Consider the following 55,860-nt stretch of genomic DNA (forward strand, 5'->3'; position numbering starts at 1 on the left):
TTGCGCCCCGGCGATAGAGATCCGGAACTCCTCTTGCTCCCTGACCATCCCCAAAGGGATTCCTGATTTGTAGCTGGTCAGGATCTGCTCGAGCTCGTCATCGGAAAGTGCCTTGTAGTCGATTCGCCTGACATCTGGAACATCGTGCCCTTCGGTAACCAGCTGTAATGCCCCTACGCTATCCTGGCCAATGCAACTGAGCAGATCGAAGGGCTGGGTTGATGCCGCTTGATAGCGTGCTACAACCCTGTTTCTCACCTCCGTATTATCTGGCAGCAGGTTGTCGAAGAAGTTATAGGCTTCATCGCCCCGGTAGGCCTGATGGCGCAATGGCATGGAGAGTGAGATCGGACGGCTGCCCGGTTGTGCTAGCCATGACTCATGGTACTGAAACTGATGGGCGCCGCTGGTAGTTTTGGTGAATGTGCCTACCCGATAGCCGTTCATGTAGACAGCCAGATTGGCCATTACCACTCCTCCTTCCAGCCCGATGCCGGACTCTCGGATGACTCATTGCGGGGTTTGATATCCACTGACAATTCGAGTGCTGCGAGGATCTTGAACAGGGTTTCCAGCTTGGTGGACTCAGGATTGAGCTCGAAGCTGGAGACTGTGTCTTGCCTAATCCCCACTTTCTCGGCCACTTTGCCTTGAGAGAGCTTTTGAGAAAGCCTGGCATCCTTGATACAGGCGCTCAGCTGCTTGGCGCTGGTTACTTTCATGATTCGACAACCTGGTAGCGTGCCTTCTTCCAATTTACACGCTATGGCAGGTATATCAATATTTACCTGTTACAGGTGGTAAATGTAACTTACACGCTGTAGGCGGTATCTAACATTTATCCCCTATAGCGGGTAAGAGAACAGCAGACGGGGAGATTACCAAGCCATGGGGTAAAGAACTGCCGCGCTACGCTTGGCTGCTGGCTTGTTCGGTGAGTCGAAAAGATGACTCACCTCAAAGCCCAGCTTCTGTAGATTTCCTCCTTTGGCATCCCATTCAGCAGATCAGGAATGGTGAGCAACGTCGCTTAAATACTCAAATACAACTCAAAAGCGACTTTGTGATGACGGATCACACTTAAAGTTTGTGCTGTCAGATCAAAAGGCTATCGAAAGGTTGTGTTTCGATCGTCATGTGGTGGTTCTAAAAAGGTATACCTAATGGGAACTACATCTCGGGTGGCAAAAAACTATTTTGGAACCATTTAAAATGCTGTCGTTTTCAGAAGGCGACTGCACGAAATATCAGGAGTCGGCTGCACTGCCAGAACTGGCCGCCTGCAAGGCAGCGTAGAGAGCGGTTTTTCCTACCTTGAGGCGTGCGGCGGCCTCGCGGACATTCAAGCCGTTGGCGACAAGCTCCCGCGCTCGTTGCAACTTGTCGGCAGTGACAACCGGCTTGCGTCCGCCTTTGCGCCCGCGTGCGGCGGCAGCGGTCAACCCGGCCTTGGTGCGCTCGCGGATCAGGTCGCGCTCGAACTGGCCCAGCGCACCGAACACATGGAAGATGAGCCGTCCGCCCGGCGTGGTGGTGTCGATGTTTTCAGTCAACGAGCGGAAGCCGACGCCCCGTGCTTCCAGCTTGCCGACCGTCTCAATCAGGTGCGGCAGGGAGCGGCCAAGCCGATCCAGCCGCCAGACGACCAGCACATCGCCATCGCGCAGATAAGCCAGCGCATCGGCCAAGCCGGGCCGGTCTGCCTTGGCCCCGGATGCCGTGTCCTCGAAAACCCGTTCGCAGCCTGCATTGCGCAGCGCATCCGTCTGCAAGGCGGTGTCCTGTTCCGCCGTCGATACCCGCGCATAGCCGATGAGTGCCATTTCCGCCCATTTGTCCGTTATACCGTCCGCCTATCTTATTGTCCGTCATCCCGTTGCGCAAGATGTTTTCGGACAGGCGTCCGGTTTGGCCGCCTAATGATCGTTTGGCGGACAAGGCGACTGGCATCAGCCGAACAGCTCGCTATGGGAGCCAAGCCGCGCCAGTCGCAGGGTGTCGGCGTCGGACTTGCGGTAGATCAGCAGCAGGTCGGGCTTGATGTGGCATTCGCGGTAGCCCGCCCAATCGCCGGAAAGATCGTGGTCGCGGTATCGCACATCCAGGGGCTGATCGGTCGCCAGCGCGACCAGAACCGGCTTGAGGTCATCATTCGTGCAGCGGACTCCTGATACTGTTCGTTCAATAGACGACTGCACAACAGCCTTCAAACCGCGTTGTCTGGTGCAGTCGTCTTCTGAAAATGACACAAAAACTGTCGTTTTCAGAAGACGGCTGCACTGAACGTCAGAAGCCGACTGCACTATAGCAGCGGAGGGGTTGGATCCATCAGGCAACGACGGGCTGCTGCCGGCCATCAGCGGACGCAGGGAGGACTTTCCGCAACCGGCCGTTCGATGCGGCACCGATGGCCTTCGCGCAGGGGTAGTGAATCCGCCAGGATTGACTTGCGCTGCCCTACCTCTCACTAGTGAGGGGCGGCAGCGCATCAAGCGGTGAGCGCACTCCGGCACCGCCAACTTTCAGCACATGCGTGTAAATCATCGTCGTAGAGACGTCGGAATGGCCGAGCAGATCCTGCACGGTTCGAATGTCGTAACCGCTGCGGAGCAAGGCCGTCGCGAACGAGTGGCGGAGGGTGTGCGGTGTGGCGGGCTTCGTGATGCCTGCTTGTTCTACGGCACGTTTGAAGGCGCGCTGAAAGGTCTGGTCATACATGTGATGGCGACGCACGACACCGCTCCGTGGATCGGTCGAATGCGTGTGCTGCGCAAAAACCCAGAACCACGGCCAGGAATGCCCGGCGCGCGGATACTTCCGCTCAAGGGCGTCGGGAAGCGCAACGCCGCTGCGGCCCTCGGCCTGGTCCTTCAGCCACCATGCCCGTGCACGCGACAGCTGCTCGCGCAGGCTGGGTGCCAAGCTCTCGGGTAACATCAAGGCCCGATCCTTGGAGCCCTTGCCCTCCCGCACGATGATCGTGCCGTGATCGAAATCCAGATCCTTGACCCGCAGTTGCAAACCCTCACTGATCCGCATGCCCGTTCCATACAGAAGCTGGGCGAACAAACGATGCTCGCCTTCCAGAAAACCGAGGATGCGAACCACTTCATCCGGGGTCAGCACCACCGGCAAGCGCCGCGACGGCCGAGGTCTTCCGATCTCCTGAAGCCAGGGCAGATCCGTGCACAGCACCTTGCCGTAGAAGAACAGCAAGGCCGCCAATGCCTGACGATGCGTGGAGACCGAAACCTTGCGCTCGTTCGCCAGCCAGGACAGAAATGCCTCGACTTCGCTGCTGCCCAAGGTTGCCGGGTGACGCACACCGTGGAAACGGATGAAGGCACGAACCCAGTGGACATAAGCCTGTTCGGTTCGTAAGCTGTAATGCAAGTAGCGTATGCGCTCACGCAACTGGTCCAGAACCTTGACCGAACGCAGCGGTGGTAACGGCGCAGTGGCGGTTTTCATGGCTTGTTATGACTGTTTTTTTGTACAGTCTATGCCTCGGGCATCCAAGCAGCAAGCGCGTTACGCCGTGGGTCGATGTTTGATGTTATGGAGCAGCAACGATGTTACGCAGCAGGGCAGTCGCCCTAAAACAAAGTTAGGCCGCATGGACACAACGCAGGTCACATTGATACACAAAATTCTAGCTGCGGCAGATGAGCGAAATCTGCCGCTCTGGATCGGTGGGGGCTGGGCGATCGATGCACGGCTAGGGCGTGTAACACGCAAGCACGATGATATTGATCTGACGTTTCCCGGCGAGAGGCGCGGCGAGCTCGAGGCAATAGTTGAAATGCTCGGCGGGCGCGTCATGGAGGAGTTGGACTATGGATTCTTAGCGGAGATCGGGGATGAGTTACTTGACTGCGAACCTGCTTGGTGGGCAGACGAAGCGTATGAAATCGCGGAGGCTCCGCAGGGCTCGTGCCCAGAGGCGGCTGAGGGCGTCATCGCCGGGCGGCCAGTCCGTTGTAACAGCTGGGAGGCGATCATCTGGGATTACTTTTACTATGCCGATGAAGTACCACCAGTGGACTGGCCTACAAAGCACATAGAGTCCTACAGGCTCGCATGCACCTCACTCGGGGCGGAAAAGGTTGAGGTCTTGCGTGCCGCTTTCAGGTCGCGATATGCGGCCTAACAATTCGTCCAAGCCGACGCCGCTTCGCGGCGCGGCTTAACTCAGGTGTTAGGCATCACAAAGTACAGCATCGTGACCAACAGCAACGATTCCGTCACACTGCGCCTCATGACTGAGCATGACCTTGCGATGCTCTATGAGTGGCTAAATCGATCTCATATCGTCGAGTGGTGGGGCGGAGAAGAAGCACGCCCGACACTTGCTGACGTACAGGAACAGTACTTGCCAAGCGTTTTAGCGCAAGAGTCCGTCACTCCATACATTGCAATGCTGAATGGAGAGCCGATTGGGTATGCCCAGTCGTACGTTGCTCTTGGAAGCGGGGACGGATGGTGGGAAGAAGAAACCGATCCAGGAGTACGCGGAATAGACCAGTCACTGGCGAATGCATCACAACTGGGCAAAGGCTTGGGAACCAAGCTGGTTCGAGCTCTGGTTGAGTTGCTGTTCAATGATCCCGAGGTCACCAAGATCCAAACGGACCCGTCGCCGAGCAACTTGCGAGCGATCCGATGCTACGAGAAAGCGGGGTTTGAGAGGCAAGGTACCGTAACCACCCCAGATGGTCCAGCCGTGTACATGGTTCAAACACGCCAGGCATTCGAGCGAACACGCAGTGATGCCTAACCCTTCCATCGAGGGGGACGTCCAAGGGCTGGCGCCCTTGGCCGCCCCTCATGTCAAACGTTAACCTCTGAGGAAGAATTGTGAAACTATCACTAATGGTAGCTATATCGAAGAATGGAGTTATCGGGAATGGCCCTGATATTCCATGGAGTGCCAAAGGTGAACAGCTCCTGTTTAAAGCTATTACCTATAACCAATGGCTGTTGGTTGGACGCAAGACTTTTGAATCAATGGGAGCATTACCCAACCGAAAGTATGCGGTCGTAACACGTTCAAGTTTTACATCTGACAATGAGAACGTATTGATCTTTCCATCAATTAAAGATGCTTTAACCAACCTAAAGAAAATAACGGATCATGTCATTGTTTCAGGTGGTGGGGAGATATACAAAAGCCTGATCGATCAAGTAGATACACTACATATATCTACAATAGACATCGAGCCGGAAGGTGATGTTTACTTTCCTGAAATCCCCAGCAATTTTAGGCCAGTTTTTACCCAAGACTTCGCCTCTAACATAAATTATAGTTACCAAATCTGGCAAAAGGGTTAACAAGTGGCAGCAACGGATTCGCAAACCTGTCACGCCTTTTGTACCAAAAGCCGCGCCAGGTTTGCGATCCGCTGTGCCAGGCGTTAAGGCTACATGAAAATCGTACATTACGAAGCGAATGCACCATGGATAGGAAGAATGAAATGCCCAAACCCAAAGTGTGGGAAGGAAACTCCTGCCTGGCAATCGAGCGGCATGAGCGACAGTTGCCCGCATTTTTTCTGTGATACTTGCTCGAATGTAATCCATAGAGAGCAGGACCATGCATTACTGTATGAAAATGAAATCAATCAAGAGCTCTTGGATCGAATAGCAGCAACTCTTCCAGATTGCCCTTGCGGGGGTAGGTTTGTTCCTGGTGCAAACCCAAAGTGTCCGAGTTGCAAGACCGAGTACGTGCACCAATGGGATGCAGTGAAAAGGTTGAATGTACCTTTTATGCCAATCTTGGATGGTTCCTGCTTGATTCGAGATAGGCTGTATTCGTATGAAGTATGCATTGGTTCTAAACCAAAATACTGGTGGCGTTTGTTCACAAATGCCTTAACAAGTTTAGGCAAGGGACGCTCCTGACGTCGCGCCCCTGCTAAAAGCGTTAGATGCACTAAGCACATAATTGCTCACAGCCAAACTATCAGGTCAAGTCTGCTTTTATTATTTTTAAGCGTGCATAATAAGCCCTACACAAATTGGGAGATATATCATGAAAGGCTGGCTTTTTCTTGTTATCGCAATAGTTGGCGAAGTAATCGCAACATCCGCATTAAAATCTAGCGAAGGCTTTACTAAGCTTGCCCCTTCCGCCGTTGTCATAATCGGTTATGGCATCGCATTTTATTTTCTTTCTCTGGTTCTGAAATCCATCCCTGTCGGTGTTGCTTATGCAGTCTGGTCGGGACTCGGCGTCGTCATAATTACAGCCATTGCCTGGTTGCTTCATGGGCAAAAGCTTGATGCGTGGGGCTTTGTAGGTATGGGGCTCATAATTGCTGCCTTTTTGCTCGCCCGATCCCCATCGTGGAAGTCGCTGCGGAGGCCGACGCCATGGTGACGGTGTTCGGCATTCTGAATCTCACCGAGGACTCCTTCTTCGATGAGAGCCGGCGGCTAGACCCCGCCGGCGCTGTCACCGCGGCGATCGAAATGCTGCGAGTCGGATCAGACGTCGTGGATGTCGGACCGGCCGCCAGCCATCCGGACGCGAGGCCTGTATCGCCGGCCGATGAGATCAGACGTATTGCGCCGCTCTTAGACGCCCTGTCCGATCAGATGCACCGTGTTTCAATCGACAGCTTCCAACCGGAAACCCAGCGCTATGCGCTCAAGCGCGGCGTGGGCTACCTGAACGATATCCAAGGATTTCCTGACCCTGCGCTCTATCCCGATATTGCTGAGGCGGACTGCAGGCTGGTGGTTATGCACTCAGCGCAGCGGGATGGCATCGCCACCCGCACCGGTCACCTTCGACCCGAAGACGCGCTCGACGAGATTGTGCGGTTCTTCGAGGCGCGGGTTTCCGCCTTGCGACGGAGCGGGGTCGCTGCCGACCGGCTCATCCTCGATCCGGGGATGGGATTTTTCTTGAGCCCCGCACCGGAAACATCGCTGCACGTGCTGTCGAACCTTCAAAAGCTGAAGTCGGCGTTGGGGCTTCCGCTATTGGTCTCGGTGTCGCGGAAATCCTTCTTGGGCGCCACCGTTGGCCTTCCTGTAAAGGATCTGGGTCCAGCGAGCCTTGCGGCGGAACTTCACGCGATCGGCAATGGCGCTGACTACGTCCGCACCCACGCGCCTGGAGATCTGCGAAGCGCAATCACCTTCTCGGAAACCCTCGCGAAATTTCGCAGTCGCGACGCCAGAGACCGAGGGTTAGATCATGCCTAGCATTCACCTTCCGGCCGCCCGCTAGCGGACCCTGGTCAGGTTCCGCGAAGGTGGGCGCAGACATGCTGGGCTCGTCAGGATCAAACTGCACTATGAGGCGGCGGTTCATACCGCGCCAGGGGAGCGAATGGACAGCGAGGAGCCTCCGAACGTTCGGGTCGCCTGCTCGGGTGATATCGACGAGGTTGTGCGGCTGATGCACGACGCTGCGGCGTGGATGTCCGCCAAGGGAACGCCCGCCTGGGACGTCGCGCGGATCGACCGGACATTCGCGGAGACCTTCGTCCTGAGATCCGAGCTCCTAGTCGCGAGTTGCAGCGACGGCATCGTCGGCTGTTGCACCTTGTCGGCCGAGGATCCCGAGTTCTGGCCCGACGCCCTCAAGGGGGAGGCCGCATATCTGCACAAGCTCGCGGTGCGACGGACACATGCGGGCCGGGGTGTCAGCTCCGCGCTGATCGAGGCTTGCCGCCATGCCGCGCGAACGCAGGGGTGCGCCAAGCTGCGGCTCGACTGCCACCCGAACCTGCGTGGCCTATACGAGCGGCTCGGATTCACCCACGTCGACACTTTCAATCCCGGCTGGGATCCAACCTTCATCGCAGAACGCCTAGAACTCGAAATCTAACGTCCGTTCGGGCATCGAGGTCCATGTCGGGGTGGGACGGGCCCGTGGCTTCAAGATCACTTGCAGTCCGACCGCGATGTCTTGGTTGCGCGAGAGGTTGTCGACAGGCCATGCTGAGTGTGCGATGGTTGATCGCTTCCTCGCCGCTCTCCACGGCGACGATGGCCGCCGCCATCAGCAAGTGCGCCAGTTCCCCTATGGTGCCCTCGCTGCGTGTGAGCAGGTAGCGAGCCATGTCCAGCGTGGCAATTGGGGAAGGCCGGCGCAGCGGGAGCGAAGCGGCGAAGCTGGCCAGCAGTGAGCAGCAATCGTCGTTGGCCTCCCATACCGGCAGCATCATCGGCTCGAAGCGATTTTCCAACTGGTCATCGGAGCGGATGGCTAGGTAGGCGTCGCGCGTGCCTACCCCAACCAACGGGATGCGCAGTTCGTTGCCGAGGAAGCGCAGCAGGTTGAGGAATTCCCGGCGGTTGACGCTGTTGCCGGCCAGCACGTTGTGCAGCTCGTCGATCACCAGCATGCGCACGCCGACCTTGCGCAGCAGTGCCAGAGCCAGTTGCTCCATTTCCGGCAACCGTGGGCGTGGGCGCAGCGGCGCGCCCATCGCGGCGAGCAGCGCGACGTAGAAGCGGATCACGGACGGCTCGGACGGCATCTGCACGACCAACACCGGGATGTGCTCCTGGTCGGCGTCGGAGCTGGCCGGGTGGGTGCGGCGGAACTTCTCGACGATCATCGACTTGCCATTGTTGGTCGGGCCAACCAGCAGCAGGTTGGGCATGCGTTGCTTGTTTGGCCACGCATAAAGGGCTTCCAGCCGGTTCAGCGCCTCGACTGCGCGCGGATAGCCGATCCAGCGGTCGGCGCGAAGGCGCTGGATGCGCTCGTCCGCCGGAAGACGGGCCAAGCCCTGGGCCGCCGGCAGCAGGTGGGACAGGTCGATGATGGGATATTCGTCCACGGCTACCACTCCTCAATCTGGTCGAACGGTTTGGCGGGTGGCAAGTTGTCTGCCTGCGGGTCGGCAATATCCGTATCCGGCGGAACGGGCTTGTCCGGCCGAGCTGATGTCTTGAGGTGCTGGCGGCGATCCGCGTCACGCCGCGCCTTGCGTGTGGCCTTCTGCGCGCTGGTCACAATCTCACGCATCTGGCCGATCATGCGGAACAGCGCCGACTCATCCACCTGTTCGCGCCCTTGCTGCCGCAGTTTCGCCAGCGCCTGCCGTTGTTCCCAGAGGGTGACAGCCGGATGCGACAAGGTACGGTAGGGAATTTCCAGGTAATGCTGTCCCTCCGGTTCCAGGACCCAGATACGGCTGATGTCGCGCGGATCGCGCCGGATCAGAAAGGACGGCCAGCGTTCACGCCGCGCAATCCACGGCTTGAGCGCATCGGCGTAGTAGTGGATGTGGTCGATGACAAAGCCGGTGCGGGTCAGCGTGCGCCGGAGGATCGGCAGAAAATCGACCAGGAACGAAGTAGCGCGTGTGACGACGGCCGGTACGCCGACACGCGCCACGGCCTCGGCCCAGCGCGCGGCCGGCGGTTGGAGCAGGCCGTTGTGCACCGAACCGTGGTAGGTGCCGACCGCCAATGTGAGCCAGCGCTCTAGCTCGCGCAGCGTCAGGGCGGCCTTGTTTTCGGAATCGTAGTCGCCGCGCTGGTCAGGGTTGGAGAAGGTCGTTCCCGGCAGTTCGTCGTGAATCATCTGCATCGCCGTGCCGATGATCCGTTCCACGATGCCGCCATAGTGCGGCTGTCCCAGCGGGCGATAGTCCAGCCGGATGCCATGCTGCTCGCAACCCCGGCGCAGGGCCTCGCTCTTGAACTCGGCCGCGTTGTCTAGGTAGAGCAGCAAGGGCTTGCCGCTCATCTGCCAATCCATTTCCACGTTCAGTCCTTCCAGCCAAGGGCGCTTGTCGCAGGCGACATGCACGAGGCACAGGCCAACCGAAACGGCAGACGGCGCTTCCAGCGTGACGACCATGCCGAGCACGCAGCGGGTGAACACGTCGATGGCGAGGGTCAGGTACGGGCGGCCAATAGGTTGCCGGTCGCGGTCATCGACCACGATCAGGTCGATGACCGTATGGTCTATCTGCACCTGCTCCAGCGGCGCGGTCACGGCAGGAGGCTCGCCGCCCACACCTTGTAGGTCACGAGCGGCATCCTGGCCTTCCCGCCGGCGGATGACCTTGCGCGGGTCAAGGCTAGCGATCCGTAAGGCCACGGTATTGCGCGCCGGCACTCGCAGTTTTTGAGCCTTGCACACCTGAGTGACTTCGCGGTGAAAGGCCGCTAGGCTGCGCTTCTGCTTGGTCAGGAACCGCTTTTGCAGTAGCTCGTGGATGACGCGCTCGACCGGTTCCGGCAAGCGCCCCTTACCTTTACCTCCACCGGACTGGCCGGGCACCAGATCCGTCACGAGGCCGCTGCCTTGCCGGGCACGCCGGATCAGAACGTATACCTGGCGCCGAGACAAGCCCAGCGCCTGAGCCGCCATATCGGCCGCTTCGTGCCCGACCGTCTCCGACTGCGCCAACGGACTGATGATCTCCGCACGACGGCGCGCACGCTCCCAAGCCTCATCAGGCAGAGTGGCCACGCCTTGTTCTGGAATCCGTGGGGTGTCCGTCGCCATGCTCAGGGGTTCTAGGGATTTTCCGTCCAAAAACGACAAAGTGCTCTGGAGGCCACGCCGTCCGCGGCCTCCAGAGGGGTATTACTTTTTTGGCGCTTCACATAGCCAGTCACAATAAATCAATCACTTAGCAGTCTGAATGTCGCATTTGGACGGAAAATCCCTAGAACCCCCGAGTGGCGGCAGCGGCTCCTCGATGCAGGCCTTCAGTTGGATTGAAGGGAGGTGGTGCCGATGTGGTTGAGCGATAGATTTCCGGGGTTGATGTTGTGGCACACAGTGGCGGCGCTGGCCGCCGTGTTCGCGGCGAAAGCCCTGCTGTACTGGGCGGCTGACTGGCTGGCGCTGGGGCCACTTTACAGCGCCTTGGCGGGGCCTTCCTGGAACGTGGCGGCATGGATTGCGGCGCTGGCTCTGTTGCTGCGCTGGATGAAGGTCTAGCCCGCTCTGCCGCGCTGCGCTTGGCGGCCCCCGAGCCAGTGGCGATAGACTGCGCTAGTCGCCCCAGTTCGGGGGCGACATTGCAGTACTGCAATCGGGTTGTGACGGCGCTTAGATTGCGTGGTAAATTTAGGTATCGCTAGGTAATACCTTTGGCTAACAGTGAGGTCTTATGTCCGCAGCTACCAAACCCATGTCTATCAAACTTGATAGCGATACCCAAAGCCGGATCAAGCAGCTAGCTGCTGCCCGCGACCGTTCAGCGCACTGGATGATGCGCGAAGCTATCACCCAGTATGTTGAGCGCGAAGAGCGCAAGGAGGCGTTCCGCCGCGATACCCTCGATGCTTGGCAGGAGTTTCAGGAGACTGGTTTGCATGTCTCTCTTGAGGAGACCGATCAGTGGTTGGCTGGTTGGGGCACCGAGATTGAAGGTGGTGCACCTGCATGCCACAAGTGATCCTCTCTCCGGCTGCTCTGCGTGACCTTAAACGGCTGCGCGAGTTCTTGCACAGTAAGAGCCCAGTTGTTGCACAGCGAGCAGCCCAAACCATCCGTTCGGCGCTGGCCCAGCTCGGGCAACAACCCGCGATGGGGCGTCCTATTGAAGGGCTCCCGGAGGTGTTCCGCGAGTGGGTCATCCCCTTTGGGGACAGTGGTTATCTGGCGCGTTACCGCCTAGAGGGCGAAACCGTAGTGATCTTGGCTCTGCGTCACCAGCGCGAAGCCGGGTTTATTTAGGGAGGCGTAATGGGCTCCGGAAGCCTCTTTGCCGCCCACCCAATAGGTGTAGCCCGCGTCCCAGTAACCGGAAAGGTGCCCCGTGCCGCTGTCGAACCAGCGCGCTTCCCAGGGCTTTGACGCACCGATGCGCAACGTGGCGCCGCCCTGGCCCGTGGCGCCCACCGCGGCAGACAATTCTGCACCAACGGCGGGCGTGGCAAGCAAGGCCGCAGCCAGTGCGCCGGCCGGCAAGGATCTCAACAACATGATTTGTTTCCTCATGAAAAACAGATGACAACACTTCATGCTTCGGGATCGGCGCTGGCGGCAGCTGGCGCCACTGACGCCGTGTGCCAGCCGCCGCCCAATGCCCGGTACAGATCGATCTCGCTATTGAGCTGCGCCAGCTGATTCAATACCAGCTGCTGCTGCGAGCTGAACAGCAGGCGTTGCGCGTCCAGTACGGCCAGATAGCTGTCGACGCCTTCCCGGGGTTCTAGGGATTTTCCGTCCAAAAACGACAAAGTGCTCTGGAGGCCACGCCGTCCGCGGCCTCCAGAGGGGTATTACTTTTTTGGCGCTTCACATAGCCAGTCACAATAAATCAATCACTTAGCAGTCTGAATGTCGCATTTGGACGGAAAATCCCTAGAACCCCATAGACGGCCGCCCTGGACCTCGCCCGCGAGCGCCAGGCGCACGAGGCCGGCGCGCGGACCCGCGCCACGGCCCACGAGCGGACGCCGCAGCAGGAGCGCCAGAAGGCCGCCAGAGAGGCCGAGCGCGGCCGTGAGGCTTGGACGCTAGGGCAGGGCATGAAAAAGCCCGTAGCGGGCTGCTACGGGCGTCTGACGCGGTGGAAAGGGGGAGGGGATGTTGTCTACATGGCTCTGCTGTAGTGAGTGGGTTGCGCTCCGGCAGCGGTCCTGATCAATCGTCACCCTTTCTCGGTCCTTCAACGTTCCTGACAACGAGCCTCCTTTTCGCCAATCCATCGACAATCACCGCGAGTCCCTGCTCGAACGCTGCGTCCGGACCGGCTTCGTCGAAGGCGTCTATCGCGGCCCGCAACAGCGGCGAGAGCGGAGCCTGTTCAACGGTGCCGCCGCGCTCGCCGGCATCGCTGTCGCCGGCCTGCTCCTCAAGCACGGCCCCAACAGTGAAGTAGCTGATTGTCATCAGCGCATTGACGGCGTCCCCGGCCGAAAAACCCGCCTCGCAGAGGAAGCGAAGCTGCGCGTCGGCCGTTTCCATCTGCGGTGCGCCCGGTCGCGTGCCGGCATGGATGCGCGCGCCATCGCGGTAGGCGAGCAGCGCCTGCCTGAAGCTGCGGGCATTCCCGATCAGAAATGAGCGCCAGTCGTCGTCGGCTCTCGGCACCGAATGCGTATGATTCTCCGCCAGCATGGCTTCGGCCAGTGCGTCGAGCAGCGCCCGCTTGTTCCTGAAGTGCCAGTAAAGCGCCGGCTGCTGAACCCCCAACCGTTCCGCCAGTTTGCGTGTCGTCAGACCGTCTACGCCGACCTCGTTCAACAGGTCCAGGGCGGCACGGATCACTGTATTCGGCTGCAACTTTGTCATGCTTGACACTTTATCACTGATAAACATAATATGTCCACCAACTTATCAGTGATAAAGAATCCGCGCGTTCAATCGGACCAGCGGAGGCTGGTCCGGAGGCCAGACGTGAAACCCAACAGACCCCTGATCGTAATTCTGAGCACTGTCGCGCTCGACGCTGTCGGCATCGGCCTGATTATGCCGGTGCTGCCGGGCCTCCTGCGCGATCTGGTTCACTCGAACGACGTCACCGCCCACTATGGCATTCTGCTGGCGCTGTATGCGTTGGTGCAATTTGCCTGCGCACCTGTGCTGGGCGCGCTGTCGGATCGTTTCGGGCGGCGGCCAATCTTGCTCGTCTCGCTGGCCGGCGCCACTGTCGACTACGCCATCATGGCGACAGCGCCTTTCCTTTGGGTTCTCTATATCGGGCGGATCGTGGCCGGCATCACCGGGGCGACTGGGGCGGTAGCCGGCGCTTATATTGCCGATATCACTGATGGCGATGAGCGCGCGCGGCACTTCGGCTTCATGAGCGCCTGTTTCGGGTTCGGGATGGTCGCGGGACCTGTGCTCGGTGGGCTGATGGGCGGTTTCTCCCCCCACGCTCCGTTCTTCGCCGCGGCAGCCTTGAACGGCCTCAATTTCCTGACGGGCTGTTTCCTTTTGCCGGAGTCGCACAAAGGCGAACGCCGGCCGTTACGCCGGGAGGCTCTCAACCCGCTCGCTTCGTTCCGGTGGGCCCGGGGCATGACCGTCGTCGCCGCCCTGATGGCGGTCTTCTTCATCATGCAACTTGTCGGACAGGTGCCGGCCGCGCTTTGGGTCATTTTCGGCGAGGATCGCTTTCACTGGGACGCGACCACGATCGGCATTTCGCTTGCCGCATTTGGCATTCTGCATTCACTCGCCCAGGCAATGATCACCGGCCCTGTAGCCGCCCGGCTCGGCGAAAGGCGGGCACTCATGCTCGGAATGATTGCCGACGGCACAGGCTACATCCTGCTTGCCTTCGCGACACGGGGATGGATGGCGTTCCCGATCATGGTCCTGCTTGCTTCGGGTGGCATCGGAATGCCGGCGCTGCAAACAATGTTGTCCAGGCAGGTGGATGAGGAACGTCAGGGGCAGCTGCAAGGCTCACTGGCGGCGCTCACCAGCCTGACCTCGATCGTCGGACCCCTCCTCTTCACGGCGATCTATGCGGCTTCTATAACAACGTGGAACGGGTGGGCATGGATTGCAGGCGCTGCCCTCTACTTGCTCTGCCTGCCGGCGCTGCGTCGCGGGCTTTGGAGCGGCGCAGGGCAACGAGCCGATCGCTGATCGTGGAAACGATAGGCCTATGCCATGCGGGTCAAGGCGACTTCCGGCAAGCTATACGCGCCCTAGGAGTGCGGTTGGAACGTTGGCCCAGCCAGATACTCCCGATCACGAGCAGGACGCCGATGATTTGAAGCGCACTCAGCGTCTGATCCAAGAACAACCATCCTAGCAACACGGCGGTCCCCGGGCTGAGAAAGCCCAGTAAGGAAACAACTGTAGGTTCGAGTCGCGAGATCCCCCGGAACCAAAGGAAGTAGGTTAAACCCGCTCCGATCAGGCCGAGCCACGCCAGGCCGAGAACATTGGGGTTCTAGGGATTTTCCGTCCAAAAACGACAAAGTGCTCTGGAGGCCACGCCGTCCGCGGCCTCCAGAGGGGTATTACTTTTTTGGCGCTTCACATAGCCAGTCACAATAAATCAATCACTTAGCAGTCTGAATGTCGCATTTGGACGGAAAATCCCTAGAACCCCGCTCACCTCGCTTTGGTGCACACGAGTATTGAGCATAGTCGAGATTGGTGCAGATCACTTCTGATATTGAACTGTCAGGAGCTGGCTGCACAACAGCCATTACGCCCAATCAACTGGTGCAGTCGTCTTCTGAAAATGACAAATGCACTAAAGTTGAGGAACTATTTAAAACAGACTTAAGGGTGACGTCGATGTTCATTCGCGCTTATCTGCGAGCCTCCACTGCCGATCAAGACGCTGAGCGCGCCAAGGAGCAGTTGGTGACCTTTGCCCGGGAGCATGGCCACCAGATCGCCTCTTTTTATGTTGAGAACGAATCCGGGGCTACGCTGGCCCGGCCCGAGCTGATGCGGCTTATCCGCGATGCTGGGCCCCGAGACATTGTTCTGGTGGAACAGATTGACCGCCTTGCCCGTTTAACCCAGGGCGACTGGCAGACGTTGAAGGCGCGCTTGGCGCAGAAGCAACTGGCCATCGTTTCCCCCGAGCTGCCAACCTCCTGGGTGGCATTACAGGGTGACAGCGGCTCCGATTTCACCAGCGCCATCTTGCAGGCCGTCAACGGAATGCTGTTGGATATGCTGGCCGCCGTGGCCCGCAAGGACTACGACGACAGGCGGCGCCGGCAGCGGCAAGGCATTGCCAAAGCCAAAGAGGAGGGCAAATACCGTGGTAGGCAGAAGGATGAGAAGAAGCGTCAACACATCGCCAGGCTGTTGGTGACAGGACACAGCTATTCAGCAATTCAGGAGATGCTTGGCTGCTCTCGGCACCTTATCGCCAGTGTGGCCAAGGAAGCGCGCAGTCAGTTCCAGAAGTAGTACTTTTTGATGACCGGCCCACCCTTGCGCTGTGGGCGAGGGCTTGCCTTGAGGGTTTTCACCGACCAGATAAGCGAGATGCTCAGCGCTGTGAACAGCCCGGCGGGCCAATGCCAGCAGGTGAGGGCGGCAAGGGCCAGTAGCAGCAGCCTGGCCGTGATGGGCCGCCTGGTAGCCCATGCCAGTATTGGCCAGCACCAATACACCAGAGGCAGGCAGATCAGCAGCCAAGCGAATAGCGTGTTACCCAGTGCCATCAAGCCCAGTACCACAACCGCCATCAGGCCGATATCAGCGATCGGTTTCATGGTGCCGCTCTTGTGCGTGGGCCTTGTAGCTATACAGGCTCCACACAAATACCAGGGTGAAGAAGGCCAGCAAGCCCACCATCCCCCAACTGAACGCATCCATCAAAACGCTCCACCAATGAACATAATTTCAGCATGGCACCGAAGGCGTTGGTGTTCAAACAACTTATTGAAAATGTTGAGTTTGTTCGTTCGTGACAAAGTTGGAACTATGGAATCCAGTGGCTTATTGACCAGTGGAATCAGCGCCCTCATCCCCGGCCAATCCCTGTCCAGTTCCCCTCCACATAACTATCTATCTGGAATCTTGGTGCGGATATTCCAGATAGTGGAAAGTCGGTTCAGAACGTGCCCCTGGAATCTTGATAAGGGCTTTCCTATCTATCTGGAATGTTAGGGGCGGGCTTCCCTATTGAAACCCGCTACCTTGGCCACTCCAAGCTGCGGGGTGGAAAGCAGGCGCGATGATTCCTATCTATCTGGAATAATGGTTTGCTCTTTCACACGGTGAGCAGCTGATGTGCCATCCCATCCAGCCTGGCTTTCGTCTTCTCCCACCCCGGCATCACTTGTCCCATCAGCCGGTAGAAGCGATCGCTATGGTTGTGCTCGGCGATGTGGCAAAGCTCATGGAGAATGACGTAATCAATGCACTCCCTCGGCGCCTTAACCAGGTGGGGGTTCAGGGTGATACGGCCATTGGGGGAACAACTTCCCCATTGGGTTTGCATGGTCAGTATGCGCAGTAGCGGACGTTCATCTACCCATAGTGCCTGCTCCAGCATGGCATCGAGGCGCTTGGCGAATAGTTCTCTGGCGCGGGCTTTGTACCAGTCAGCCAGCAGGGCTTTAACCTTGTGGGCGGACTTTGTTCGCACAGAAACCTCCAGCTTACCGCGCAGCAGCTTTACGCTTTGAAGCTGTTCGGGGGCCTCTATCACTTTCAGCAGGTATTGTTTACCCAAGTAGTAGTGGCTCTCGCCACTGATGTACTGGCGCGCAGTGGTGAACTCCAGCTGCTTGCGAAAGTCACGCAGCTGCTCATATATCCACCGGCCCCGTTTTTTTACAGCGGATAGAACGGCTTCGTTGTCGGCATCTTCGGGAGCAGATGCGATCACCCGGCAATCCGGATGCACCTTGATCAGTACCCTGCCCGTGGCTTGCAGGCGCTTTACTCGCTCAACGGTGATCTGCTCGTCGCCGTAGCGAAAGTGCATGGTCTGGTTATGAGGTTTTATCGGCACATTCATCTAACTTACAGTCCGCTCAAACCCACACGGGTGATCTGCACAATCATCTCAACAATGTTCTTGGCCTGGTCCATGCCGCCGCCAATGGCTTTGCATTCTTGGAACATTCGCGGCAGTAACTTCTTACGGATGTCGGCTTCGATGTTTTGCGGGTTGATGGAGTGCTCGGCAACGGACGTTTCTACCGCCTGGTCGATTTCAAAGGCGACCTTGACCCATTTGTCCTGCACTTGTTGGTCCATCACCGCCAAGGCGGCTGGCAGCACTTTCTTGAATACACCGAAGTAGGCCTGGGCGTGGCGATTGCCGGCAAACACATCGGGAATATCCCCCAGGCGCCTGTCTTGTACTTGCTCTTCAAACTCACGGAACAGCATGTACTGTTTCAGTGGGTGGTCGAACAGCTTTTCGGCTTCCTCAATGGCTTGACGCAACAAGGCTGAGAAGGCTTCCTGAGCGTAAGGGTCATCCCGTAGCTCCTGCTCAATCATGCGGGTTACGCGGGTCTTGATGATGTCGGTTTCGTTGCGGGTTTTATCTTCGCTCCAGTCTTGTGGCTGCGTCGATTGGCCCATCTTGCCCACTTCATACACGCCGTCGGGCTCTTTGACCTGTACACCCACCACATGCTTATCCAGCAGCTTTTTCACCTGATCGGCGTATTCGTCGTAGTCGATTCTTTCGCCAGCATCTTGCTGCACCAGTTGGCGTAGGCTGGAGAACTGCTTCACCGTTTCTTTGTAGTGGCGGCGGTCGGCATCGCTAAAGCTTTTATCTTCAAAGAAGGTGGCCGATTGCAGGGCGACTTTCAGACAACTGGCGAAGGCCGTTAGGGCTTCGTAGAAGTCTTCACGCACCTTTAGATGCACGTCAACCAGCTCTCCGCTCTCTCCCGGCGCTAAAGGCTTTTGCTCTTCAATCTTTGGAACCAGCACCTGGCGCAACTGTTCGATATCGTTCTTGTTTTTGACGCCATCGAATATGGCCCAGAGCTGCTTATAGAGCTGCGGCAGGCGCTTGTACTCGGTACTCATCTGGTTGTAGAGGCCAGCAATATCATTGATGTCGTAACCGCCCTGGGTACGGGAGGCCAGATCCTGATACTTGGCGATGGTGGTATCCAATTCCGCCAGAATGCCGCGATAGTCGATGAGCAGGCCAAACTGCTTCTTCGGATGCAGGCGATTTACCCGCGCAATCGCCTGGATCAGGTTGTGCTCTTTCAGCGGTTTGTCGATGTACAGCACAGCGTTTTTCGGCTCATCGAAGCCGGTGAGCAGCTTATCGACCACGATAAGGATCTTCAGAGAGTCATCTTTGTCGAAGCGCTCAATCAGATGTTTGGTGTAAGCCTGTTCGTCCTGGCTGCCAACGTTGTCTTTCCACCACTGGGTCACTTCCGGCGTGGCGGCTTCATCTATGGCGGTATTGCCTTCACGGCTGTCCGGGGGGCTCATTACCACGGCAGATTCAAACAAGCCTGCCTCATCCAGGTACTTTTTGTATTTGATGGCCGACAGCTTGCTGTCGCAGGCCAGTTGGCCTTTTAGACCGTCGTCGATGTTTTTAACGAAGTGGTTGGCGATATCCAGGGCAATCAGGCGGATACGGTCATCGGCGCTATACACTTGGCCTTTTTTGGCAAACTTGCGCTTCAGGTCGGCCTTTTGTTCGTCTGAAAGCCCCTCGGTGATGCGTTCAAACCAGCTGTCGATGGCGCGTTCATTCACGTCCAAGTCGGGAATGCGCTCTTCGTACAGCAGTGGCGTTACGGTCTTATCTTCCACGGCGCGTTGCATGGTATAGGCGTGGACAATGGGGCCAAATTTATTGGTGGTCTTGTCGTCTTTTAGCAGCGGGGTGCCGGTAAAAGCGACGAAAGCAGCATTGGGCAGCGCCTGCTTCATGCGGATGTGGTTTTCACCGCCTTGGCTGCGGTGGCCTTCATCAATCAGCACAATCACATCCGCGCTGTTGTTTACGCACTCCGGCAGTTTGGTGGCGGTATTAAATTTTTGGATCAGCGAGAAGACAATCCGCTCAGTGCCTTTGCCGATCTGTTCGGCCAGGCGTTTGCCAGAGGTGGCCATGGCGGCGGCTTTGTCCTTCTTACCGGCCAGTTCACCACCAGAGGCAAAGGTTTTGCTGAGCTGGTCTTCCAAATCTACCCGGTCGGTCACCACCACAATGCGGCATTGTTTCAGGCTGTCGTGCAGGATCAGCGCCTTACTTAAAAACACCATGGTGAATGACTTGCCCGACCCTGTGGTATGCCAGATCACGCCGCCTTCACGGCCGCCGGTGCTGCTGCGAGTATTGATGCGCTCAATCAGTCGCTTGATGCCGAACACCTGCTGATAACGGGCAACGATTTTGCCGGCCTTTTTATCGAACAAGGTAAAGTAACGGGTCATCTCCAATAGTCGGGCAGGGCTTAACAGGCTGATCAGCAGTTGATCTTGCCCGGTCACCGCCAACTCGCCCCCCGCGACAAGGCTTTGGTACCAGTCCAGGTCTTTTGCCGGGCGATGGCTGAAGAGGTTTGCCAACTGTGCGTCGTTAAGCGCTTTGTTCTTGGTGGTGTGCATCTGGGCATCACTGATGTCCTCTTCACGCCAGGCGGCCCAAAACTTAGCGGGCGTGCCACAGGTGCCATAGCGGCCATCATTGCCGTTAATAGACAGCAGCAGCTGGCTATAGGCGAACAGCAGCGGAATTTCGTCATGGCGCTGGTTACGCAGGCTTTGGGAAATGCCTTCGTCAATGGTGGGGCCTTTTTTGGCATTGCCATCGGGGCGTTTGGCCTCAATCACCACCAGCGGAATACCGTTTACAAAGCACACTATGTCGGGCCTGCGGCTTTCCACGCCGCCAGAGCGGGTAACGGTAAACTCTTCGGTAAACACAAAGCTGTTATTGGCCGGGTTTTGCCAGTCAATCAGCGCAACCGTCGGATTGACCTTTTTACCCTCCACAAACTCGGTCACGCTGATGCCATACAACAGGTGGTTGTACAGGCGCTCATTAGCCGTGAGCAGGCCCTCATTAAGGGCCGGGCTGCACACCTCGGCAATCAGGTTATCAATGGCCTTTTCAGACAGGGGGTAGCTTTTGCCAGCAAAAGTAAAGGTGCGCTTCTGGAGTTCACTGCGTAGCACCTGGCGTAAAACCACCTCATCGGCCTTGCCACCCCGGGCGGCCAACGCCTGTTCAGGAGAGAGGAAGGACCACCCCAGGTTGGTTAACAACGTCAGCGCCGGTAACTTGGCACTGTATTCTTCCTGAAATTTGGGGGCGGGTTGGGTCACTTTGTCTGCTTCCTTTTCTGGTTCAGGCGTTGCTCTAATCTTTCCAATTCCTTGAGTTCTTTTTTGTCTTCCGCCAGAGCCTCCTGCCTGCTGCGCTGCAAATGGAAAGCCTCGTAATGTTTGTGGGCAATTTGTTCCATCTGTTTTCGACTGATGCGCCCGGCGCTGTTGAGCAGTGGCTGCTCATTAAAATCCATAAACTTATCGACATACTCACGCCAATCTTGCAGGCGAAGATGGGCTTTGTTTTTCGCCCTGAACTCGGCGAACTCGAAGAACATGCTGACCAAGCGATTGAGGCTCTCCAATTCGTCTGCGTGCAGGTAATTTTTCGCGACCACCACATCGGCTTTGCGCACCTTATTGCCAGCAAAACTGGTGAGGTTCATGTTGGGCTTGGAGGGGGCTGCACGTTCGACAACCAGCTCCGCGGCGGTGTGGCCGGTCACGGCATAGAACAGCTTGTTTTGAACCTCGGCAAACAATAATCCCGTCTCTTTTTCGTTTGCCCGGTAGTCTTCAGATAACGCCAATAGGTCGCGAACCTTCTGATAGAAACGCTTCTCCGACGAGCGTATGTCGCGGATGCGTTCCAGCAGTTCATCAAAGTAGTCCCATTTAGGGTCTTTAAGGCGGTCGTCATCCATGGCGAACCCCTTGGTCAGGTATTCGCCCAAGGTACGTGTTGCCCACTGGCGAAATTGCGTGCCACGAGTCGAGCGTACCCGATAGCCCACAGCGATGATCATCGGCAGTGCGTAAAGCTGAGTCAGGTACTCTTTGCCATCCGCCGCAGTAGTCAACTTGGAGTTGACAACTGCCCCTTCAGCCAGCTCCCTGTCTGACAAAATGGCCTTCACGTGCTTGCTGATATTCTGCTTGCTGGTTTGGTACAACTCCGCCATTTCCAGTTGGGTTAGCCATACCTGCCCCCCCAGTTCACGCAGCACTAACTGGGATTGGCCATCGTCGGTTGTGTAGAGGATCAGGTCGTTATCCACTGGTTACTCCTCTGCTGCTTTATTCATTGCAGAGCAGAACAACTCAACGACATCATGCTGGAACCAAAAGTATCCGAGAGCACTCAGGGTACAGAGCAACAAAAACCACAACGATAGAGGGACTTTGTCTCTAAAAAGTCCGAACTTCAGTTGCTCATCAATCCAGTCTATCTGGTGTTCCCAAAAGAACTTGTAGTGTGCGTACCAGTTGCTCAAGAGAATTTGTTTGCTCATGCAGGAGGCGTAATATTTACTTTCCAGCTCTGATAGTTTTGCTTCAAAATCAGAAAAATCTGCCTGCTCATCCATAGCTTTCACATTCAAGTACAAAGCCTTCAATTCGTTAAGAATCTTCGTTAAAGAAACGCCGCATTGCGCATACTTTGCCTTTTCGTGGTCACATATGCTGACATAAAGTCCAATCACCCCTAGCACAACAAATCCGGAAGAGATCAATTTGGTCGGTGAGTTTTCTACCGCCAAAGAAATGATGCCAAAGGCCATTGATAGAAAGCTGATCAGTCCCGGCGCTTTTTCAATGATGTCATATGAAGCAAAATGCTTCTTGGCACCAAACCCTACGTCATAGCCTTTCTGGGCAATGCTTCGAAGCAAGTCATACTTTGTCATATAGGCCTCACTGAATAGGAACATCAATGGATGCACGAGCTACCACAACATCATTTTTAATCGCGTAACACTCAACAAAATGCTCGCCTTTAAATGAGGTTTGCTCATTCCTTCTCATGTGCCCTTCATCAGTCACTATTTGCCCTCTGATTTGGTCTTTTTTTTGTGCTTCCAGACCTCTGTTCAACACCTTCCATTTTATAGTGAATGGTGGCGGAACTTCTATATCCTCAACTCTAAATAAAAGCCTTTTATTTGCTAACAAGGGGATGCGTTGAGAAAGCATCTGATACAGGGTGTGTTCTCTAAAGCCATTTTGTGAAACGTCGCAATCCAGACGCATGTTGTAGCGAACATCAATGGGATATTGATCTTCGATGAACTCCTCTGTATCTCTCCAGGTTGCCAAGGCTTTTGCTACAGCTTCCTTGACTGCTTCGGCTTTAGGGAAATTGCTTCCGTAAACTTCACGCCATTTTTCATTTGCCTTGGCCGTACCTTCAGCATTTATTGCTTCAACACACAGGTCATAGGCTTCTTCGGCTTTTTTTCGGAAGTCTTTTTTGACTTTTACGTCCTGATTACTGCCGGGAGCCTGGTAGTGATCTTTTTTATCTTGGTCAGCAAGGAATTTAAAGAAATCTCTGCTTAACCAGTCAAAATACAAGTAGCTTTTGTCATCATAATCAGTCGTGGATTTCATGAAGTTGTAGGCCAGGGTATCGATGAGCAAACCTCCCATGGCGGCTCCGCTCTTGTTCTTCCAGGCTCTGGCCATCTTGCACAGCAGGCGAAGGTTTTTATTTTTCTCGTCGTTTAACTCTTTGACGGCTTTCATTTCCTGACGGGGCTTGGTCTTTTTCCAGCTACCACCATTTCCGGTATGAGGAAATTCAAAGTAACCTGACCCGTCGGAGTTATATCGATCGAATACCGGCTGAACTTCTACGTGAAAACTCTGATATTTCACAGAAACAACCAGCCCATCTACTTTTACGTCAGTAGAGGGATATCGAGACTTAATAGCTTCCTTTACGTCGGTTAGAAGCTTGGACTGCTTATGGTCTTTGTAATCATCCCATTTTGATGATGGCATGATGTAGACCATATCGAGATCCGATATACCTTTGATGCCGGTGTATCTGCCATATGAGCCAACCTGCAAAGAGTTCGCAGTGGTTGAGTCCGTCCCTCTGAATTTCAGATTCAAAGCCTTGGTAATCTGTTCGTAGCGTTGCTTGAACTGGTCAGATTTCTGAACCTTGATATTGTCGAGAAACTCTTTAAACATCTCCGATACGGACATAAACACTCCTTGTCTATTTAGTTAATTTGAACCCGACGCTTACCTGTCAATAGCTGCTGCATCAGGGCTTTTTTCTCCTGCTTTAAGGCATTGAGCTTCTGTTTTAGAGCAGTAATTTCCTCATCTGCGGTGGACAGTACGGCGGCGATTTTTTGTTGCTCGACGAAATTAGGCACCTTAATCTTCAGATTTTTTATGTCATCACTATTTATTGACTCGAAGGTACTTCCCTGGGATAGAGAGCCCCACTTCGGTTCGAACCAAAGGAGGAATTGATAGATAAAGCTTTGGTCAAAATTAGGCTTGGCATGCAATGCGGCTATTCCTCGACCAATACAAGCTTTATGCTCAGATATAGCGACGGTTCCAACAGGGGCTCGAACGCTTAGTAATATGTCACCGATTTCACACTCTTTTGTGATTTCAGAAGTAAAAATCCTTGGGGCCGAAATGCGATTTTTTATATCTGCATTTCCTTGAAGTAAAGGAAGACCAATTCCATTTTCGTTGTATGCTTCAGATTTAGGTGATGAGCCCATCACAATTACAGCCACATGAGACAAATGGTACGACTTCCACTCCCCACTAAATCTCACACCATTTTTGTCAAGCAGGCGCTTTTTGCCGGTGAGCAGTTGTTGCATCAGGGCTTTTTTCTGCTGCTGGCTGTTGGCGAGCAGTTGTTCGGTGGTGGTGATGGCCTTATCCCAGGTGGAGAGGATTTGGGCGATTTTATTTTGTTCGGGGAGCGGAGGAACAGGAACACTAATTTCTTGAGTTAGTTTTGTGTTGAATACACCCTGAGCACCACCTGCCGCCCCTGCATATATCTGTGATTTCCCATAGGGCGAAAGAAGGAAGTATGTGTAGAAGTCAGAGTTGGCATTTTTCGCTGACTTGTTCTTTATAATGATGGCATTAGCCATGTTTGCCATACCGCTAAGGCCGCTTACCTTGCAAACCATTCCAAGATTGGCACCAACTCTTGCAATCACTATGTCATCATTTTCAATTTGTGATTTTTTATTCTTATCATTGAATTCTTTCGTGACATGACGAATTTCATCATGACGAAAGTAACCATCTCGAATATTAAGCGTTCGATAAAATGGAATTCCCCTCGATGCATCACAGTAATGGTCGTTAACATTGCCAACGTATCCCACTACAATTTTTTTGAATAATTCGCCCAGAGGTCTTTTTTGCCAGCTATCTGGAAGTTTCATTGCAAACCACCTTGTGAGCTGTATCCCAACTCCTCAAGATACTTCGCCATCTCGATTTCCAACTCAACCAGTTGGGCTTTGAGTTGATCGCGTTCGGCGCGTACCGCCATCAGGTCAATTTCTTCCTCTTCTTCAAAGGTATCGACGTAGCGCGGGATATTGAGGTTGTAGTCGTTGTCCTGGATCTCTTTCAGGCTGGCCACATAGGCGTATTTATCGACATTGGCGCCGCCGTTGTAGGTGGCGACGATTTTCTTGATGTTGTCGTCGGTGAGCTGGTTTTGGTTTTTACCTGGCTTAAAGTCGCGGCTGGCGTCGATAAACATCACTTTGTCGTCGAACTTGTCTTTACGGAACACCAGGATGGCGGCGGGAATGCCGGTGCCGAAGAACAGCTTTTCCGGCAGGCCAATCACGGCGTCCAGCAGATTTTCGTCAATCAGCTTTTGGCGGATTTTGCCTTCGCTTGAACCCCGGAACAGCACGCCGTGGGGCACCACTACCGCCATGCGGCCGCTTTTGGGTTTGAGGGTTTCAATCATGTGCAGGATGAACGCATAGTCGCCTTTGGTTTTCGGCGGTACACCCCGGCGAAAGCGGCTGAACTTGTCGTGCTCGGCTTCGTCATGGCCCCATTTATCCAAGGAGAACGGCGGGTTGGCGGTAACGATATCAAACAGCATCAGCTCGCCGTTTTTGTCCAGCAGCTTAGGGTTACCGATGGTGTCGCCCCATTCGATTTTGTGGTTGTCTTCGCCGTGCAGGAACATGTTCATCTTGGCCAGTGACCAGGTGGAGCCGATGGCTTCCTGCCCGTAGAGGGCGTATTGCTTACTGCCGTGGTTGGCCACCACCTTGCGGCCACACTTCATCAAGAGGGAGCCAGAACCACAGGCCGGGTCGCAAATGCTCATGCCGGGTTCGGGGGCAAGCAGCTCGGCAATCAGATCAGAGACCTCCGGCGGGGTATAAAACTCACCGGCTTTCTGGCCGCCGCTGGCCGCAAAGTTTTTGATGAGATATTCGTAGGCGTTGCCGATCACATCCAGGGTGCCAACGCGACTGGGCTTGAGGTTGAGCTCCGGCTTGGCGAAGTCTTCCAAGAGGTGGCGCAAAATGGTGTTCTTCTGCTTCTCTTCACCCAGTTTGTCGGTGTTAAAGCTGATGTCCTGGAACACGCTTTTGCCGGCGTCTTTGAGTTTGGTGCCGTTGGCTTCTTCAATGGCGTGCAGGGCTTGGTCAATGCGCTCGCCGTTACCGGGTTCATGGCGGTGCTCCCACAGGGCGTAGAAGCTGGATTGCTTGGGCAGTACAAAGCGCTCGTTTTTCATCATCTCTTCGATGAGCTGTGGCTCGTCGCCGTACTGGGCTTTGTACTCGTCATAGTGGTCTTGCCATACATCAGAGATGTACTTCAAAAACAGCATGGTGAGGATGAAGTCTTTGTAGGTGTCGGCGCTGATGGTGCCGCGAAAGGTGTCACAGGCGGCCCACAGGGCTTTGTTAATGCTGTCTTGGTTGATTTTGTCGGTCACTGCTTAATCCTCTGACGATGTGTCCTGCAGCTTTTTGGCGGCAGATTCTATTTGTTTGATGCTGTTGTCCGGTGTGGGCAGGTTCTCGGGCATGGTGCCTCCCAACTCGGCTATGGTTTGGCGTACCTTTCGGCCAACCTCGAAGTGCGTTTCATTGGCCTGGCGTTTGCCCTGAACCTGATCGCGGCGCAGCTTTTCTTCTGTTTGGGTGGCGCGAAAGAGGTTGGCAGCCAGCTCGGTGGAGCCCATGTGATCCAGGATCTTCTGGCTTTTCTTCAGCCCTTTTTTGGCGTGAATAGCCTTTTGGTCCAGGCCGCCGTACAGGCCCTGATAACCGTGGTTTTGGAAGATGGCGAAATCCAGGCCTGTTGCCACACCCGCCTGCTGTGCCGCTTCGACCAGTTGCTTGTTATGCTCTTTCAGTTCATTGCGCAGGAATAGGCGTTTCTCGTCTTCCCTTAGTTGCTTGAAGGCTTCGTCGTCGGCGAGCTCCTGGCGGCGAGTTTGCACAGCAAAGTAGGTTTGCCCTGCTGCTATGACGGGTTTGGATGGATCGCCATTTTGTACCACCAGGTAGCAGGCGTAACGGGAGAGCTTTACGTCCTGCAGCTCGCGTTGGGCGCCTGAGCCAATAGTGACCAATGCGAGGATATCCTCGAAATGGTCTGAGGCAGGTAGGCCGCTGTTGTCACATGCCTCCTTGGCCTTGGTCAGCACCGGCAGGAAGTGGCGGTATTCGGAGTAGCCCAATAGTTTGGACAGAGCCCTGGCAGACCAATATTCAATGCCTCGCTCATCTAGCTGCTTGAGTTGCTCAAAAGGCTGATGCTGCTCGTTCATTGCTCTACCTCCTTGTTGAATAAGTCTGCGGCTATGGCATTCATCATGCGCTCGCCGTTCTCGATGAGCTTTTCTAGCAACCGCTGTTCTTCGCGCAGGGTATGGGCCATGGCGATGATACCGTGTTGCCTGGTGAGTGGCGGGACTGCGATGGGGGCCTCTTCCAGCACGGTACGGCGAATGCTCTTGGTGAGGGTGCCTTCGGCATGCAGTTCGAAGTAACGCTGGCAGGGCAGCTGATTGAGCTGCCAGGCAAGGAATTCCGGTATCAGTGCATCAGGTTGTGGCCGCACCACATAAAAGTGCGGGGCTGCAACAGCTGGCATTAGGGCATGCCGGGTATCAACCAGCACGGCATAGTTTTGATTGCCTCGCGCCGCGACCAGAATATCCCCGGTTTGCAGCCAGTCCGGCGCTTTCTTGCCCGTTGCTTCACTGCGCAAGCAGCCGGACCAATCGACACCAAACACTGACGAGGTGTCTTTCATCTGCACCACGGTCAGACTCCCCTCGGGGTGCTCAGGGATCTTGCCGCGAAACGGATAACCGGCGCTGATTGTGGCTATTTGATGCAGCTTTAATCTCACAAAATTTCTCGTCATCGTTAATGATGCTTTGGCCAGTGTCTATGATGAGACTCTGTTCCGTCAACACAAAGCTCGATCTTTTTTTGCATCAATGAAGATGAAGTTTTACGTATGGCTTTCACATGTGAAAGTTTCCCTCCGCAAAAAACGCTCTTGGTGCCCAAATCGGACAACTACAGCGACGAGGGTTTCGCCAAGCTCCCGGTACGCTCTTGCATGCTGATGTTTGTAACTAGGAGACCATCTGCATGCGCGAACAAAATCCGTCAGTTTACAGCGATCCTAATGGGACGATTCTGAAAGAGCTTTATGAGCTGAAACAGCTGGTACGCCAGCAAGGGCAGGCGCTGAAGGAGGTGCTTTGTGCCGAAGAGTGTGCCGAGCTGCTAGGGGTGTCAGTTGGTTATGTGTACCGGCTGACTAGCGAAAAACGCCTGCCGCATTACAAGCCCCAGGGTAAGAAGATCTACTTTAAGCGTGATGAACTGCTGGACTGGTTGCTCTCTCACCGTATCTCCCCAGATTCAGAGCTCACTGAGCATGTGGCTAAGCACGTGCGGCAAGCCCGTCATGGCGGGCTGTGAGGCTGTAATGGAGCGGGAGCTTATTGCATCTCACTGGCCTCTTGATCTTCAGGCGGCCTTTACCGAACCTCCCAAGCCAATCGACTTTGTCTTACCGGGGCTGCCGGTGGGCTGTGTCGGAGCCTTGGTGTCACCAGGCGGTGCCGGTAAATCCATGCTGGCACTGCAGTTGGCAATGCAGATAGCCGGCGGGCCGGACTGGCTCGATCTTGGCAAGCTGGAACAGGGAGCTGTGCTCTACCTGCCTGCCGAGGACCCTCTGCCGGTGCTACACCACCGCTTGTTCGCTTTGGGTCAGAACCTTGATGCAGGGCAGCGTGTGGCGCTTGAGCGTGACCTTAAGTTGATACCGCTTCAGGGAGCCAGCCCCAACCTGTTGGACAGCCAATGGCTGGAAGCGATTGCCCTTTGGGCTGAGGGCGTGAGGTTGATCGTTATCGACACCCTCCGGCGTTTTCATAATGCCGACGAGAACGCGGCCTGTGCCATGACGCAGGTGCTGGGTCAGTTGGAACGGCTGGCCATGGGGCAGGGATGCGCCGTGCTGTTTTTGCACCACACCAGCAAGTTGGCCGCCTTCCAGGAGGTTGGCGATCAGCAGCAGGCCAGCCGTGGTTCGTCTGTGCTGGTAGACAATGTCCGCTGGCAGGGCTACCTCGCCACCATGACCAGGAAGGAGGCGCAGCAGCTGAGCGTGTCGGCACAGCAGAGCCATCGCTACGTGCGGTTTGGGGTTAGTAAAAGCAACTATGTGCCGCCACTACCAGAGCGCTGGCTGGTGCGAGAAGAAGATGGCCTGCTGCGCCCTGCCAGGTTGGACGTAACACGCCGAGCGGGAGGCAAACGTGCCTTGCTTTGAATTGACCCATGCCCGGCACGACCATATGCACTGCCTGGCTCCAGGATTGTTCAGAGCCATCTCTCGTGGCCAGCGCCGCCGAGACAAGCTGGATGTGGTGTATCGATTCGGTGGGGGCAATCAGATTGAGTTTTCCGGGCCAGAGCCGCTGGGTGCCGATGACCTTCGCGTGCTTCAGGGGCTGGTTGCCCTGGCTGGTATCGAGGACTACAGCGCCATCATCGAACCCATTGCCGCTACTGGGGAGGGTAACACCTTACGGACCCTGTTAGAGCCTCGCTGGGCCGCCAATCAGCAACGCGTCTTGGTGGTCAAAAGCAGCCTGCGCAAACTGGCCAAGGAGGTTGGCTACGCCAACCCTCGTGACACCAACACGGTGCGCCGCTGTGTCGAGCGGTTGTGGAAGGTGTCAGTAATAGCGCAGGTGGCTGGCCAGCGCAGCGGTTTTCGTCTGCTGGCGAACTATGCCAGCGATGCCCTGACCGACGGGCTCTTTGTGGCGCTCAATCCTTTGCTGACCTCCGCCATTATGGGCACTGGTCGTCATGTTCGTATCGACATGACAGAAGTGCGGCGCCTGAATGGCAGCATCACCAGATTGTTGCATCAGCGGCTATGTGCCTGGGTCGATGGTGGCCAGAGTAGAGTGGTGCAATTAGACACCTTGGTCGCTTATGTCTTTCCTGAGGAGGCAAGCATGGCCACCCACCGCAAGCGGCAATCGCGAGTCCGCAAGGCACTGGATGAACTGGCTGAACTGGGTTGGTCAATAAATGAACATGCCAAGGGGCGGTTCACCATAGGCCGGCCTGCGCTATCACGATAATGGTCACAGACCATCACGAAAGTGGTCACAAAGCTCACGATAATGGTCACAAACCAATTGAGCGAAACCCAGGTGCTACTTGGGCTGCAGGGCGATCCTGAAATCCGATCTAGATTATCTAAGATCATCTACACCAGCGCTGGGTGGCGCCGGCGCTTTTGTTGGCTCTTCCTGGCCAGGTTCTGCCTCTTTTGGTAACTGGCCAAGCAACTGCTCCGCCTGCTGCCTGGCGGCTGCGACCACCTCAGGCTTCTCACAGGCCAGGATCTCGTCAAGGGTGCGTCCCATCTTCTATCACTCCAATACGTTGGGGAAATGGAGCATGGCATCTCGGCGCCGCGATTCAAGGATGTCGGCATAGATCTCGGTAGTTCTCAGCTCACTGTGCCCCAGCAAGCGGGAGAGGGCATAGATATCGACGCCGCGGTTAAGCTGGATGACGGCGAAGGTATGGCGTGCGCTGTGGAAGGTGACCTTCTTGGTGATCCCGGCCTGCAACGCCCACCGGGTGAGCTCCATGTTGTGCCAAGCCGAGTACTTGAGGCCCTTGAAGATCCGCTCTGTTGCCTTGCCTGGGCGCCCCATCAGCTGCATCGCCATGTCATTCAAATCCAGGTATTGCAGGCCGCTAGTCTTCTTCTGGGTGAAGACGATTCGGTAATGGCCGTAGAAGGGCTCAAGCTCTGCCCAGGTTAGCTTGTGAATGTCGGACCAGCGCAAGCCAGTGCAGCAGGAGAACAGAAAGGCGCGCTTAAGAACGTCATAGCGGCATTCGGCCTGGGCCAGGGCTCGTACCTCGTCTTCGGTCAGGTAAACGCGCTTGTTCTTCTCTCCCTGGATGACTTTGACGCGTCGTACCGGATTATCCATCAGCAGCCGCTCCTGCTCTGCTTGGTTCAGGGCTGCCCTCAACTTGTTGAAGTAGGCACTTTGGGTGTTGCGGCTCAGTGGCGTGCCGCTTTTGGTGCGGGCCTTGTGCATCAGGTAGTGCCGAAAACCCTCCAGGAACAGCTGATCGACCTCCTCGAAAGTCAAATCAGGCAGTTTATGGTACTGGCGCAAATGCTTGAGGGTAGACACCCAGATGGAATAGTTGCTCTTGCTGCCTGCCGCCTTTTGGTCGGTCACTTCCTGGAAGTACTCAAAGAAGCTGGCCTTGTGGGCGCTCGATAAATCCAGATGGTGTTTGCCGGTCTCGTATTCGAAGAGCCGCTTGGCGCGAATGGCTTCCGCTGCCCGCTGGGTTTCTTTGTTGTGAAGCCGCTGTGCCGGGGTACGCGGCTTGTCGTACAGGAAGAGATCCAGGGTCTCTCTGCTGCGCTTGTGCTTGCGGATGCCTGTGGCGGGATCAAGGTAGGAGCCGGCGTAGTAGGTTAAGCGCGCAGTGCGCTTGCCTTCGGCGTCCGGTGCGCGGTATTCGATGCTGATCTTCATGAGTGTCCCCCAAAAGTACCCCAAGAGGTTACTTCGGGGTACTCTCGGGGTAAATTCTCACGAAACAAGATCAGGTAAGAACAGCCAGTAAAAAACAAAGTCCAATATTTACAATGTCTTATGTTCTTTATGGCTGCTTTTTATTGCTGATTTTTCACCACATTACTTGCCGATGCAGAAGCTGGAGAAGATGCGGCCCAGCAGATCGTCGGAGCTGAACTCGCCGGTGATCTCGGACAGGGACTCCTGGGCCAGGCGCAGCTCCTCGGCTACCAGTTCGCCAGCCACATAGACCTCAAGCTGCTCCCTGGCTACCAGCAGCCGTTCGGCGGCGCGCTCCAGTGCGTCCAGGTGGCGGCGGCGGGCCATGAAGCCCCCCTCGGTATTGCCCTGGAAGCCCATGCAGGCCTTGAGGTGCTCGCGCAGGGCGGGCAGCCCCAGCTCGGTCTTGGCGGAGATGCGATAGACGGCGTGGCCCTGCTCCTGGCTCGGTGCCAGATCCTCGCCGGTCAGGTCCGCCTTGTTGCGCACCACGGTGAGGCCGATGTTTTTTGGCAACCGATCAACGAATTCCGGCCAGATATCGTGGGGATCGACGGCATCCGTGGTGGTGCCGTCCACCATGAACAGCACCCGGTCGGCCTGTTCGATCTCGGCCCAGGCACGCTCGATGCCGATCTGTTCCACCTTGTCCTGGGTATCGCGCAGGCCCGCGGTGTCGATGATGTGCAGCGGCATGCCATCCAGATGGATGTGCTCGCGCAGCACGTCGCGGGTGGTACCGGCGATCTCGGTGACGATGGCGGACTCGCGGCCTGCGAGGGCGTTGAGCAGGCTCGATTTGCCGGCGTTGGGGCGACCGGCGATCACCACCTTCATCCCCTCTCGCAGCAGGGCACCCTGCTTGGCCTCGCCGCGCACGTCGTCCAGCTCGGACATGATGGCGTAGAGGTCACCCGCCACCTTGCCGTCGGAGAGAAAGTCGATCTCTTCATCCGGGAAGTCGATGGCCGCTTCCACATAGATGCGCAGCCGGGTGAGACTCTCCACCAACTGCTGAACCTTGCCGGAGAACTGCCCCTGGAGGGAGTGCATGGCGCTGCGGGCGGCCTGCTCGCTGGAGGCTTCGATGAGATCGGCGATGGCCTCGGCCTGGGCCAGATCCAGCTTGTCGTTGAGGAAGGCGCGCTCGCTGAACTCGCCCGGGCGGGCGGGGCGGATGCCGTCGATCTGCAGGATGCGGCGGATCAGCATGTCGAGAATGACGGGGCCGCCATGGCCCTGCAGCTCCAGCACGTCTTCGCCGGTGAAGCTGTTGGGGGCCTTGAACAGCAGGGCGATGCCCTGATCCAGCGCCTGGCCCTGCTCGTCCCTGAACGGCAGATATTCGGCATAACGCACCCTGGGGAGCTTGCCGAGCACTATCTCGGCGACCCGCTCGGCGGCAGGGCCGGAGACGCGGACTATGCCGACGCCGCCACGGCCGGGGGCGGTGGCCTGGGCCACGATGGTATCTGTTGTCATCTTGCTTGACTCGCTGGTTGGCTGAATGAGTAAGAGGGTGGGGGACATTGTAATAAAAAAGGCGGCCCGAAGGCCGCCTCTTTTGTCATCAGGAAAGATGGGCTGCGCATCAGTTGCGTGAGTGCAGGCCTTTCTTCTCCAGCTGACGATAGATGATGGTCTGCTGGATGATGGAGATGACGTTGCTCACCAGCCAGTACAGAGTCAGACCTGCCGGGAACCAGAGGAACATGAAGGTGAAGATGATCGGCATGAACTGCATCACCTTCTGCTGCATCGGGTCCGTGATGGTGGTCGGGCTCATCTTCTGCAGATACCACATGGAGGCACCCATGAGGATTGGCAGCACGAAGAAGGGGTCCTTCACCGACAGGTCGGTGATCCACAGGGCGAACGGCGCGTGGCGCAGCTCGACAGACTCCATCAGTGCCCAGTAGAGGGCGATGAAGATGGGCATCTGTACCAGGATGGGCAGGCAGCCGCCCAGCGGGTTGACCTTCTCCTTCTTGTACAGCTCCATCATGCCCTGGGACATCTTCTGGCGATCGTCACCGAAGCGTTCCTTGAGCGCAGCCAGCTTGGGCTGGAGCATGCGCATCTTGGCCATGGAGGTGTACTGGGCCTTGGTCAGCGGGAACATGATGCCGCGCACCAGCAGGGTCAGCATGATGATGGCCAGACCCCAGTTCTGGACGAAACCGTGGAACACGGTTAGCAGCCAGTGCAGCGGTTGGGCGATGAACCAGAGCCAGCCGTAGTCGACGGTCAGATCCAGGTGGTTTGCCACCTTGGCCATCTGATCCTGCAGCTTGGGACCGATCCACAGCTTGCCGCTCACTTCGGCCTGCTGGCCGGCAGCGACGTCAACCAGCGGCGCCTTGTAGCCGATGATGGCCTGGTCCTTGCCCGGGATCACGCGGCTGTAGAAGCTGTTGGTGTCGTTGGCATTCGGGGCCCAGGCAGAGACGAAGTAGTGCTGCAGCATGGCGACCCAACCACCCTGGGTGGTCTTGTTCAGGTCGGCATCCTTCATCTCGTCGAAGGTGTACTTCTTGTAGCGGGAGTCTTCGCTGGAGAAGGCACCACCACGGTAGGCACTGGCCACCATGGCATGACCTTCCTGATCCTTCGGCGTGGTCATGGTCTGCTTCAGCTGACCGTAGAACTGTACCTGGACCGGCTCGGCAGACTTGTTGTCGATCTTGTAGTCGACGCCCACGGCGTAATCACCGCGCTTGAGCACGAACTCCTTGGTGAAGACCACACCCTTGCTGTCGGTCCAGGTCATCGGAACGACGACTTGATCCTGACCATCGGCCAGCTGATAGCTGGTCTGGGCGGCTTCATAGGTGGGACGACCCTGGGCCTGGCTGTCCGGACCATTGCGACCGACCAGACCGCTCTGGGCCACATAGAGGTGGGCAGGCTGGCTGGTCAGCAGGGTGAACGGCTGTTCCTTGCCTTCTTCCAGCTTGTGGGCCAGCAGCTCGGCAGAGACGATGTCACCGCCCTGGGTGTCCAGGGTCAATTTGAGCACGTCGGAGGAGACGGTGATCAGCTTGCGCGCGGCGTTACCATTTGCTTGCTCGGAAACCTGAGGAATATCACCGGTCTGACCGGCTTCAGGTACGAAATGTTCGGTTTGGGCCACGGTAGTCGGGGCCGGCTTCGGAGCCTTGTCGGACTCCCACTGTTGCCAGAGCAAGAAGCTCACGAACAGCAAACCGATCAGGAGTAAATTGCGTTGTGATTCCATAGTCTTCAGTTTCTTCGCTTTGGTTGCGGAACCGGGTCATAACCACCCTCGGATAAGGGATGGCATTTTAATAGACGTTTGCTGGCTAACCAAACGCCTTTTATGAAACCGTGAAGTCGGATTGCTTCTATCGCAAATTGGGAACAAGTCGGGGTGAAACGGCAGCGCGGCCCGAGCAGGGGACTAATGATTAGCTGATACAGGCGTATCAGTTTGATTGCTACCCATTGCAACGGCGTGACAGAGTGCGCCATAGCTTTTCCAGTAACTTGAACAGCGCTTCGTTGTCCATCTCCTTCACGCCACCCTTGGCGATCACGACGATGTCGATAGCGGGCAGATTGGCTTGATTGAGGCGAAAACTTTCCCGAACCACTCGTTTTACACGGTTGCGCCAGACGGCACGCTTGAGCGCCTTTTTGGGCACGGCGAGGCCAAGACGGGGGTGTTCGAGGGAGTTGGGGCAAGCAAGAAGCGTAATTTGCGGAGAAGCGGCCCGGACAGGCTCGGCGAAAACGCGTTTGAAGTGTTCGGGAGTTAACAGACGTAACTCCCGAGAGAAGGTGTGCTGGGTAGGCATTAGACTACCAGGCGGGCACGACCCTTGGCACGACGAGCGGCCAGAACTTTGCGGCCGTTGGCAGTAGCCATGCGAGCGCGGAAACCGTGAGAGCGCTTGCGCTTCAGGTTGGACGGTTGAAAAGTACGTTTCATGATTCGATTCCGTATTTCTGTACAGTTTTGATTGTCACACTTAGCCGACGCGCCAGCTATAGCGTGTGACGACTAGCAAAAGAGGCCGAATTCTAAACAGAGTTCAGCTTCTCGTCAATCCGCCGTTCCTTTCCATCTCGCCCCGTTCGTCGACCGAGCGGGATAATCTGGCAGGATCCGGAGGATCAAGGGCCCCGAATTATACTGGCAACCCGGGGTTAAACAAGGATCCCTCAAGAAAAAAGGCGGCCAGGCCGCCAAAGAGAGAGCTATTTAAGTACTTTGCGCAGGAACTCCCGGGTACGGGGATCCTGCGGATCGACCAATATCTGATCCGGCGGGCCCTGCTCCACGATCCGGCCTCCTTCCATGAAGATCACCCGATCGGCGACATCACGGGCAAACTCGATCTCGTGGGTCACCACCACCATGGTCTGGTGCTGGCGGGCGAGCTGCTTCATCAGGCCCAGCACCTCGTCGACCCACTCGGGATCGAGGGCGGAGGTGGGCTCGTCAAACAGGATCACCTTGGAGTGGGCCGCCATGGCCCGGCCGATGCCGACGCGCTGTTGCTGGCCGCCGGAGAGGGAGGCCGGGTAGGCATCCTGTTTCTCGGCGAGGCCGATGTCCTTGAGGATGCCCAGGGCAGTGGCACGAGCCTCCGCCTTCGGCTGTTTCCAGACGGTGATCAGCCCCTCGGCGATGTTGTCCAGCGCCGTCTTGTTGGCGAACAGGGCGTAGTTCTGGAACACGAAAGAGGCGCGTTTGCGCAGTTCGATGGCCTGCTGGTCGCTGGCCTTGGCCAGATCCACGGCGAGGTCATCGATGACGAGCCGCCCTGCATCCGGGGTTTCCAGCAGGTTGAGGCAGCGCAGCAGAGTCGACTTGCCGGTACCGGAGGGGCCGATGATGACGACAATCTCCCCCTTCTTTACCTCAAGATCGATGCCGTTGAGCACCTGATTTCCGTCATAGGCCTTGGAGAGACCCGTTAGGTTGATCATGACAGGCCTCCTTTAATAAGCACGGTTCAGCCGCACTTCCAGCAGATGCTGCAAGCGGGTGAAGAAGATGACCACCACCCAGTAGATCAGCGCCACCGCCATGAAGCTCTCGAAGAACTTGAAGGAGGAGGCCGCTTCCATCTGGGCCTTGCCCATGATCTCCGCCACACCCAGGGTAAACGCCAGGGAGGTGCTCTTGATCATGTCGATGAAGTAGTTCATCAGCGATGGTGTCGCGATGCGGGCCGCCTGGGGCAGGATGATCCGCTGCATCGCCTGCAGCCGACTCATGCCGATGCTGAGGGCGGCTTCCATCTGGCTCTTGTGGATGCCGAGAATGGCTGCCCGGATCGACTCGGCCATGTAGGCGGCAAAGTGCAGGGTCAGGCCGATGATGGCGGCGGTAAAGGCATCCATCCCCACGAAGATGGGGAAGAGCTGCGGCAGCCCGTAATAGAGCAGGAACAGCTGGACGAGCAGCGGTGTACCCCGGAAGAACGAGATATACAGCATCGCCAGCCAGTGAAGTGCGGGAACGCGAAACACCCGTACTATCGCCAGGATCAGCGACAGTACGAGTGCCAATACGAATCCCCACAGGGCCATTTCCATCGTGGTGCCCAGGTATTTGAGCAGGATGGGAAACAGCCCTAGCGTGTACTCGAGGTCAAATTCCATCATTTATTTGCTGGTGATGTCCGCTGCGAACCATTTTTCGGAGATTTTGGTCAGGGTGCCGTCTTTGCGCATGGCGGTGAGGGCATCGTCAACCTTCTTCAGCACGGCCTGCTTCTCCGGGGTCTTCAGGAAGGGCAGGGCATTCTCGATGGTTTCGAACGGTGCACCTGCCTGTTGCAGCGGCAGCTTGGATTCCTTGATCAGCTGGGCGGTGGAGACGCGGTCCATCACGAAGGCGTCGATGCGGCCCAGGGCGACATCCTGCTCGAAGGCGGAGTCATAGGTGCGGATGTCGATCTTCTTGTTGGGGTCGTTCTTGCGCAGCAGCTCTTCGAAGTTGGAGCCCAGGTTGACGGCGACCTTCTTGCCTTCCAGATCCTTGATGCCGTGGATGGTGTTGTTGCCCTTGCGGACCACGATCTGGGCACCGTCATAGACATAGGGCTGGGAGAAGGCGTACTTGGCCTTGCGCTCGTCGGTGATGGTGATCTGGTTGGAGATGGTGTCAACGCGGCCGGTTTCCAGCATGCCGAACAGGCCGGAGAAGCTGGCGGTCACGAACTCGACCTTGTAGCCGGTGCGCTCACCGATCTGGTTCCACATGTCCACCTCGAAGCCCTGCAGCTTGTCCTGCTTGACGAAGGTGAACGGGAAATATTTGCCGGACATGCCGACCTTGATGGTTTCCTGGGCGATGGCCTGGCCGGACAGGCTGGCCAGCAGAATGGCGGCGCCGGAAATCAGTTTGATGGTGGATTTCATGGGGATTCCTCTCTCTGTAGTGCTGTATTTTTAGTTGTAATCACGGGTTGGCGCTGATGTTATTGGAATAAAATATAAAAAATAAATGATATTTGGTTATATAAAATAACTATGGTCGCAGCGCGCCATTCTGTCCACATTGACGATATCCGGCTGTGGGTAACTTTGGGGATGAAATGGGATCCTGGGGCGTTGGATCCTTGAAAGTCAAGGATCTTATTTGCTGGATCCGTGCGGCAGCAACTGGAGATCCGGCCACTAAAAACGTAGAATAGCCGGTCTTTACTTAATCAATTGACGGGAGTCTAGAGTGACTGCTTCGCTATGGCAGCAGTGCCTTAACCGGCTGCAAGATGAGTTGCCCTCGGCAGAATTCAGCATGTGGATCCGGCCGCTTCAAGCGGAGTTGAGTGACAATACTCTGACCCTGTATGCACCGAACCGCTTCGTTCTGGACTGGGTACGCGACAAGTACCTGCTCCGGGTCAACGGCATCATCAACGAGCTGTGCGGAGCCGACGCTCCCACCCTGCGTTTTGATATCGGCAATCGCCCTCATCCCGTCGCTGTCGCCAGGGCGCCAGCCCGTGGTGTCGATCCTGTGAATAACTCTCCCAAGAGCTGGGAAAACAAGGCCGAAAACAAGCCCGAGCCAAACCACAAGAGCAACACCAACGTGAACTATACCTTCGAGAATTTCGTCGAGGGTAAGTCCAACCAGCTGGCCCGTGCGGCCGCCCGTCAGGTGGCCGACAATCCGGGTGGTGCCTACAACCCGCTGTTCCTCTATGGCGGCACTGGCCTTGGCAAGACCCACCTGCTGCACGCCGTTGGCAATGCCATCAAGGATCGCAAGAAAGACGCCAAAGTCATCTACATGCACTCCGAACGGTTCGTGCAGGACATGGTGAAGGCGCTGCAGAATAACGCCATTGAAGAGTTCAAGCGTTATTACCGTAGCGTCGATGCCCTGCTCATCGATGACATCCAGTTCTTCGCCAACAAGGAGCGCTCCCAGGAGGAGTTCTTCCACACCTTCAACGCCCTGCTTGAAGGCAACCAGCAGATCATCCTGACCTCGGACCGTTATCCGAAAGAGATCAACGGGGTGGAAGATCGTCTCAAGTCCCGCTTCGGCTGGGGCCTGACGGTGGCGATCGAACCGCCGGAGCTGGAGACCCGGGTTGCCATCCTGATGCGCAAGGCGGACGAGAACCAGATCCATCTGCCGGACGAAGTGGCCTTCTTCATCGCCAAACGGCTGCGCTCCAACGTCCGTGAACTGGAAGGCGCCCTCAACCGGGTGATCGCCAACGCCAACTTCACCGGCCGCGCCATCAACATCGACTTCGTGCGCGAGGCGCTGCGCGATCTCCTGGCCTTGCAGGAGAAGCTGGTCACCATCGACAACATCCAGAAGACGGTGGCGGAGTACTACAAGATCAAGCTGGCGGATCTGCTCTCCAAGCGTCGCTCCCGTTCCGTTGCCCGCCCGCGCCAGCTGGCGATGGCGCTGGCCAAGGAGCTGACCAACCACAGCTTGCCTGAGATAGGGGATGCCTTTGGTGGCCGTGACCACACCACGGTTCTTCATGCCTGCCGCAAGATCGAGCAGCTGAAGGAAGAGAGTCACGACATCAAGGAAGACTATTCCAACCTGATCCGTACCCTTTCTTCCTGATAACGGAACGGAGTGCACAGATGCAGATTGCATGTTCCAGCCTGATCCGAATCCTTTCCTCCCAATAACAACGGAGAGCACAGATGCAGCTCGAAATTAGCCGTGAGGCCCTGTTACGTCCCCTGCAACTGGTGTCTGGTGCCCTGGGTGGCCGGCCGACCCTGCCCATCCTCGGCAACGTCCTGCTCGATGTCAGCAATGGCCTGCTGTCGCTGACCGGGACCGATCTCGAGGTGGAGATGATCGGACAGGTCTATCTCAACAGCGACAGCCAGGATGGCCGCACCACAGTGCCGGCGCGCAAGCTGCTGGACATCTGTCGCGGTCTGCCGGAGGGGGCGGAGATCCGTCTCAGCACCGAGGGAGAGCGCCTTATCATCCGGTCCGGCCGCTCCCGCTTCAACCTGTCGACCCTGCCGGCGACCGAATACCCGAACATCGAGGATTGGGAATCCGTGCTCGAGTTCGACATCAGCCAGCTGGAGCTGAAAAAACTCATCGACGCGACCCAGTTCTCCATGGCGAGCCAGGACGTGCGCTACTACCTGAACGGCATGCTGTTCGAGAGCGAAGGCCACGGCCTGCGTACCGTGGCGACGGACGGTCACCGGCTGGCCACCTGCCGCCGCGAGGTGGTAGGGGAATCGCTGCCCGATCATCAGGTCATCCTGCCGCGCAAAGGGGTGCTGGAGCTGGTGCGCCTGCTGGAAGCGGAAGACAAGCCGGTACGGCTGCAAGTGGGCCGCAGCAACCTGCGCGCCGCCCTGGATGGCTTCATCTTCACCTCCAAGCTGGTGGATGGCCGTTTCCCGGACTGGCGCCGCGTCATCCCCCGGGGGAGTGACAAGGCCCTGATCGCCGGTCGCGAGGATCTGCGCCAGGCCTTTGCCCGTGCCGCCATCCTCTCCAACGAGAAATTCCGTGGGGTGCGTCTCAATCTGCAGGAAAACCTGCTGCGCATCACCGCCAACAACCCGGAACAGGAAGAAGCCGAAGAGCTGCTTGACGTACAATACGCCGCTGGCGAGATGGAGATCGGCTTCAACGTCTCCTATGTGCTGGACGTGTTGAATACGTTAAAATGTGACCAAATCCGGATCAGCCTGAGCGATTCCATCAGCAGCGCCATTATTGAGGATTTTGAGAACCAAGATGCCCAGTACGTGGTGATGCCGATGCGGATCTAGTCGTGTCCCTGGTCAAACTCCAGCTCAGCGACTTTCGCAACATTCAGCACGCCAGTCTCGCGCTGTCTCCCGGCCTCAATATCCTGGTCGGGAGCAACGGCAGCGGCAAGACCAGCGTGCTGGAAGCCATTCATTACCTTGGTCTCGGCCGCTCGTTTCGTACCCATTTGACCGGGCGGGTCATCCGCCAGGGCGAGCGGGCCTTTACCCTGTTTGCCCAGTGCGAGCTGGAGGGGCGTCAGGTGCCCATCGGGCTTGCCAAGGACAAGGGGGGCGAAACCCAGCTCAAGATCGCCGGTGCCCAGGCCCAGCGCCTGGCCGATCTGGCGGAGCTGTTGCCGGTACAGTTGATCCACCCCGATGGTTTCAGCCTGCTGACCGGTGGGCCCCAGGCTCGCCGGGCCTGGCTCGACTGGGGTGTTTTCCATCAGGAGCCGACCTTCTTCTCCCTCTGGGGGCGGGTGCGTCGGCTGTTGAAGCAGCGCAATGCCTTGCTGCGCCAGAGCACCCAGTATCGTCAACTGGCGTTCTGGGATCAGGAGCTGGTGCGACTGGGTGGCGAGCTGGCGGGTTTTCGCGCCAGTTATTGTCAGGCCATTACGCCCCTGATCAAGGAGATGACGGCAGATTTTCTGCCGGAGTTCGATATCAGTCTTGGATTCTATCGAGGCTGGGAAAAAGACACTCCCCTCGATGCATTACTGGAGGCGGGGTTCGAACGGGATCGTTCGCTGGGGTACACTGGGGTCGGTCCGCAGAAGGCGGACGTGCGGCTCAAGGCGAACGGCGTGCCCGCGCAGGATATTTTGTCCAGGGGTCAGCTGAAGTTGCTGGTCTGTGCCATGCGGCTGGCCCAAGGGCTCTATTTGAATCAACATAGCAGCCGCGGCTGTATTTTTTTAATTGATGATTTTGCCTCTGAACTGGATGTCGACAAACGTCGTCTGCTGGCCGCAAGGCTGAAGCAGTGCGCGTCCCAGGTGTTCATCACCGCCATCGATACCGGTCAGCTCGCAGACATGATGGATGCGAGTGACTGCAAGCTGTTCCACGTGGAACAAGGCAAGATCTCCGAAACGTTAGAGAAGGCAGAGAGTAAGCTATGAGTGAAAATACTTACGACTCCTCGAATATCAAGGTGCTCAAGGGCCTGGATGCGGTCCGCAAGCGCCCGGGGATGTATATCGGCGATACGGACGATGGATCGGGCCTGCACCACATGGTGTTCGAGGTCGTCGACAACTCCATCGACGAGGCTCTGGCTGGCTACTGCTCCGATATCCAGGTCAAGATCCATTCCGACGGCTCCGTCTCCGTGCGCGACAACGGTCGCGGCATTCCGGTGGACATCCACCCGGAAGAGGGCCGCTCCGCCGCCGAAGTCATCATGACCGTGCTGCACGCCGGCGGCAAATTCGATGACAACTCCTACAAGGTGTCCGGCGGTCTGCACGGTGTGGGCGTCTCCGTGGTGAACGCGCTTTCCGACAAGCTGCTGCTGACCATCCGCCGCAACGGTCATGTCTACGAGCAGACCTATCACCTGGGCGAGCCGCAGGCACCCCTCAAGCAGATTGGTGACAGCACTGGCACCGGGACCGAAGTCCGCTTCTGGCCGAGCCCGACCATCTTCAGCGATACTCTGTTCCACTACGAGATCCTGGCCAAGCGTCTGCGCGAGCTCTCCTTCCTCAACTCCGGCGTCTCCATCCGTCTGATGGACGAGCGTGATGGCCGCGAGGCACACTTCTGCTACGAAGGGGGCATCAAGGCCTTCGTCGAGTACCTGAACCAGAACAAGACCCCGATCCATCCCAAGGTGTTCCACTTCACCACAGAGCAGGACGGCATCGGTGTTGAAGTCGCCATGCAGTGGAACGACGCCTATCAGGAAGGGGTCTACTGCTTCACCAACAACATTCCGCAGCGGGATGGCGGTACCCACCTGGTGGGCTTCCGTACCGCGCTGACCCGGACGCTGAACAACTACATGGACAAGGAGGACTACAGCAAGAAGGCCAAGTCCGCCGCCAGTGGTGACGACGTCCGTGAAGGTCTGATTGCCGTTATCTCCGTCAAGGTACCGGATCCCAAGTTCTCCTCCCAGACCAAGGACAAGCTGGTCTCTTCCGAAGTGAAGACCGCCGTGGAACAGGCGATGGGTGAGAAGCTGGCCGACTTCCTGCTGGAAAACCCGGGCGACGCCAAGATCGTGGTCAACAAGATCATCGATGCGGCCCGTGCCCGTGAAGCGGCCCGCAAGGCCCGCGAACTGACCCGCCGCAAGGGCGCGCTGGATATCGCCGGTCTGCCCGGCAAGCTGGCGGACTGTCAGGAGAAAGACCCGGCGCTCTCCGAACTCTACATCGTGGAAGGGGACTCTGCTGGCGGCTCCGCCAAGCAGGGTCGCAACCGGAAGAACCAGGCCATCCTGCCCCTCAAGGGCAAGATCCTGAACGTGGAGAAGGCCCGTTTCGACAAGATGATCTCCTCCCAGGAGGTGGGCACCCTGATCACCGCCCTGGGCTGTGGCATCGGTCGCGACGAGTACAACCCGGACAAGCTGCGCTATCACAACATCATCATCATGACCGATGCGGACGTCGATGGTGCGCACATCCGTACCCTGCTGCTGACCTTCTTCTATCGTCAGATGCCGGAAATCATCGAGCGTGGCTATGTCTTCATCGCCCAGCCGCCGCTCTACAAGGTGAAGAAGGGCAAGCAGGAGCAGTACCTGAAAGACGAAGACGCATTGTTGCAGTACCAGACAGCCATGGCGCTGGACGGTGCGACCCTGCACGTCAACGAGTCTGCCCCGGCCATCGGTGGCGAGGCGCTGGAGCGTCTGGTCAACCAGCATCGCGCCGTGACTCACCTCATCACCCGCATGTCCCGTCGCGCCCCGGAAGCCGTGCTGACCCAGCTGATCTATCAGCCTGAGTTGAACGAAACCCTGCTGGCCAGCGAGAGCGATCTGCAGGCCTGGTGCCAGAGCATGGAAGCCGTGCTCAACGAGAGCAACCACGGCATCCAGTACCAGATGCAGGTACGCCGCGATGAGGAGCGCAGCCTGTTCGTGCCCCACGCCGTGGTACGCCAGCACGGGGTTGATCGCGAATACCCGCTCAGCTACGACTTCCTGCAATCCTCCGAGTACCGTCAGCTGGTCTCCCTGGGCAAGGAGATCGCCAACCTGATCGAGGAAGGCGGTTACATCAAGCGTGGCGAGAAGGTGAAGCCGGTCGCCAGCTTCGTTGAAGCGGTCGAGTGGCTGATGGGCGAAGGCAAGCGTGGCATCTACATCCAGCGCTATAAAGGGCTGGGCGAGATGAACCCGGAGCAGCTGTGGGAAACCACCATGGATCCGGAAGCCCGTCGCATGCTGCGCGTCACCATCGACGACGCAGTCGGCGCCGACCAGCTCTTCTCCACCCTGATGGGTGACGCCGTAGAGCCCCGTCGCGACTTCATCGAGACCAACGCCCTGCGGGTTGCCAACCTCGACGTCTAATCAGACGGTCCGACAACCATCAAAAGCCGCTCCTCGTGAGCGGCTTTTTGTTTATTGGGCGGAAGGGAGAGGGCGCGTTCCACGTGAAACATGTGGGACCTAGACTCTGTCACCGCGAAAGGTGCGGCGCCACTCCCGCGGCGACACTCCGAAGCGGGCGCGAAAGTGCTTGCGCAATATGGTGGCAGATCCGAGCCCCACCAGTTCGGCGATGCGTTCCACGGTGTGGGAGCTGGACTCCAGCAGCGTCTGGCTGCGGCGCAGGCGCTCCGACATCAGCCACTCCCCGAGGGAGAGACCGGTGGCGAGCTGGAAGCGGCGGCTAAAGGTGCGTCGGCTCATCATGCAATGTTCCGCCAGGCTGTCCAGGGTGTGGGGCGCGGCCAGGTGCAGGCGCAGGTGATCGAACAGCTGGTTGATCCTGGCATCCCGGGTGGAGGCGGGTACCGGCTGCTCGATGAACTGGGCCTGGCCACCCTCCCGGTGGGGAGGCACCACCAGCCGCCTGGCCAGCTTGTTGGCAATCTGGCTGCCGTGATGCTGGCGAACCAGATAGAGGCAGCAGTCCAGGCTGGCGGCGGTGCCAGCCGAGGTGATGAGCCCGTCGTCGTCGACGTAGAGGGCATTGGTATCGAGCCGCACCCGGGGGAAGCGCTGGACAAACTCCTGCTCAAATTCCCAATGGGTGGCGGCACCGCGCCCGTCCAGCAGGCCGGCATAGGCCAGCACATAGGTGCCGAGACAGAGCCCCACGATCTGGGCTCCCCTGATCCGGGCGGCAACCAGGGCATCGAGCAGGGGTTGGGCGGGGCGCTCGGCCGGATCGCGCCAGAAGGGGATGATGATGATATCCGCCTCCAGCAGGCCCTCCAGGCCATAGTCGGCCTCCATGCGAAAGCCCTGGGAGGAGGCAGGTTGCCGCGTGTCATCCCCGGCGCAGAGTCTCAGCTCGAACAACGACTGACCCGGCATCATCTTGTCGCCAAAGATGAGGCAGGGCACCGAGCAGTGAAAGGGGCTGAAGCGATCGAAGGTGATGACGGCGACGATGAGGGGATGGGGCATGGTAGCAGACTCCTTTGCACTCGGATCCCCATCATACGGGGCAGCAACAGAAAGCCGAAGAGCCATGTGGTGCCCGGTCTCTCGCTCAGAGCACCATGGTGTCGCCATCCTCGGGCACCCTTACCCGGGCGGCCATCCCCTGGCTGTCCAGGTAGTCGCGCAGCTCCCGCCGGGACAGCAGGGCATGATTGACCGCCTCCATGTGGCTGGCGATCAGGGTGGCCTGCGGGGCGGCCTGATAGACGGCGGCCACATCCTCCTTGCCCATGATGATGGCGCCCAGACCCGCCACCTGGGCATCGCCGCAGTTGAGGACGACGACCTCGGGTTGGTGCCGGTGCAGCGCTTGTTCAACCTGGGCATTCCAGACGGTGTCGCCGGCCAGATAGAGGGTCTTTTCGGCGGGATGGGAGAAGACCACTCCGCTGACCTCGCCAAGGCGATCCCCCAGCAGGGCCATGATGGTATCGCTGCCGTGCCGGCCTTCCGTCTGTTGCAGGCGGATGCCGGCGAACTCGCCGACCTCGCCCAGCAGGCGCACATCCTCGAAGCCGCATCCCCTCATGGTGTCGGCATCATTTTGATGCTGCACGAACAGGGGAAGGTGCTTGGGGATCTTCGCTTTCGCGACATCGTCCCAGTGATCCAGATGGTCATGGGTGACAATCACCGCATCCACCTCCAGCAGGGTCGCCATGGGCAGCGGCAGCTCGACCAGGGGGTTGCGAAGATGGCTGTTGGCCATGCCTTCGAAGCCGGGGTAGCTCCCCTTGGGGGCCAGCATGGGGTCGATGAGGAAGCGGGTTCCTGCGTAGTGGATGAGCAGGGTGGCGTTGCGAACCTGGGTAATCTTCATGGCGTGCTCCGGTTTCTCGTTGGGGACACGGCCAGTATGGAGGGATGAGGGACGGATCATGAGTGGCCCGCAGGCCTATTATCGATCTAATCGGGCCATTCTTGATGGCCTGCATTTCTTTTGTTTTTACCCCTTGAAAGCCAAATGCTGGCCCCTATATAGATAACAAGGCCGGAACGCTCGACAGAGGTTTCGACCAGGCGCCCGTCCATCAGGAGGGCAAACAATCCGTTATCGCTCACAAGAGGGTAATACTATGCGTTCTATCGACTTTTCTCCGCTCTATCGTTCTGCCATCGGCTTCGATCGTCTGGCCACTCTCATCGAATCTGCGGCCAGCAATGGCAATGCCGGCTATCCCCCCTACAACATCGAGCAGCTGGGTGACAGCGACTACCGCATCAGCATGGCGGTGGCGGGCTTTACCCAGGAAGAGCTGGAGCTGAGCTTCCAGGAAAATCTGCTGACGGTGAAGGGCAGCAAGCAGGCCGACACCGAGCGCAACTACCTCTACCAAGGCATTGCTGAACGCGGCTTCGAGCGTCGCTTCCAGCTGGCCGACTATGTGCGGGTGAAGGGGGCCGACCTGAAGAACGGTCTGCTGCACATCGACCTGGTGCGCGAAGTGCCCGAGGCGATGAAGCCCCGCAAGATCGAGATCAACGGCTGACAGCCTGACCTCGTTGCATTGCTGATGTTTCCCGGGTGCCGATGGCGGGCCCGTGGAGAGTAAACCCTGTTGCTTTATAGAAGGATAGGATCATGCGTAACCTCGATTTTTCTCATCTCTATTCCAATGCCGTCGGCTTCGAGCGGATGGCCCGCGAGCTGGAAGGCCTGTTCGATCAGAAGACCTCGGCCTACCCCCCGTACAACATCGAAAAGCGGGATCACGACAGCTACCTCATCACGGTTGCCGTGGCCGGTTTCGATCGCAATGAGCTGGAGCTGGAGACCGAAAACGGTACCCTCAAGGTGAAGGGGCGCAAGGTCGCCACCATGGGCGAGCGCCAGTTCCTCCATCAGGGGATCGCCGAGCGGGACTTCGAGCTCGCCTTCAAGCTGAGCCAGCACGTGGAAGTGCAGGGGGCCAGGCTGGAGCACGGCCTGCTGACCATAGAGCTGGCCCGGGAGCTGCCGGAAGCGCTCAAGCCCCGTGCCATCCCCATCGGCAAACCCGATCAGCTGGCACTGCCCGGTTAAACAACATCGCTGACCACCTGATAGAAAAGAGGCCTGCATCTGCAGGCCTCTTTTTTTCATGCCGAAGGGGGAATCAACCGGCGTAGAGGGCGTTGATCTCGTCGGCCAGGATGGCGATGCCGCGACGCACCAGATCTTCGCTCTGGGCATAGTTGAGGCGGATGCACTCCTGGCTGTGGCGCCACTCGGGGTCGTCGATGCCGGGGAAGAAGTAGTGGCCGGGCACGATCAGCAGGTTCTTCGCCTTCAGTCGCTCATACAGCTCCTGGCAGTGGATCGGCAGGTTTTCGAACCAGAGCCAGAGGAAGAGGGCTCCCTCCGGCTTGTGGATGTGGAAGCGCGGATCCGGAATGGCCTCGCGCAGCAGCTGGACCGCGAATGTGGCTTTCTGCTGGTAGAAGGGTTTCACCACCTGTTCGCTCAGGGTGATGATGTCACCGCTCTCGATCATCGGAATGGTGATGGCCGGACCCAGGCTGCCCGGCGCCAGATTGATGATGCCGCTCAGGTTGGTGATGGCCCGGATGATCTTCTCGTCGGCGATGACGATGCCGCAACGGGTGCCCGGCAGGCCGAGCTTGGAGAGGCTCATGCAGAGGATGGTGTTGGCGTTCCAGAACGGCTTGGCGTCGCTGAAGATGATGCCGGGGAAGGGCACGCCGTAGGCATTGTCGATGAGCAGCGGGATCCCCTTGTCACGGGCGATCTGATCGAGGTGCTCGATCTCCTCGTCGGTGAGCACGTTGCCGGTGGGGTTGGTCGGCCGGGAGACACAGATCACCCCGATGTCGTCGCCCACCTGCAGGCTCTCGAAATCCACGTGGTATTTGAACTGGCCGTCGGGCAGCTTCTCGATGGTGGGCTTGTAGGCGACGAAATGATCGTCCGAGAGGGCCGAGTCGGCATAGCCGATGTATTCGGGGGCCAGGGGGAACAGCACCTTCTTCTTGCGACCGTCGGCGAACTCGCCGGCCAGCAGGTTGAACAGATAGAAGAAGGCGTTCTGGCTGCCATTGGTCAGGGCGATGTTGCGGGCGGAGATCTCCCAGCCCAGCTCCTTGCTGAGCAGGGTCGCCAGCGCCTTGGTGAACCTGTCCTTGCCCTGGGGGCCATCGTAGTTGGCCATGGCCTTGATCAGTTCGCCGTTGTCGAGCAGGGTATTGGCCTCGGCCTGAAAGCGTTCCAGCATGGCGGGGATGGGGGCCGGATTGCCGCCTCCCAGCATGATGGCGTCGGGATTCAGCAGCCCTTGATTGAGGTCGTCCATGAGTTGGGTAATACCGGCGTGGCGAGTGAACTTCTCGCCGAACAAGGAGAATTCCATTCGGTGGCAAATCCAGAGTCAGTTAAGGGGAGAGCTAGCACCATAGCTCACTTCAAAAGCGGGTGTCGATCAAAAAAACGGGGCGTTTCACGTGGAACAGGGTTGCCATGATGGAGGTGGTAAAAAAAACCATTTATAGGTTTTAAAATAACCAACATTCGATTCAGGAAGGGGGGTGGCAGCATCAAAAAATTATTTATATCAATAAAATCATGCTGTTATAAATCTGGCACAACTATTGGAATAGCTATCTGGTCATCTCAACCACACCGGAGCACGCCAGATGAAGATCCTGATCGCTACCCTGATTGCCAGCAGCCTGAGCCTGAATGCCATGGCCGCCGAGAACCCCAGACCCGAGCTGGACAGCGCCGCCCTGCAACAGGAGATGCTGGCCTTGCAGCAGCAGGCCTCCCATGACGTGGTGGCAGAGGCCATCCACAACCTCAAGCCGCTGGCCCTGGAGACCCTGGTGGTGGAGGCGAGTTCGGCCGATGCGACTCATCCCGAGAGTTGAGGTAGCGCAAGGGGGTCTGCCCCGTGTGCTGCCTGAAGAAGGCGATGAAGGCGCTGTCGCTGGCGAACTCCAGGGCAGCGGCCACCCGGCTGATGGGCTCGGCTTCGGCCAGCAGTTCCATGGCCCGCAGCAGTCGCCACTGCTGGCGCCAGGCCTGGTAGCTCATGCCGGTCTCCCGCATGAAGATGCGGCCTATGGTCTTGTCACTGGCCCCCACCCGTTCGGCCAGCCGGTTGAGCCGATCGGGCAGGGTGTCACCCCGCTTTATCTCCTGCAGCCAGCCGGTCAGACGTCCGTCTGACGGCAGCGGCAACTGCCAGGATTCCCGCGGCGCTTGCGCCAGCTCTTCTTTCAATAATGCCAGTGTGCAGGTTTGCTCTGCCTCCGGCTTGTCCCAGGGCCAGAGCGCCATCCGCTCGATGATCTCCCGCAGCAGCGGGTTGACCGCCAGCACCGCCATCTCGTTTGGCAACGCGGGCTCCGGCTGGAAGTAGAGGGAGCGATAGGCCACTACCCCGCGCATCAACACCCGGTGGGGCAGGCCTGCTGGCAACCAGGCCGCTCGCGTCGGCGGCAGCAGGCAGACCTGATCGTCCAGCTCTATGGTCATGCAGCCTGCCTGGGCGAACAGCAGCTGGTGGCGCTGGTGCTGATGGCGGCCGGAGTCGTGCCAGCCGAGGGCGGCGGCAATACCGATGGCGCTGCCGTCGTGCTGGTCCGGATCAAAGGGGTGATCGGGAAGAATAAAGGCCATGTGTCCGATTCTTGCTGTTTATAGTCCGCCTTATTGTAATCGGACAAGTTATCCCTCTCTAGAATGGCGACCTCTTGTGAAGGAGGTGTGTCATGAACAACAGGTTGCCACCGCGCTGGCTGGTGGTCGGATTGATGATGTTTCCCCAGATAGTGGAGACCATCTACAGCCCGGTGCTGACCCATATCGCCACTGAGTTTCGGGTGAGCGAGGGGCAGGCGTCCCAGACCCTGTCGGTCTATTTTCTGGCGTTTGCGGCGGGCGTGGTCTGCTGGGGCAGGTTGTGCGATCTCATCGGGCGGCGTCCCGCCATGCTGGCGGGGCTGCTGACCTATGGCGCCGGCACCCTGCTGGCGTTGCTGGCCACTCAATTTGAAACCCTGCTGCTGGCCCGGGTCATCGCGGCCTTCGGCGCCGCCGTGGGTTCCGTGGTGACCCAGACCATGCTGCGCGACAGCTATCAGGGCAGCGATCTGGCGCGGGTCTTTTCGGTGATGGGCATCGCGCTCTCCCTGAGCCCGGTGCTGGGGCTGGTGAGCGGTGGCCTGCTGGCTGATGGCTTGGGTTATCTAGGGGTATTCGGCGCCCTGCTGGTATTGGCAGTTGGATTGCTGCTGGTCACTTGCTGGCAACTGCCGGAAACCCGCCCGGCCACTACCCAGAGGGTCGCACTCTGGCCGCTGGCCTGCCGGATGGTGCGTGATACCGGCTTGTGGCGCAGCGCCGCCCTGGTGGCGCTGTTCAACACCATGCTGTTCGGCTACTACAGCCTGGCGCCGTTTCTGTTTGCCGGTCTGGGGCTGAGCGCGGGGGAATTTGGTTACTCCGGCATCGTGCTGGCGCTGGCGACCCTGGGGGGCAGCCTGCTCAACAAGTGCCTGCTGGGCCGTGGCTGGTCGCCTGCCTCGCTGATCCGGCTCGCCGCCGTGCTGGCGTCGGGTTCGAGTTGGCTGGTGTGGGCCAGTCAGGCATCGCTCTGGTTTCTGCTGCCCATGACGGGAGTGGTGGTGGCGTTCGGGCTGGCTATCCCCAATGTGCTGAGCCAGGCGCTGCTGGCCTATCGGGAGGTGGCGGGCAGTGCCGGGGCCCTGTTCGGGCTCGGTTACTACCTGCTGCTCAGCCTGGGGTTGGCGGTTGCAGCCAGCTTGCAGGATCTCGGGCTGCTGCTCGGGGGATGCGGTCTGCTGGCCCTGTGCTGCGGTTGGCGTCGTTCCACGTGAAACATCAGCTGCCGATAAAGCGGTAGCCGATGCCGGATTCGGTCTCGATCAGCGTGGGTTGCTGGGGATTATCTCCCAGCTTCTTGCGCAGGCTGGCGATGACGATGCGCAGGTAGTGGGTATCTTCCTTGTGGCTCGGTCCCCAGATGTCGATGAGCAGCTGGGTCTGTTGCACCAGCTTGCCGGGGTGGCACACCAGCGCCTGCAACAGGGCGAACTCCTTGCGGGAGAGGGGGATCTCCTCGCCCTGCAGGGTGACTTTGTGGCTGCTGCTGTCCAGGGTCAGGCCACACTGGGGGAAGTGGCGGCATTCGCCGCTGGTGGCGCCGACGCGCTGGCGCAGCAGCACCCGGATACGGGCCATCATCTCCCCGACGCCGAACGGCTTGCTCATGTAGTCGTTGGCCCCCGCATCCAGCAGCCGCACCTTCTCCTGCTCCGAGTCCCGCGCCGAGAGCACCAGCACGGGATTGGCGTGGTGCTCGCGGATGGCGTGCAGGATTTGGATGCCATCACCGTCCGGCAGGCCCAGATCCAGGATCACCAGGTCGGGGTTGAGGTGGCGATACTGCGCCATCCCCTCGGTGACGCCGACCGCCTCACTCACCTGATGTCCTTCGGCGATCAGGCTGATCCGCAAAAAACGGCGGATGGCCGCCTCGTCGTCGATGACCAGTATGTGAGCCATTCAGCCTCCCGTTTGCTGATTGAAAAGGGCGGCGACCATCAGGCCGCCGGTGCGTTGAGGGCCAGCGGCAGGGAGATGCGCATGCAGGTGCCGTTACCGTTGGGGCCGGCGAATGCCCAGATGCGGCCGCCGTGGACCTCTATCATAGCGCGGGAAATGGCGAGGCCAAGCCCGGTGCCGCGGCTGCCGCAGTCGCCGACCGGCTGGGTGTAGAACAGATTGAAGATCTTGTCCCGATCCGACTCGGCGATGCCGACCCCGATATCGATGATGTCGATGATGAGGTCGGGATCCGCCAGCATCACCTTGAACTCGATGGGGGTGCCGGCCGGCGAGTAGCGGGAGGCGTTGTCGAGGATGTTGACCAGCACCTGCTCGATCAGGGCGCCGTGCACATAGAGCCGGGGGATCTGCTGATCGAAGTGCACCAGCAGCTTGTGCTGGCGCCAGGAGGAGTCGAGCCGGCGGCGGGCGCTCTCCACCAGGTCCGCCAGGTCGACCCAGTCCCGTTTCAACTGGAAGTCCGGTGAGCCGATGCGGGTCATGTCCAGCAGGTTCTGCACGTAGCCGTGCAGGCGGCGCGCCTCGTCCTGCACCGAGTGCAGCAGTTCGATGCGGTCCTCCGCACTTATCCGGTCCCCGTATTCCAGCAGGGTGCTGCCGGCCCCCATGATGGTGGCCAGCGGCGTCTTCAGGTCGTGGGAGACCGAGGAGAGCAGGGCGGCGCGCATCCGGTCGGTCTCCGCCTGCAACTGGCTGTCCGCCAGCCGCTCGTTGAGATCGATCCGCGCCAGGGCGGCGCGGATATCGGTGAGCAGAGCCTGCAGCTGGTGCTCGGCGGCGGAGGTGAGCGGGCTGGCCAGCCGGATGCCCAGCACCAGGTCATCGCCGAGGTGATGATACTGGGCCTCGGCGGCGTTGAGGGTGGCGGTATGGGCACCGGCGCTCTGCTTCTGGGCCAGGCACCAGTCAATGGCGGCCTTGTCGGTCTGGCCCGGCCCGGTCTGGGTGTCACCGGCCCGGTACTGGTAATCCCCATCGAGCGCGAACACGGGCTGCCCAAGGGCGAGGGCGATGGCCTGGGTTCCCTGTCTCAGCACGTCCACCGGGCTGCTGGCGGTGGCCAGCCCCTGGCTCAGGGAGAGCAGGGCGTTACCGAGCTGCTGGGTCTCGCGCAGACTGACCAGTTGCTGACGCTGGCGGGAGGCGAGGCGCCCGGCCGCGATGCCGACGATGAGCAGCACGAACAGGGTGAGCAGGTCGCTGTGGCTGGCCACGCTCAGGGAGAAGTAGGGGAAGGTGAACAGCAGATTGTGGCCGACGAAGCCCAGCACGGCGGCCAGGATGGCGGGGATCAGGCTGGTGGTGAGCGCGGTGGCCAGCACCCCCAGCACGAACAGCATGGGCAGGGAGGCGGGGGGCAGCCAGTGGGAGAGGGCCCAGACCACGGCCGAGGTCCCCCCCATGATGGCCACCGCGAGCAGGCTCTGGCGAAGCTCACCCGGGCCTGCCGTTGGCAGGGTCAGGCCGGGCTTGCGCTTCTCGGTATCCACCAGCGTGATCTCGAATCCCTGCGCCTGTTTGAGCAGGTGCTGTACCAGGGATCGGCGCCAGGGCGGGTTGCGGGATTTGCCGAGCAGCAATTGGGAGACCTGCTGCTGTTCGGCGGTTTCCAGCAGGGCATCGGCCACGGCCGGGCTGGAGAGGGTCAGCACCCTGGCCCCCAGTTGGGAGGCGAGGGCCAGCGCCTGCTCCAGTTCAGGGGAGCGCTGCCCCCTGCTGTCGATGTGCACCACCAGCCAGGGCAGTTGCCTGCGCTGGGCGAAGCGGTGGCCGTAACGCACCAGGGCGGCGCCGTGCTCATCCCCGATGCAGACCATCAGCTTGCCCCGCAGCGGCAGTGTGGTCTTGCCAGCCGCCTGCCACTGCAACTGCAGGTCTCCCTCCACGTGGCTGGCGGCGGTCTGCATCGCCAGCTCCCGCAGAGCGGTCAGGTTGTTGAGAGAGAAAAAAGACTGCAGGGCGGCCTTGGCCTGGTGGGGCACATAGACCTTGCCCTCTTTGAGACGGCCGAGCAGCTCCTTGGGGGGGAGGTCGATCAGCACCAGGCTGTCAGCCTCCAGCAGCACCTGATCCGGCAGGGTCTCCTTGACCCTGACCCCGGTCAGCTGCCACACCAGATCGTTGAGGCTCTCCAGGTGCTGCACGTTGAGGGTGGTGTAGACGTCGATGCCGGCGCCCAGCAGCTCCTCCACATCCTGCCAGCGCTTCTCGTGGCGGCTGCCGGGGGCGTTGCTGTGGGCCAGCTCGTCCACCACGGCGATGGCGGGCCTGCGGGCCAGCAGGCCGTCCAGATCCATCTCCTCCAGCCGCTGCTGGCGGTGCAGGTGCAGTGTGCGCGGCAGGATGGCGAGCTTGTCGAGCAGGGCCAGGGTCTCCTGGCGGCCGTGGGTCTCCACCACCCCGATCAGGATGTCGACTCCCTCCCTGGCCTGCTCCCGCACCGCCTGCAGCATGGCGTAGGTCTTGCCGACGCCGGGGGCCGCGCCGAGAAACACCTTCAGCTTGCCCCTGTGCTCCTGCTCCAGGCTCGCCAGCAGGGCGTCTGCCCTCACTTCATCACGCATCCCCGTGCTCCCGTTGCATCGGCCGAACTGCGGCCGTGACCTCATTGCTCATGCTTGTCCCCGTTGTCGAAAGGGAGCCTTCCCGAACGGCAAGGAGCGCCCTCAGGCGCCCTTTTGATGATCGAGTTGCAGGTTCAACTGGAGAATGTTGACCACCTGCGGGCCAAGGATACCAGCTTGTGCCGCCGACTTGACCTGCTCCGTCAACTGAACGGGATCCAGCCCCCGTTGCCCGGCGACCCTATCCACCTGGGCCAGCGCTGCATCGAGGGGCAGATGGGGATCGAGGCCGGAGGCGGAGCGGGTCAGCAGGGCGGGGACCCTGGCTTCCGGCTGCGCCCTGGCCGCCGCTGCGGCAAACTCGGCCCGTAGCGGCGAGCTCATCCCCAGGTTGCTTCCGCCGCCACCTATGGTGGCGAAATCGCTGGCGGAGGGGCGGGAGTGGAAGTAGTCGGCCCGCTCGAATTTCTGGGCCAGCAGGGCGCTGCCGACCACCTGCTGCTTGGCGTTGGTGAGCAGGCTGCCGTTGGCCTGCCAGGGGAAGAGCAGCTGGGCCAGCCCGGTGACGGCCAGCGGATATGCCACCCCCAGCAGCAGGGTCAGGGTCAGCAGGGTTCTGATTGCTATCATGATTTTCTTGCTCCAAATGCGTTGGGTGGATGCGGGTCTGTCCCGCATCCGGTGATGCCGTTACACCAGCCCCAGGCCGGTGATGACCAGGTCGTTCAGCTTGATGCCGATGTATGGGGGCACGATCTGGCCGTGGATACCATGGCGCGGCGCTTTCATCACACTAGCCCCAGGCCGGTGATAACCAGGTCGATCAACTTGATGCCGATGAAGGGCACTATCAGGCCGCCGACGCCGTAGATCAGCAGGTTGCGGCGCAGCAGGCTGGCCGCCGTTCCCTTCAGGCTGACCCCGCGCAGGGCCAGCGGCACCAGCGCGACGATGATCAGGGCGTTGAAGATGATGGCCGACAGGATGGCGCTCTCTGGGCTGCCCAGCTGCATCAGGTTCAGCGCCCCCAGCTGTGGATAGGCGGCGATGAACAGGGCCGGCAGGATGGCGAAGTACTTGGCCACGTCGTTGGCGATGGAGAAGGTGGTCAGGGCGCCACGGGTCACCAGCAGCTGCTTGCCCACCAGCACCACGTCCAGCAGCTTGGTGGGGTTGGAGTCGAGATCTACCAGGTTGCCCGCCTCCTTGGCGGCCTGAGTCCCCTCGTTCATGGCCAGCCCCACGTCGGCCTGGGCCAGC

The 55,860-nt window shown here is 58.5% G+C and carries 59 protein-coding genes and 2 pseudogenes (1 of these 61 only partly in view); 23 read left to right on the forward strand and 38 right to left on the reverse strand.

The features are described from left to right. The 5 genes from AB5Y80_RS04400 to intI1 form a co-directional block, all read right to left on the reverse strand. On the reverse strand, positions 1-468 hold a 468-nt coding region (locus AB5Y80_RS04400; RefSeq protein WP_368172564.1), incomplete at its 3' end, for a HipA N-terminal domain-containing protein. Then, the gene (locus AB5Y80_RS04405) at positions 468-722 is read right to left on the reverse strand and encodes a helix-turn-helix domain-containing protein (protein WP_017410478.1); all 255 of its coding nucleotides are present in this window, start codon (positions 720-722) and stop codon (positions 468-470) included. The genes AB5Y80_RS04400 and AB5Y80_RS04405, both read right to left, overlap by 1 nt. A gap of 525 nt (positions 723-1,247) precedes the next feature. Beyond that, positions 1,248-1,823, reverse strand: a complete 576-nt coding sequence (locus tag AB5Y80_RS04410) for a recombinase family protein (protein ID WP_001173919.1) — start codon at positions 1,821-1,823, stop codon at positions 1,248-1,250. A 126-nt stretch (positions 1,824-1,949) separates the two neighbouring features. Then, on the reverse strand, positions 1,950-2,198 hold the full coding sequence (locus AB5Y80_RS04415; protein WP_012585400.1) for a type II toxin-antitoxin system YafQ family toxin: 249 nt from the start codon (positions 2,196-2,198) through the stop codon (positions 1,950-1,952). A 259-nt stretch (positions 2,199-2,457) separates the two neighbouring features. Then, entirely contained in the window at positions 2,458-3,471 is a 1,014-nt protein-coding gene (gene intI1 / locus AB5Y80_RS04420; protein WP_000845048.1) for a class 1 integron integrase IntI1, read from the reverse strand. A gap of 145 nt (positions 3,472-3,616) precedes the next feature. Between intI1 and aadB the strand changes: the two genes are divergently transcribed. From aadB to AB5Y80_RS04450, 6 genes are all read left to right on the forward strand, one after another. Beyond that, positions 3,617-4,150, forward strand: coding sequence for an aminoglycoside nucleotidyltransferase ANT(2'')-Ia (gene aadB, locus AB5Y80_RS04425; protein ID WP_000381802.1), 534 nt, complete (start codon positions 3,617-3,619; stop codon positions 4,148-4,150). A 72-nt stretch (positions 4,151-4,222) separates the two neighbouring features. Next, positions 4,223-4,777, forward strand: coding sequence for an aminoglycoside N-acetyltransferase AAC(6')-Ib4 (locus AB5Y80_RS04430; RefSeq protein ID WP_003159191.1), 555 nt, complete (start codon positions 4,223-4,225; stop codon positions 4,775-4,777). An 80-nt stretch (positions 4,778-4,857) separates the two neighbouring features. Then, positions 4,858-5,331: a trimethoprim-resistant dihydrofolate reductase DfrA1 gene (dfrA1, locus tag AB5Y80_RS04435; RefSeq protein WP_000777554.1), complete on the forward strand. Its 474-nt coding sequence runs from the start codon at positions 4,858-4,860 to the stop codon at positions 5,329-5,331. Positions 5,332-6,034: 703 nt separating this feature from the next. Further along, entirely contained in the window at positions 6,035-6,382 is a 348-nt protein-coding gene (locus AB5Y80_RS04440) for a quaternary ammonium compound efflux SMR transporter QacE delta 1 (RefSeq protein WP_000679427.1), read from the forward strand. Next, positions 6,376-7,215 (forward strand): sulfonamide-resistant dihydropteroate synthase Sul1, encoded by an 840-nt coding sequence (gene sul1 / locus AB5Y80_RS04445; protein ID WP_000259031.1) that lies wholly within the window; start codon positions 6,376-6,378, stop codon positions 7,213-7,215. The genes AB5Y80_RS04440 and sul1 overlap by 7 nt, the downstream gene beginning before the upstream one ends. Positions 7,216-7,342: 127 nt before the next feature. After that, positions 7,343-7,843, forward strand: a complete 501-nt coding sequence (locus AB5Y80_RS04450; protein WP_000376623.1) for a GNAT family N-acetyltransferase — start codon at positions 7,343-7,345, stop codon at positions 7,841-7,843. Here the strand turns inward: AB5Y80_RS04450 and AB5Y80_RS04455 are convergent. Together AB5Y80_RS04455 and AB5Y80_RS04460 are read right to left on the reverse strand one after the other, a co-directional pair. Beyond that, positions 7,812-8,804 (reverse strand): TniB family NTP-binding protein, encoded by a 993-nt coding sequence (locus AB5Y80_RS04455; RefSeq protein WP_001381192.1) that lies wholly within the window; start codon positions 8,802-8,804, stop codon positions 7,812-7,814. The two genes, AB5Y80_RS04450 and AB5Y80_RS04455, sit on opposite strands and share 32 nt — an antisense overlap. Positions 8,805-8,806: 2 nt before the next feature. Further along, positions 8,807-10,486 (reverse strand): Mu transposase C-terminal domain-containing protein, encoded by a 1,680-nt coding sequence (locus AB5Y80_RS04460; RefSeq protein ID WP_000179844.1) that lies wholly within the window; start codon positions 10,484-10,486, stop codon positions 8,807-8,809. A gap of 264 nt (positions 10,487-10,750) precedes the next feature. Here AB5Y80_RS04460 and AB5Y80_RS04465 point away from each other — a divergent pair, with 264 nt between their 5' ends. From AB5Y80_RS04465 to AB5Y80_RS04475, 3 genes are all read left to right on the forward strand, one after another. Next, entirely contained in the window at positions 10,751-10,927 is a 177-nt protein-coding gene (locus AB5Y80_RS04465; protein WP_167576894.1) for a hypothetical protein, read from the forward strand. Positions 10,928-11,099: 172 nt separating this feature from the next. Further along, entirely contained in the window at positions 11,100-11,387 is a 288-nt protein-coding gene (locus AB5Y80_RS04470) for a CopG family ribbon-helix-helix protein (protein WP_011222051.1), read from the forward strand. Continuing rightward, positions 11,375-11,668, forward strand: coding sequence for a type II toxin-antitoxin system RelE/ParE family toxin (locus AB5Y80_RS04475; RefSeq protein WP_011222050.1), 294 nt, complete (start codon positions 11,375-11,377; stop codon positions 11,666-11,668). The genes AB5Y80_RS04470 and AB5Y80_RS04475 overlap by 13 nt, the downstream gene beginning before the upstream one ends. Here the strand turns inward: AB5Y80_RS04475 and AB5Y80_RS04480 are convergent. Together AB5Y80_RS04480 and AB5Y80_RS04485 are read right to left on the reverse strand one after the other, a co-directional pair. Beyond that, positions 11,606-11,917 carry a hypothetical protein gene (locus tag AB5Y80_RS04480; protein ID WP_052150402.1) on the reverse strand — a complete coding sequence of 104 codons (312 nt, stop codon included), beginning with the start codon at positions 11,915-11,917 and terminating at the stop codon, positions 11,606-11,608. The genes AB5Y80_RS04475 and AB5Y80_RS04480 overlap by 63 nt on opposite strands. Before the next feature lie 35 nt (positions 11,918-11,952). Beyond that, positions 11,953-12,138, reverse strand: a pseudogene (locus tag AB5Y80_RS04485) (multidrug transporter); the annotation flags it as partial. A 183-nt stretch (positions 12,139-12,321) separates the two neighbouring features. Here AB5Y80_RS04485 and AB5Y80_RS04490 point away from each other — a divergent pair. After that, positions 12,322-12,549, forward strand: a complete 228-nt coding sequence (locus AB5Y80_RS04490; protein ID WP_052945622.1) for a hypothetical protein — start codon at positions 12,322-12,324, stop codon at positions 12,547-12,549. Between the two features lie 31 nt (positions 12,550-12,580). Here the strand turns inward: AB5Y80_RS04490 and tetR(A) are convergent, their stop codons facing one another. After that, entirely contained in the window at positions 12,581-13,231 is a 651-nt protein-coding gene (tetR(A), locus tag AB5Y80_RS04495) for a tetracycline resistance transcriptional repressor TetR(A) (RefSeq protein WP_000164043.1), read from the reverse strand. Between the two features lie 105 nt (positions 13,232-13,336). Between tetR(A) and tet(A) the strand changes: the two genes are divergently transcribed. Further along, positions 13,337-14,536 carry a tetracycline efflux MFS transporter Tet(A) gene (gene tet(A) / locus AB5Y80_RS04500; RefSeq protein WP_001973670.1) on the forward strand — a complete coding sequence of 400 codons (1,200 nt, stop codon included), beginning with the start codon at positions 13,337-13,339 and terminating at the stop codon, positions 14,534-14,536. 31 nt (positions 14,537-14,567) lie between these two features. On the opposite strand, the pseudogene AB5Y80_RS04505 reads toward tet(A), so the two are convergent. After that, positions 14,568-14,840: pseudogene (locus tag AB5Y80_RS04505) on the reverse strand (EamA family transporter); the annotation flags it as partial. Positions 14,841-15,199: 359 nt separating this feature from the next. Between AB5Y80_RS04505 and AB5Y80_RS04510 the strand changes: the two are divergent. Beyond that, the gene (locus AB5Y80_RS04510; RefSeq protein ID WP_134695567.1) at positions 15,200-15,829 is read left to right on the forward strand and encodes a recombinase family protein; all 630 of its coding nucleotides are present in this window, start codon (positions 15,200-15,202) and stop codon (positions 15,827-15,829) included. Here the strand turns inward: AB5Y80_RS04510 and AB5Y80_RS04515 are convergent. The 10 genes from AB5Y80_RS04515 to AB5Y80_RS04560 form a co-directional block, all read right to left on the reverse strand. Then, positions 15,814-16,137, reverse strand: a complete 324-nt coding sequence (locus AB5Y80_RS04515) for a hypothetical protein (protein ID WP_134695568.1) — start codon at positions 16,135-16,137, stop codon at positions 15,814-15,816. The two genes, AB5Y80_RS04510 and AB5Y80_RS04515, sit on opposite strands and share 16 nt — an antisense overlap. A gap of 500 nt (positions 16,138-16,637) precedes the next feature. After that, positions 16,638-17,390: a M48 family metallopeptidase gene (locus AB5Y80_RS04520; RefSeq protein WP_134695569.1), complete on the reverse strand. Its 753-nt coding sequence runs from the start codon at positions 17,388-17,390 to the stop codon at positions 16,638-16,640. A 5-nt stretch (positions 17,391-17,395) separates the two neighbouring features. Beyond that, positions 17,396-20,698: a type I restriction endonuclease subunit R gene (locus AB5Y80_RS04525; RefSeq protein ID WP_134695570.1), complete on the reverse strand. Its 3,303-nt coding sequence runs from the start codon at positions 20,696-20,698 to the stop codon at positions 17,396-17,398. Continuing rightward, positions 20,695-21,699 (reverse strand): virulence RhuM family protein, encoded by a 1,005-nt coding sequence (locus AB5Y80_RS04530; protein ID WP_134695571.1) that lies wholly within the window; start codon positions 21,697-21,699, stop codon positions 20,695-20,697. The genes AB5Y80_RS04525 and AB5Y80_RS04530 overlap by 4 nt, the downstream gene beginning before the upstream one ends. A 3-nt stretch (positions 21,700-21,702) precedes the next feature. Further along, on the reverse strand, positions 21,703-22,329 hold the full coding sequence (locus AB5Y80_RS04535) for an SLATT domain-containing protein (RefSeq protein WP_134695572.1): 627 nt from the start codon (positions 22,327-22,329) through the stop codon (positions 21,703-21,705). A 7-nt stretch (positions 22,330-22,336) separates the two neighbouring features. Continuing rightward, complete coding sequence (locus AB5Y80_RS04540; protein ID WP_134695573.1) at positions 22,337-23,635, reverse strand: nucleotidyltransferase; 1,299 nt, start codon at positions 23,633-23,635, stop codon at positions 22,337-22,339. 17 nt (positions 23,636-23,652) lie between these two features. Beyond that, positions 23,653-24,861: a restriction endonuclease subunit S gene (locus AB5Y80_RS04545; RefSeq protein ID WP_134695574.1), complete on the reverse strand. Its 1,209-nt coding sequence runs from the start codon at positions 24,859-24,861 to the stop codon at positions 23,653-23,655. Next, a complete protein-coding gene (locus AB5Y80_RS04550) occupies positions 24,858-26,396 on the reverse strand; it encodes a type I restriction-modification system subunit M (RefSeq protein ID WP_134695575.1) in 1,539 nt (512 codons plus the stop codon). Before AB5Y80_RS04550 ends, AB5Y80_RS04545 begins: the two co-directional genes overlap by 4 nt. A gap of 3 nt (positions 26,397-26,399) precedes the next feature. After that, on the reverse strand, positions 26,400-27,236 hold the full coding sequence (gene dinD / locus AB5Y80_RS04555) for a DNA damage-inducible protein D (RefSeq protein ID WP_134997016.1): 837 nt from the start codon (positions 27,234-27,236) through the stop codon (positions 26,400-26,402). Then, entirely contained in the window at positions 27,233-27,823 is a 591-nt protein-coding gene (locus AB5Y80_RS04560) for a restriction endonuclease subunit S (protein ID WP_232098025.1), read from the reverse strand. The genes dinD and AB5Y80_RS04560 overlap by 4 nt, the downstream gene beginning before the upstream one ends. Before the next feature lie 248 nt (positions 27,824-28,071). On the opposite strand from AB5Y80_RS04560, the gene AB5Y80_RS04565 reads away from it, so the two are divergent. The 3 genes from AB5Y80_RS04565 to repC are packed head-to-tail and all read left to right on the forward strand — an operon-like array spanning position 28,072 to position 30,092. Beyond that, positions 28,072-28,407: a helix-turn-helix domain-containing protein gene (locus tag AB5Y80_RS04565; RefSeq protein ID WP_134695578.1), complete on the forward strand. Its 336-nt coding sequence runs from the start codon at positions 28,072-28,074 to the stop codon at positions 28,405-28,407. A gap of 7 nt (positions 28,408-28,414) precedes the next feature. Beyond that, complete coding sequence (locus AB5Y80_RS04570) at positions 28,415-29,266, forward strand: helicase RepA family protein (protein ID WP_134695579.1); 852 nt, start codon at positions 28,415-28,417, stop codon at positions 29,264-29,266. A gap of 46 nt (positions 29,267-29,312) precedes the next feature. Beyond that, positions 29,313-30,092, forward strand: a complete 780-nt coding sequence (gene repC / locus AB5Y80_RS04575; RefSeq protein WP_232098026.1) for a replication protein C, IncQ-type — start codon at positions 29,313-29,315, stop codon at positions 30,090-30,092. A 294-nt stretch (positions 30,093-30,386) separates the two neighbouring features. Here the strand turns inward: repC and AB5Y80_RS04580 are convergent, their stop codons facing one another. The 9 genes from AB5Y80_RS04580 to AB5Y80_RS04620 form a co-directional block, all read right to left on the reverse strand. Then, positions 30,387-31,526 (reverse strand): site-specific integrase, encoded by a 1,140-nt coding sequence (locus tag AB5Y80_RS04580; protein WP_134695581.1) that lies wholly within the window; start codon positions 31,524-31,526, stop codon positions 30,387-30,389. 162 nt (positions 31,527-31,688) lie between these two features. Further along, positions 31,689-33,050, reverse strand: coding sequence for a tRNA uridine-5-carboxymethylaminomethyl(34) synthesis GTPase MnmE (gene mnmE / locus AB5Y80_RS04585; RefSeq protein WP_010672278.1), 1,362 nt, complete (start codon positions 33,048-33,050; stop codon positions 31,689-31,691). Between the two features lie 109 nt (positions 33,051-33,159). Beyond that, positions 33,160-34,806 carry a membrane protein insertase YidC gene (gene yidC / locus AB5Y80_RS04590; protein WP_010672279.1) on the reverse strand — a complete coding sequence of 549 codons (1,647 nt, stop codon included), beginning with the start codon at positions 34,804-34,806 and terminating at the stop codon, positions 33,160-33,162. Positions 34,807-34,811: 5 nt separating this feature from the next. Next, entirely contained in the window at positions 34,812-35,060 is a 249-nt protein-coding gene (gene yidD, locus AB5Y80_RS04595) for a membrane protein insertion efficiency factor YidD (RefSeq protein ID WP_010672280.1), read from the reverse strand. Further along, positions 35,027-35,386 (reverse strand): ribonuclease P protein component, encoded by a 360-nt coding sequence (gene rnpA / locus AB5Y80_RS04600; protein ID WP_010672281.1) that lies wholly within the window; start codon positions 35,384-35,386, stop codon positions 35,027-35,029. The genes yidD and rnpA overlap by 34 nt, the downstream gene beginning before the upstream one ends. Further along, positions 35,386-35,520 (reverse strand): 50S ribosomal protein L34, encoded by a 135-nt coding sequence (rpmH, locus tag AB5Y80_RS04605; RefSeq protein ID WP_005307156.1) that lies wholly within the window; start codon positions 35,518-35,520, stop codon positions 35,386-35,388. Before rpmH ends, rnpA begins: the two co-directional genes overlap by 1 nt. A gap of 269 nt (positions 35,521-35,789) precedes the next feature. Further along, the gene (locus AB5Y80_RS04610; RefSeq protein ID WP_010672282.1) at positions 35,790-36,524 is read right to left on the reverse strand and encodes an amino acid ABC transporter ATP-binding protein; all 735 of its coding nucleotides are present in this window, start codon (positions 36,522-36,524) and stop codon (positions 35,790-35,792) included. Between the two features lie 12 nt (positions 36,525-36,536). Continuing rightward, complete coding sequence (locus tag AB5Y80_RS04615; RefSeq protein ID WP_010672283.1) at positions 36,537-37,205, reverse strand: amino acid ABC transporter permease; 669 nt, start codon at positions 37,203-37,205, stop codon at positions 36,537-36,539. Next, positions 37,206-37,964, reverse strand: a complete 759-nt coding sequence (locus AB5Y80_RS04620) for an amino acid ABC transporter substrate-binding protein (protein WP_039040644.1) — start codon at positions 37,962-37,964, stop codon at positions 37,206-37,208. 310 nt (positions 37,965-38,274) lie between these two features. Here AB5Y80_RS04620 and dnaA point away from each other — a divergent pair, with 310 nt between their 5' ends. The 4 genes from dnaA to gyrB all read left to right on the forward strand — a co-directional run bounded on the left by dnaA (position 38,275) and on the right by gyrB (position 44,346). After that, on the forward strand, positions 38,275-39,645 hold the full coding sequence (gene dnaA / locus AB5Y80_RS04625; protein WP_039040645.1) for a chromosomal replication initiator protein DnaA: 1,371 nt from the start codon (positions 38,275-38,277) through the stop codon (positions 39,643-39,645). Between the two features lie 83 nt (positions 39,646-39,728). Then, positions 39,729-40,832, forward strand: coding sequence for a DNA polymerase III subunit beta (gene dnaN, locus AB5Y80_RS04630; protein ID WP_039040646.1), 1,104 nt, complete (start codon positions 39,729-39,731; stop codon positions 40,830-40,832). Positions 40,833-40,834: 2 nt separating this feature from the next. After that, positions 40,835-41,938, forward strand: coding sequence for a DNA replication/repair protein RecF (gene recF, locus AB5Y80_RS04635; protein ID WP_010672287.1), 1,104 nt, complete (start codon positions 40,835-40,837; stop codon positions 41,936-41,938). Further along, entirely contained in the window at positions 41,935-44,346 is a 2,412-nt protein-coding gene (gene gyrB, locus AB5Y80_RS04640; protein WP_041212069.1) for a DNA topoisomerase (ATP-hydrolyzing) subunit B, read from the forward strand. The genes recF and gyrB overlap by 4 nt, the downstream gene beginning before the upstream one ends. A gap of 99 nt (positions 44,347-44,445) precedes the next feature. On the opposite strand, the gene AB5Y80_RS04645 is transcribed toward gyrB, so the two are convergent. Beyond that, entirely contained in the window at positions 44,446-45,411 is a 966-nt protein-coding gene (locus AB5Y80_RS04645; protein WP_368172565.1) for a GlxA family transcriptional regulator, read from the reverse strand. An 85-nt stretch (positions 45,412-45,496) separates the two neighbouring features. Then, on the reverse strand, positions 45,497-46,267 hold the full coding sequence (locus tag AB5Y80_RS04650) for an MBL fold metallo-hydrolase (protein WP_368172566.1): 771 nt from the start codon (positions 46,265-46,267) through the stop codon (positions 45,497-45,499). 256 nt (positions 46,268-46,523) lie between these two features. Between AB5Y80_RS04650 and AB5Y80_RS04655 the strand changes: the two genes are divergently transcribed. Continuing rightward, positions 46,524-46,937 carry an Hsp20 family protein gene (locus AB5Y80_RS04655; RefSeq protein ID WP_010672291.1) on the forward strand — a complete coding sequence of 138 codons (414 nt, stop codon included), beginning with the start codon at positions 46,524-46,526 and terminating at the stop codon, positions 46,935-46,937. Positions 46,938-47,029: 92 nt separating this feature from the next. Then, positions 47,030-47,470 (forward strand): Hsp20 family protein, encoded by a 441-nt coding sequence (locus AB5Y80_RS04660; RefSeq protein WP_010672292.1) that lies wholly within the window; start codon positions 47,030-47,032, stop codon positions 47,468-47,470. A 73-nt stretch (positions 47,471-47,543) separates the two neighbouring features. Here the strand turns inward: AB5Y80_RS04660 and AB5Y80_RS04665 are convergent, their stop codons facing one another. Next, a complete protein-coding gene (locus tag AB5Y80_RS04665; RefSeq protein ID WP_266136980.1) occupies positions 47,544-48,794 on the reverse strand; it encodes a valine--pyruvate transaminase in 1,251 nt (416 codons plus the stop codon). 283 nt (positions 48,795-49,077) lie between these two features. Here AB5Y80_RS04665 and AB5Y80_RS04670 point away from each other — a divergent pair, with 283 nt between their 5' ends. Further along, positions 49,078-49,311, forward strand: coding sequence for a hypothetical protein (locus tag AB5Y80_RS04670; protein WP_041214189.1), 234 nt, complete (start codon positions 49,078-49,080; stop codon positions 49,309-49,311). On the opposite strand, the gene AB5Y80_RS04675 is transcribed toward AB5Y80_RS04670, so the two are convergent. Next, positions 49,241-50,065 (reverse strand): helix-turn-helix transcriptional regulator, encoded by an 825-nt coding sequence (locus AB5Y80_RS04675; protein ID WP_043153686.1) that lies wholly within the window; start codon positions 50,063-50,065, stop codon positions 49,241-49,243. The two genes, AB5Y80_RS04670 and AB5Y80_RS04675, sit on opposite strands and share 71 nt — an antisense overlap. 92 nt (positions 50,066-50,157) lie before the next feature. Here AB5Y80_RS04675 and AB5Y80_RS04680 point away from each other — a divergent pair, with 92 nt between their 5' ends. Further along, entirely contained in the window at positions 50,158-51,285 is a 1,128-nt protein-coding gene (locus AB5Y80_RS04680) for a multidrug effflux MFS transporter (protein ID WP_368172567.1), read from the forward strand. A gap of 4 nt (positions 51,286-51,289) precedes the next feature. Here the strand turns inward: AB5Y80_RS04680 and AB5Y80_RS04685 are convergent, their stop codons facing one another. From AB5Y80_RS04685 to kdpB, 4 genes are all read right to left on the reverse strand, one after another. Beyond that, positions 51,290-51,973 (reverse strand): response regulator, encoded by a 684-nt coding sequence (locus AB5Y80_RS04685; RefSeq protein WP_041214192.1) that lies wholly within the window; start codon positions 51,971-51,973, stop codon positions 51,290-51,292. Positions 51,974-52,011: 38 nt separating this feature from the next. Beyond that, positions 52,012-54,600, reverse strand: a complete 2,589-nt coding sequence (locus AB5Y80_RS04690) for a DUF4118 domain-containing protein (RefSeq protein WP_368172568.1) — start codon at positions 54,598-54,600, stop codon at positions 52,012-52,014. A gap of 102 nt (positions 54,601-54,702) precedes the next feature. Continuing rightward, complete coding sequence (locus AB5Y80_RS04695) at positions 54,703-55,230, reverse strand: potassium-transporting ATPase subunit C (RefSeq protein ID WP_041212076.1); 528 nt, start codon at positions 55,228-55,230, stop codon at positions 54,703-54,705. A 158-nt stretch (positions 55,231-55,388) separates the two neighbouring features. Beyond that, a protein-coding gene (gene kdpB, locus AB5Y80_RS04700; protein WP_368172569.1) for a potassium-transporting ATPase subunit KdpB crosses the window boundary here: on the reverse strand, positions 55,389-55,860 show its 3' end. Its footprint extends 1,586 nt past the window's final position; only the last 472 of its 2,058 coding nucleotides appear in the window; the start codon falls outside the window, past its right edge; the stop codon is at positions 55,389-55,391.

The sequence above is a fragment of the Aeromonas sp. R2-1 genome (assembly GCF_040908425.1).
Taxonomy (GTDB): domain Bacteria; phylum Pseudomonadota; class Gammaproteobacteria; order Enterobacterales; family Aeromonadaceae; genus Aeromonas; species Aeromonas caviae.

Coding starts and splice junctions, on each gene's coding strand:
- AB5Y80_RS04685 (WP_041214192.1), bottom strand. CDS start 51,973: ATGGCTCACATACTGGTCATCGACGACGAGGCGGCCATCCGCCGTTTT.
- aadB (WP_000381802.1), top strand. CDS start 3,617: ATGGACACAACGCAGGTCACATTGATACACAAAATTCTAGCTGCGGCA.
- AB5Y80_RS04690 (WP_368172568.1), bottom strand. CDS start 54,600: ATGCGTGATGAAGTGAGGGCAGACGCCCTGCTGGCGAGCCTGGAGCAG.
- AB5Y80_RS04660 (WP_010672292.1), top strand. CDS start 47,030: ATGCGTAACCTCGATTTTTCTCATCTCTATTCCAATGCCGTCGGCTTC.
- AB5Y80_RS04405 (WP_017410478.1), bottom strand. CDS start 722: ATGAAAGTAACCAGCGCCAAGCAGCTGAGCGCCTGTATCAAGGATGCC.
- AB5Y80_RS04610 (WP_010672282.1), bottom strand. CDS start 36,524: ATGATCAACCTAACGGGTCTCTCCAAGGCCTATGACGGAAATCAGGTG.
- AB5Y80_RS04695 (WP_041212076.1), bottom strand. CDS start 55,230: ATGATAGCAATCAGAACCCTGCTGACCCTGACCCTGCTGCTGGGGGTG.
- gyrB (WP_041212069.1), top strand. CDS start 41,935: ATGAGTGAAAATACTTACGACTCCTCGAATATCAAGGTGCTCAAGGGC.
- sul1 (WP_000259031.1), top strand. CDS start 6,376: ATGGTGACGGTGTTCGGCATTCTGAATCTCACCGAGGACTCCTTCTTC.
- AB5Y80_RS04515 (WP_134695568.1), bottom strand. CDS start 16,137: ATGAAACCGATCGCTGATATCGGCCTGATGGCGGTTGTGGTACTGGGC.
- AB5Y80_RS04545 (WP_134695574.1), bottom strand. CDS start 24,861: ATGAAACTTCCAGATAGCTGGCAAAAAAGACCTCTGGGCGAATTATTC.
- intI1 (WP_000845048.1), bottom strand. CDS start 3,471: ATGAAAACCGCCACTGCGCCGTTACCACCGCTGCGTTCGGTCAAGGTT.
- AB5Y80_RS04580 (WP_134695581.1), bottom strand. CDS start 31,526: ATGAAGATCAGCATCGAATACCGCGCACCGGACGCCGAAGGCAAGCGC.
- dnaN (WP_039040646.1), top strand. CDS start 39,729: ATGCAGCTCGAAATTAGCCGTGAGGCCCTGTTACGTCCCCTGCAACTG.
- AB5Y80_RS04675 (WP_043153686.1), bottom strand. CDS start 50,065: ATGGCCTTTATTCTTCCCGATCACCCCTTTGATCCGGACCAGCACGAC.
- AB5Y80_RS04510 (WP_134695567.1), top strand. CDS start 15,200: ATGTTCATTCGCGCTTATCTGCGAGCCTCCACTGCCGATCAAGACGCT.
- AB5Y80_RS04540 (WP_134695573.1), bottom strand. CDS start 23,635: ATGTCCGTATCGGAGATGTTTAAAGAGTTTCTCGACAATATCAAGGTT.
- yidD (WP_010672280.1), bottom strand. CDS start 35,060: ATGGCGCACTCTGTCACGCCGTTGCAATGGGTAGCAATCAAACTGATA.
- AB5Y80_RS04620 (WP_039040644.1), bottom strand. CDS start 37,964: ATGAAATCCACCATCAAACTGATTTCCGGCGCCGCCATTCTGCTGGCC.
- AB5Y80_RS04645 (WP_368172565.1), bottom strand. CDS start 45,411: ATGCCCCATCCCCTCATCGTCGCCGTCATCACCTTCGATCGCTTCAGC.
- AB5Y80_RS04570 (WP_134695579.1), top strand. CDS start 28,415: ATGGAGCGGGAGCTTATTGCATCTCACTGGCCTCTTGATCTTCAGGCG.
- AB5Y80_RS04650 (WP_368172566.1), bottom strand. CDS start 46,267: ATGAAGATTACCCAGGTTCGCAACGCCACCCTGCTCATCCACTACGCA.
- AB5Y80_RS04535 (WP_134695572.1), bottom strand. CDS start 22,329: ATGACAAAGTATGACTTGCTTCGAAGCATTGCCCAGAAAGGCTATGAC.
- AB5Y80_RS04450 (WP_000376623.1), top strand. CDS start 7,343: ATGGACAGCGAGGAGCCTCCGAACGTTCGGGTCGCCTGCTCGGGTGAT.
- AB5Y80_RS04655 (WP_010672291.1), top strand. CDS start 46,524: ATGCGTTCTATCGACTTTTCTCCGCTCTATCGTTCTGCCATCGGCTTC.
- AB5Y80_RS04410 (WP_001173919.1), bottom strand. CDS start 1,823: ATGGCACTCATCGGCTATGCGCGGGTATCGACGGCGGAACAGGACACC.
- rpmH (WP_005307156.1), bottom strand. CDS start 35,520: ATGAAACGTACTTTTCAACCGTCCAACCTGAAGCGCAAGCGCTCTCAC.
- AB5Y80_RS04680 (WP_368172567.1), top strand. CDS start 50,158: ATGAACAACAGGTTGCCACCGCGCTGGCTGGTGGTCGGATTGATGATG.
- mnmE (WP_010672278.1), bottom strand. CDS start 33,050: ATGACAACAGATACCATCGTGGCCCAGGCCACCGCCCCCGGCCGTGGC.
- AB5Y80_RS04520 (WP_134695569.1), bottom strand. CDS start 17,390: ATGAATGTGCCGATAAAACCTCATAACCAGACCATGCACTTTCGCTAC.
- AB5Y80_RS04665 (WP_266136980.1), bottom strand. CDS start 48,794: ATGGAATTCTCCTTGTTCGGCGAGAAGTTCACTCGCCACGCCGGTATT.
- AB5Y80_RS04480 (WP_052150402.1), bottom strand. CDS start 11,917: ATGTTGTTGAGATCCTTGCCGGCCGGCGCACTGGCTGCGGCCTTGCTT.
- AB5Y80_RS04460 (WP_000179844.1), bottom strand. CDS start 10,486: ATGGCGACGGACACCCCACGGATTCCAGAACAAGGCGTGGCCACTCTG.
- yidC (WP_010672279.1), bottom strand. CDS start 34,806: ATGGAATCACAACGCAATTTACTCCTGATCGGTTTGCTGTTCGTGAGC.
- AB5Y80_RS04670 (WP_041214189.1), top strand. CDS start 49,078: ATGAAGATCCTGATCGCTACCCTGATTGCCAGCAGCCTGAGCCTGAAT.
- AB5Y80_RS04475 (WP_011222050.1), top strand. CDS start 11,375: ATGCCACAAGTGATCCTCTCTCCGGCTGCTCTGCGTGACCTTAAACGG.
- AB5Y80_RS04615 (WP_010672283.1), bottom strand. CDS start 37,205: ATGATGGAATTTGACCTCGAGTACACGCTAGGGCTGTTTCCCATCCTG.
- dinD (WP_134997016.1), bottom strand. CDS start 27,236: ATGAACGAGCAGCATCAGCCTTTTGAGCAACTCAAGCAGCTAGATGAG.
- AB5Y80_RS04465 (WP_167576894.1), top strand. CDS start 10,751: ATGTTGTGGCACACAGTGGCGGCGCTGGCCGCCGTGTTCGCGGCGAAA.
- AB5Y80_RS04440 (WP_000679427.1), top strand. CDS start 6,035: ATGAAAGGCTGGCTTTTTCTTGTTATCGCAATAGTTGGCGAAGTAATC.
- AB5Y80_RS04470 (WP_011222051.1), top strand. CDS start 11,100: ATGTCCGCAGCTACCAAACCCATGTCTATCAAACTTGATAGCGATACC.
- AB5Y80_RS04565 (WP_134695578.1), top strand. CDS start 28,072: ATGCGCGAACAAAATCCGTCAGTTTACAGCGATCCTAATGGGACGATT.
- rnpA (WP_010672281.1), bottom strand. CDS start 35,386: ATGCCTACCCAGCACACCTTCTCTCGGGAGTTACGTCTGTTAACTCCC.